Raw genomic sequence first — 57,671 nt, 5'->3', positions numbered from 1 at the left:
CCGCGCGCACAGTGCTGTTCGCCGGCATGTCCGCCGACGAGCGCTTCTACTTCGTGCACTCCTACGGCGTCCAGCGATGGGAGATGGAGCCCTCCGACCACCTGCGTGCTCCCGACGTCACGTGGGCGGAGCACGGGACCCGGTTCATCGCCGCGGTGGAGAACGGCCCGCTGTCGGCCACCCAGTTCCACCCCGAGAAGTCCGGGGACGCCGGCCTGCAGCTCCTCGAGAACTGGATCCGCTCTGTCGCCTGAGAGCGACCGCGGCCCGGCCGCGGTGTCGTTCGCCGCGCTCGCCCTGGCGGTGGCGGGGGCGGGCGTCCTGGTGCTCGCGCTGACCGCGCTCGCGGTCGCGCTGCTGCCCCTGCCGCCCGCCGGGCGCGCGGTCGTCGCCCTCGCCGGCGTCGTCGCGACGGTGGCGGCGATGGGCTTGACGTCCCGCCGGTTCACCGATCGCGCGATCCGCGCGGAGTACGGCGAGGAGCCCGGCGGGCAGGCGGAGCGCCCCGCTGACGACGGACTAGGCTGATGCCCGTGACCAACGCCAGATACCTCGAACTCCTGCCCGCCGTCGACGTCGCCGACGGGCAGGCCGTCCGCCTCGTCCAGGGCGAGGCCGGGACGGAGACCTCCTACGGCGCACCGCTCGACGCGGCGATGCAGTGGCAGAACGACGGCGCCGAGTGGGTGCACCTGGTGGACCTGGACGCCGCGTTCGGACGGGGTACCAACCGGGAGCTCCTCGCCGAGGTCGTGGGGGCGCTCGACGTCAAGGTCGAGATGTCCGGCGGGATCCGCGACGACGAGTCGCTCGAGGCCGCGCTCGCCACCGGGTGCGCGCGCGTCAACCTGGGCACGGCCGCGCTCGAGAACCCCGAGTGGTGCGCCTCGGCCATCGCCCGTCACGGTGACCGCATCGCGGTGGGTCTCGACGTGCGGGTCATCGACGGAGAGCCCCGGCTGCGTGGTCGGGGATGGGTCTCCGACGGCGGCAACCTGTGGGAGGTCCTCGAGCGCCTCGACAAGGACGGGTGCGCCCGCTACGTCGTCACCGACGTGTCCAAGGACGGCATGCTCAACGGGCCCAACCTGGAGATGCTCTCCCAGGTGTGCGCGGCCACCGACGCACCGGTGGTGGCCTCCGGTGGCGTCTCGTCCGTCGCGGATCTCGAGGCCATCGCCTCGCTGGTGCCGCAGGGCGTGGAGGGGGCCATCGTGGGCAAGGCCCTCTACGCCGGACGGTTCACTCTTCCCGAAGCGCTCGCCGCCGTCAGCGGCCGCTGAATCCATCGAGCGCCGTGTCCACCCGGTAGCTCCACCCCCGCACGACCTCGAGCAGGAGGCCCGAGATGTCAGACCAGACCGGAAACACCCTGCCGACGGGACTCCCCGTCGATCCCGCCGAGGCGCTCGCGTTGGCGAGGCGGGTGCTCGACGAGGTGACGCCACGGTTCGTCGAGGGTGTCGGCGCCCCCGGCGTCCAGAACAAGGGCACTCGGAACGACTTCGCAACCGAGCTGGATCTGGAACTGGAGCGCCGGATCTCCGACGCGCTGCGTGAGGGCACGGGCCTCGAGGTGCACGGTGAGGAGTTCGGCGGCCCTCCGGTGAACGAGGGCACGCTGTGGGTGGTCGACCCGATCGACGGCACCGCCAACTACTCGTTGGGGATCCCCACGGCGGGGATCCTGGTCGCATTGGTTCACGATCGTCAGCCGGTGCTCGGCCTGACATGGCTGCCGTTGCTCGGTCTGACGTTCACCTCGATCGCCGGTGGGCCGCTCATGGAGAACGGCGTCGAGTCCCCGCGGATGTCGGACGTCTCCATCCGCGACGTGGCACTCGGGCTCGGTTCGCTCAACACCGGCGCCCGCACCACGTACCCCCCGGCCTACCGCCGTGAGGTGTTCGAGCAGCTCACCCTCGACGCCGCGCGGACCCGCAAGTTCGGCTCCACCGGTGTCGACCTGTCGTTCGTCGCGTCGGGCCGCCTGTCCGCCGCGGTGAGCTTCGGCAACTACGCCTGGGACAACGCCGCGGGCGCCTCCCACATCCGGGCCGCGGGGGGTGTCGTCACCGACCTCGCGGGTGAGCCGTGGTCCATCGACTCGCCCTCGCTGCTGGCGGCGTCGCCGCGAGCCCACGCGGAGGTGCTGGGCACGGTCCGGCAGCTCGGGGAGCCGGGGAACTTCTTCGAGGCGGGTCGACGTCGCGCCACGCCGGAACCGGAGAGTCCCCGCCCGTGGCTCGCCGGGGATCGGTGATTCGACCATGACACTCGCCACCAGGGTCATCCCGTGCCTCGACGTCGACGCCGGCCGTGTGGTCAAGGGCGTGAACTTCCTCGATCTCCGCGACGCCGGCGATCCCGTGGAGCTCGCCGCGGCCTATGACGCGCAGGGAGCGGACGAGCTCACGTTCCTCGATGTCACCGCGTCGTCCGCGGGTCGCGGCACCATGATCGACGTGGTCCGCCGCACGGCCGAGCAGGTCTTCATCCCACTCACCGTGGGCGGCGGCGTCCGTGCCGAAGAGGACGTCGACCAGCTCCTGCGGGCCGGCGCCGACAAGGTCAGCGTGAACACCGCGGCCATCGCCCGACCTGAGCTACTCGGTGAGCTCAGCCGGCGCTTCGGTTCGCAGTGCATCGTGCTCTCCGTCGACGCGCGCACCGTGCCCGAGGGCTCAGAGCCGACGCCGTCGGGGTGGGAGGTCACCACGCACGGTGGCCGCCGCGGCACCGGCATCGACGCCGTCGAGTGGGCCCGGCGCGGGCAGGAGCTGGGCGTGGGGGAGATCCTGCTCAACTCGATGGACGCCGACGGCACCAAGGAGGGTTTCGACCTGGCGATGGTGCGGGCGGTCCGTGAGGCCGTGTCGATCCCCGTCATCGCCTCGGGAGGCGCGGGCGCGGTGGAGCACTTCGCGCCCGCCGTCCACGCCGGGGCGGACGCGGTGTTGGCCGCCAGCGTCTTCCACTTCGGGGAGATGACCGTCGGCGACGTCAAGAAGGCGCTCGCGGCCGAGGGGATCACGGTCCGATGACCGCGCACGTCCTGGACCGGTCCATCGCCGAGCGGCTCTCACGCAATGCCGACGGCCTGATCGCGGCCGTCGTGCAGGACGCCACCTCGGGTCGGGTGCTCATGATGGCGTGGATGGACGACGCCGCACTCGCCGAGACCCTGGCGACCCGCCGCGGCGTGTACTACTCGCGCTCGCGGGGTCAGCGCTGGGTGAAGGGGGAGACCTCGGGCCACGTGCAGCACGTCCGTAGCGTGGAGATCGACTGCGACGGGGACACAGTCCTGCTCCGGGTCGACCAGACCGGGGCGGCGTGCCACAACGGCACGACCAGTTGTTTCGACACCGCCACACTTCTCGGGGAGGACTGATCGCCGTGCCGTTCATCCAGATCAACCAGCTCGACGGGATGACCGCGGAGGGCAAGGCCCGCGTCATCGAGGCCGTCACCGCGGCGTACGCGGAGGCCTCGGGCAAGGACCCCGCGAAGGTGTGGGTCCATGTCAACGACATGCCGCACGACTCCTTCGGCATCGGCGGCAAGGCCCTCGGATGAGCACCGCGACCACCACGTTGGAGCAGTTCCGCGCGCTCGCCGCGGGGCACCGGGTGGTGCCGGTCGTGCGCACGGTCCTCGCCGACTCCGAGACCCCGCTCTCGGCTTACGTCAAGCTGGCGGGGGACCGGCCGGGCACGTTCCTGTTGGAGTCGGCCGAACACGGGCGCTCCTGGTCACGGTGGTCGTTCATCGGCTGTGGCGCGGCGGCCGCGCTGACGGTCGACGAGGCCGGCGAGGCGACGTGGTGGGGCAGCGTCCCCGCCGGCGCGCCGACCGGCGGTGATCCGCTGGACGCCCTCCGACGGACCCTCGAGCTGCTGCGGACCGACCAGATCGTGGGCCTGCCGCCGCTGACGTCCGGGATGGTCGGTTACCTGGGGTATGACATCGTCCGCAGGCTCGAGCGGATCGCCCCCGACACGATCGACGACCTACGGGTGCCGGAGCTCGTCCAGTTGCTGGCCACGGATCTGGCCGCCTTCGACCACCACGAGGGCCGGATCCATCTCATCGCGAACGCCGTCAACTGGGACGGCAGCGACGAGCGGGTGGACGAGGCGTATGCGGACGCGGTCGAGCGGCTCGAGTCGATGACGGCGCGTCTCGCCGAGCCCGGCGCCGGCGGGGTGAGCGTGTTCAACACACCTGATCCGCGGGTGCGTCGTCGCACCGACGAGCCCACCTATCACGCGCGGGTCGCCGACATCATCGAGCAGATCCACGCGGGCGAGGCGTTCCAGGTGGTGCTGAGCCAGCGCTTCGAGGTCGACACCGACGCCTCGCCGCGCGATGTGTACCGCATCCTGCGTACCACCAACCCCAGCCCGTACATGTTCCTCATGACGATCCCGGACGGCACGGGGCCGGACGGGTTCGGCGGGACGGCGTTCACGATCGTGGGATCGAGCCCGGAGGCTCTGGTCACCGTGGTCGACGGCGTCGCCACGACCCACCCCATCGCGGGGACGAGGCCCAGGGGTGACGACGACGAGCACGACATCCTGCTCGCCAAGGACCTGGTGGACGACGCCAAGGAGAACGCCGAGCATCTGATGTTGGTCGACCTCGGGCGCAACGACCTGGGCCGCGTCTGCGTCCCGGGCACGGTCGAGGTGACCGAGTTCCGCCAGGTGGAGCGGTACAGCCACGTGATGCACCTCGTGTCGACGGTGACGGGGCGCCTGGCCGACGGGCGGACGGGCATCGACGCGGTGACCGCGTGCTTCCCGGCCGGCACCCTCTCGGGTTCCCCGAAGCCGCGGGCCCTGCAGATCATCGAGGACCTCGAGGACACCCGCCGCGGCGTGTACGGCGGCGTGGTCGGCTACGTGGATTTCGCGGGCAACACCGATCAGGCCATCGCGATCCGCTCGGCGGTGATCAAGGACGGCACCGCGTTCGTCCAGGCCGGGGCCGGAATCGTCGCCGACTCGGTGGCGGCCTCGGAGGACGCCGAGTGTCGCAACAAGGCGATGGCGGTCCTGCGGGCCGTCTCCGCCGCGGAGACGCTGCGGCCGGCAGGGGAGTCCCGGTGAGCCGTCGCGCCCGGCTCCTGGTGCCCGTCGTCCTGCTGCTCGTCGGCGCGGCCCTGCTGTGGATCGCCTCCCGGATGGTGTGGCTCGATGTGGCCGCGTTCAACGACCAGTCGGGTGAGGCCCGGCGCGCGCTCGTCGGCGCCGAGTGGCAGCCGGCTCTTGTGCCGCTCGCGCTGGGCGCCCTGGCCGCCATTGCGGCGGTGGCATTGGTGCGGGGGCTCGCGGCCCGCGCCGTGGGAGCGGTCATCGCCCTGCTCGGGGTGGCGGCCGTCGCGTTGCTGATCTCGTCGGTGGGCGGCGTCGACGCCGAGCGGGTCCATACGGTGATCACGAGTGACGAGGGGGTCGCCCGGACCAACGCGGGGCCGGGCGCCGAGGGCTCCGAGTCGATCCCGGAGTGGTCCCGGATCACCGAGTCGTCGACCCGGCCGGTGGGCCCGTCGCTCACCGGCGCCGGCGCGGCCGCGCTGCTCGCGGCGGGGATCGTCGTCCTCGCGCGGCCGGCGCGTCCGGTGCGGCGCGACGACCGGTACGTCACGCCCGCCGTACGCCGCGGAACCGGCGGAGAAGCGAGGGATGACGCGGACGGCGACGCCGGTCGTGACCTCTGGTCGGAGCTCGACGAAGGACGCGATCCGACCGGTTGACCGCGACGGGGTGGACCCGATTCGGGAACCCGGCTCCGGACCTCTATTGTCGATCTCGATCACACTTTCCGCCCCGATCACTGCTGAGGGAGGTCACGGTGGGTACCGTGCTGGACTCGATTCTCGACGGGGTCCGCGAGGACGTCGCGGCCCGCGAGGCCGTCATCGACCTGGAGTCGGTGAAGAAGGCGGCCCTGTCCGCGTCGGACCCGCTCGATGCGCTCAAGGCGCTGCGCGACCCGGGTGTGGGCGTCATCGCCGAGGTGAAGAGGGCGAGCCCGTCCAAGGGGGCGTTGGCCGACATTCCCGATCCGGCGGTGCTGGCCCGCATGTACGAGGACGGCGGGGCGCGGATCATCTCGTGCCTGACCGAGGAGCGACGCTTCCACGGCAGCCTGGCCGATCTCGACGCGGTCCGGCGCGCGGTCGACATCCCGGTCCTGCGCAAGGACTTCGTCGTGGGGCCGTACCAGATCCACGAGGCGCGGGCGCACGGAGCGGACCTGGTCCTGCTCATCGTGGCCGCCCTCGAGCAGGACGCCCTGGTGTCGCTGCTGGACCGTACCGAGTCGCTCGGGATGACCGCGCTGGTGGAGGTCCACACCGAGGAGGAGGCGGACCGCGCCCTGGAGGCCGGAGCGAGCGTCATCGGCGTCAACGCCCGCAACCTCAAGACCCTCGAGGTCGACCGGGACGTGTTCTCCCGCATCGCACCGGGCCTGCCGTCCGACGTCGTGAAGATCGCCGAGTCGGGTGTCCGGGACGCCTCCGACCTCCTGGCGTACGCCAGCGTGGGTGCGGACGCGGTCCTCGTCGGCGAGGGGCTGGTGACGCAGGGCGACCCGCGTGCGGCCTGCAACGCGCTGGCCACGGCGGGTGCTCACCCCTCCTGCCCGCAGGGGCCCCGCTAGGCCCCGGTGGTGGGCTTCCGGCAGACTGGGAGTCGTGAACTCCAAGGATCTGACGTCACTGCCCACCATGGGGGAGGTGCTCCGGACAGCCACCGGACACGAGCCTGACCAGCGCGGCCACTGGGGGCCGTTCGGGGGCCGTTACGTTCCCGAGGCGTTGATGGCGGTCGTGGACGAGGTGACCGACGCCTACGCCAAGGCCCGCGCGGACGAGGAGTACCTCGACCAGCTGGACCGGCTGCAGAAGCACTATTCGGGTCGGCCGTCCCCTCTGTACGAGGCCACGCGGTTCGGCGAGGAGATCGGCGCCCGGGTCTTCCTCAAGCGCGAGGACCTCAACCACACCGGCTCGCACAAGATCAACAACGTGCTCGGTCAGGCGCTGCTCGCCCAGCGGATGGGTAAGAACCGCGTCATCGCGGAGACCGGCGCCGGCCAGCACGGGGTGGCCACCGCCACTGCGTGTGCGTTGCTGGGGTTGGAGTGCAAGATCTACATGGGCGCGGTGGACGTGCGTCGTCAGGCGCTCAACGTCGCCCGGATGCGTCTGCTGGGCGCGGAGGTCGAGGCCGTCGAGATCGGCTCGGCCACGCTCAAGGACGCGATCAACGAGGCGATGCGCGACTGGGTCGCGCACGCCGACGACACCTACTACGCGTTCGGCACGGCGGCCGGGCCGCACCCGTTCCCGACGATGGTCCGCGACTTCCAGCGGATCGTCGGTGCCGAGGCGCGGGTGCAGATCCTCGAGCAGGCGGGACGGCTGCCGGACGCCGCGGTCGCCTGCGTCGGCGGTGGTTCCAACGCGATCGGCCTGTTCCACCCGTTCATCGAGGACGAGTCCGTGCGCCTCGTCGGCTGCGAGGCCGGCGGTGACGGTGTGGAGACCGGGCGTACCGCGGCGACCGTCAACGCCGGCCGGCCCGGCGTGTTCCAGGGCTCGTACGCCCACCTCATGCAGGACGAGGACGGTCAGACGATCGAGTCGCATTCCATCTCCGCCGGCCTGGACTACCCGGGCGTCGGGCCGGAGCACTCGCGGCTGTCGGATATCGGTCGCGCCGAATACCGGCCGATCACCGACACCCAGGCCATGGACGCCTTCGCGCAGTTGTGCCGTACGGAGGGCATCATCCCGGCCATCGAGTCCGCACATGCGGTCGCCGGAGCGGCCCAGCTCGCCGCCGAGGGGGTCGGCCTGATCCTGGTTAACGTCTCCGGCCGCGGGGACAAGGACGTCGACACCGCCGCGCGGTGGTTCGGGTTGTTGGGCGGTGGTGAGCCGCCGGAGGCCGGGGTGGATTCGAGCCGGGGTGCCGACGACGGCGAGGGTGCGTACGCGGACGGGGGAGTCGAGGGATGAGCGTTCTCAGCGACGTGTTCGAGCGGTGCCGGGCGGAGAACCGGGCCGCGCTCATCGGCTACTACCCGGCCGGGTACCCGACCCTCGAGGGATCGATCGAGGCCGTCCGGACGATGGTCGAGGGCGGCTGCGACATCATCGAGGTCGGCATCCCCTACTCCGACCCCATGATGGACGGCCCCACCATCCAGGCCGCCGCGGACACCGCCCTCGAGGCGGGATTCCGGGTCGCGGACACCTTCGAGGTCGTCCGGGCGGTCGCTGACGCCGGCGCGGTGCCCGTGGTGATGACCTACTGGAACCCCGTCCTGCAATACGGGGTCGACCGCTTCGCCGCCGATCTCGCGGCGGCCGGCGGCACCGGCGTGATCACTCCCGACCTCATCCCCGACGAGGCGGACGACTGGATCGCCGCCTCCGATGCGCACGGCATCGACCGGGTCTTCCTCGTGGCCCCGTCGTCCACCCCGGAACGGCTGGCGATGACGCTGTCGCGCACGGGTGGCTTCGTCTACGTCCAGGCGGTGATGGGGGTGACCGGCGCGCGGGACGTCGTTTCGGACGCGCCGCGCACGCTCACCCGGCGCGTACGCGAGATATCCGATCTGGCCTGTGGTGTGGGTCTGGGTGTGCGGAACGGCGACCAGGCCGCCGAGATCGCCTCCTACGCCGACGGCGTCATCGTCGGCTCGGCGCTCATCACGGCGGCGACCGAGGGGCCGGACGCGCTCAGGCGTCTGACGGCGGAGCTGGCCGAGGGTGTCCGTCGCCGCGGAGTGTCGTCGTGATCCCGAGCCCTCCCCAAGGCGTGTGGGAGATCGGCCCGTTCCCGCTGCGCGCCTACGCGTTGTGGATCATCCTCGGCATCGTCATCGCGGTTTGGTGGGGCGAGAAGCGCTGGGTCGCGCGTGGCGGGCGGGCGGGGGTCGTGCTCGACACCGCGCTGTGGGCGATCCCGTTCGGGCTCATCGGCGGGCGCATCTACCACGTGGCCACCGACTGGTACCGCTACTTCGGTGAGGGCCGTAACCCGGTCGACGCGCTGAAGATCTGGGACGGCGGTCTGGGCATCTGGGGCGCCGTCGCGTTCGGTGCGCTCGGGGCCTACATCGGACTCCGGCAGCAGGGGATCCGGGCCCTCGGCGCACTGGGGGACTCGATCGCGCCGGGCGTCGTCCTCGCGCAGGGCATCGGCCGTCTCGGGAACTACTTCAACCAGGAGCTCTACGGACGCGAGACAGACGTGCCGTGGGCCCTGGAGATCTACCAGCGCTACGACGAGGCGTACGGCTACTCCGAGACCATCGGGCGTTCCACCGGGCAGGTGCTGGCGACGGTGCACCCCACGTTCCTCTACGAACTGCTGTGGAACGTCCTCGTCGCGGTCGCGCTGGTGCTGATCGACCGCCGGTTCAGGCTCGGACACGGCCGGCTCTTCGCCCTCTACGTGGCGCTGTACTGCTTCGGCCGGTTCTGGGTCGAGTTGCTGCGCGCCGACGCCGCCACCGAGGTGTTCGGTCTCCGGATCAACACGATCGTGTCGCTGGTCGTCATGATCGCCGCGCTGCTGTACTTCTGGCGTGCCCGCCGCGGCCGTGAGGCCCCCTCGGAGCTGCGCGCTCTCGGCGATCCCGTGGACGAGTCGGTGGGGGACGGCCCGACGGACGCACCCCCGTTGTCCGGCCGTTGACGTCGGGTTAACCGGCCAGCCGGTCGAGGGGACTAGATTGGGTCGGGTGAATCGTCGTACCAAGATCGTCTGCACCCTGGGTCCCGCTGTCGCCTCGGAGGCCGGCATCCGTGAGCTGGTCGACGCGGGGATGGATGTCGCCCGCCTCAACTTCAGTCACGGAGAGCATGCCGACCACGAGGCCAACTACAAGTGGGTCCGCAAGGCCTCCGACGAGTCCGGACGCGCGGTCGGCGTGCTCGCGGACCTCCAGGGCCCCAAGATCAGGCTGGGCCGGTTCATCGAGGGCCGGCACGAGTGGGCGGAGGGCGACCACGTCGTCATCACCGTCGCGGACGTCGAGGGCACCAAGGACCGCGTCTCCACCACGTACAAGGGTCTCGCGGCCGACGCGCGCCCGGGGGACCGCCTGCTGGTGGACGACGGGAACATCGGCTTGACCGTCGAGCGGGTCGAGGGCGACGACGTGCGCTGCGTCGTCACCGAGGGCGGCACCGTGTCCAACAACAAGGGCGTCTCGCTTCCGGGCATGAACGTCTCCGTGCCCGCACTGAGCGAGAAGGACATCGCCGACCTGAGGTTCGCCCTCGCTCTGGGCGTCGACTTCATCGCGTTGTCCTTCGTGCGGTCCCCCGCGGATGTCGACCTCGTGCACGAGGTGATGGACGAGGTGGGCATCCACGTCCCCGTCATCGCCAAGCTCGAGAAGCCCGAGGCCGTCAAGAACCTCGAGTCCATCGTGCTGGCGTTCGACGCCATCATGGTGGCGCGCGGGGACCTGGGCGTTGAGCTGCCGCTGCAGGAGGTCCCGCTGGTCCAGAAGCGGGCCATCCAGATCGCCCGCGAGAACGCCAAGCCGGTCATCGTGGCCACGCAGATGCTCGAGTCGATGATCACCAACTCCCGGCCCACGAGGGCGGAGGCCTCCGACGTGGCCAACGCGGTCCTCGACGGGGCGGACGCGGTCATGCTCTCCGGCGAGACCTCCGTGGGCAAGTACCCCATCGACGCCGTGCGGACGATGTCCTCGATCGCGCTGGCTGTGGAGTCGGATTCCACCGCCGCACCCGACCTGGTCCACATCCCGCGCACCAAGCGTGGCGTGATCTCGTACTCGGCGCGCGAGATCGGCGAGCGGCTCGGGGCGAAGGCGCTCGTCGCGGTCACCTCCACCGGTGACACCGTCCGGCGTCTCGCCCGCCTGCACAGTCACCTGCCACTCATCGCCATCACCGGCGATCCGCGCATCCGCAGTCAGCTGTCGCTGACGTGGGGAACCGAGACCTTCCTCACCGACCGCGTCACCGAGACGGCGGAGCTGGTGAAGGTCACCGACGAACTCCTGCTCCCGGTCGAGGGATACAACGAGGACGACCTCATCGTGATCGTCGCCGGCAACGTGCCGGGGGTGGAGGGGTCGACCAACTTCATCCTCGTGCACCGGATCGGCGAGGCCGACCACTGAACAGGGCGGGGACGAGGCGTCGACCGCCTGTAGTCACCATCTGATAACACCCGGAAGCGCCGGTGAGCACCCCCGCTCACCGGTGCTTTCGTCTGAGTTCGTGCTTTTGACGTGACAGCGCCGAGACAATTCTGTTACCTTCTTGGAGGCCACCGGGGAAGCCGGTCGGCTCACCGCTTCACCCCTCTAGACCCCGAGGTTTCCCCTGATGTCCGACGCCACTCGCATCACCTTCGCCGAGCTCGCAGACCGACTCGGCGTCGAGGGTTCCGGCGCGACCGCCGGTCGCCACCGTGCAGCCCGTTCCTCCAACGCCGTGGGCCGCCTCGTCGCCGGCACCGTCGCCGGCGCGGCCCTCACCGGCGGCGCGGCCCTCGCCGCCGCCCCCGCCGCGTCCGCGCAGTCCGCCGAGATCGGCGTGGACCAGCTCACCGAGATGGCGCAGGGTGTCGTCCAGGGCATCGGACTCACCCCCGAGCAGCTGCGCGAGTACGCGATCGACCCGGCGATGTTCGGTTCGCTCGGCCTCCCGGCCGCCGGTGGTGCGCACGCCCCGACCTACGGCCCGATCACCTCCGGCTTCGGCCCGCGCTGGGGCACGTTCCACAACGGCACGGACTTCGGCGCCCCGATCGGCACCCCGATGTTCGCCGCCAAGTCGGGCACCGTCGTCGCGGCCGGGCCGGCGTCCGGGTACGGCCTGTGGATCCGCATCCAGACCGACGACGGGCACCTCCTCGAGTACGGCCACAACGATCAGAACTACGTCTCCGTGGGGCAGCGGGTCAACGCCGGCCAGGTCATCGGGACGGTCGGCAACCGTGGCTACTCCACCGGGCCGCACCTCCACTTCGGTGTGCGGAACCCGGCCGGCCAGTGGATCGATCCCGTGCCGTGGCTGCGCGCCAACGGCATCGCGGTCTGATCGCGAGGGCCTCGCCGTCTGACCGGGCCATCCCGGCTCACGCACGCACTGCGCCCCGCCTCCCCTGAAGGAGGCGGGGCGCATCGCTTTGTGCGGTCGGGCTCCGTGCGCTTCTGACAGAGTGGGTGGGGAGTATCCACATCTAATCGAGAGGCGATCCATGTCGCAGACCGTGAAGGGCGTCATCGCCCGCAGCAAGGGTGCCGAGGTCGAACTGGTCGATGTCGTGGTGCCCGATCCGGGGCCCAACGATGTCATCGTTCGGGTGCAGGCGTGCGGCGTCTGCCATACCGATCTGGCGTACTGGGACGGCGGCATCAACGACGAGTACCCCTTCCTCCTCGGCCACGAGGCCGCAGGAGTCGTCGAGACCGTCGGGGACCGCGTCACGCACGTGGCCGAGGGTGACTACGTCGTCCTCAACTGGCGGGCGGTGTGTGGCGAGTGCCGTGCCTGCAAGCGCGGGCAGCTCGAGTACTGCTTCAACACCCACAACGCGTCGAAGCCGATGACCCTCACCGACGGCACCGCGCTCACGCCCGCTCTCGGTATCGGGGCGTTCATCGACAAGACGCTGGTCCACGAGGGCCAGTGCACGAAGGTCGATCCGTCCGCCGATCCGGCGGTCGCCGGTCTGCTCGGCTGTGGCGTGATGGCCGGCATCGGTGCCGCGATCAACACCGGCAAGGTGACCCGCGGCCAGTCCGTGGCCGTGATCGGGTGCGGCGGTGTGGGCGTCGCCGCGATCGCCGGCGCGCGACTCGCGGGCGCCTCCGAGATCATCGCGGTGGACATCGACGACACCAAGCTCGAGTGGGCCAAGGACTTCGGGGCGACCCACACGGTCAACTCGACCTCCACGGACCCCGTCGCCGCGATCCGGGAGTCCACCGGCGGTTTCGGCGCAGATGTCGTGATCGACGCGGTCGGCCGGCCCGAGACGTACGAGCAGGCGTTCTACGCCCGCGACCTCGCCGGCACGGTCGTCCTCGTGGGCGTCCCCACGCCGGAGATGCGCCTCGAGCTCCCGCTGCTGGACTTCTTCGGCCGCGGCGGGTCCCTCAAATCCTCCTGGTACGGCGACTGCCTGCCCGAGAGGGATTTCCCGATGCTCGTCGACCTGCACCTGCAGGGTCGACTCCCGCTGGAGAAGTTCGTCTCCGAGCGGATCGGCATCGACGCCGTCGAGGCGGCGTTCGACGCCATGAAGTCCGGTTCCGTACTGCGATCGGTGGTGACGTTGTGAGTGAGACCTACACCAGCGCCGGCTACGCCGGTGGACTGCGTATCGAGAAGGTCATCACGAGCGGGATCTTCGCGCTCGACGGCGGCGAATGGGAGGTGGACAACAACATCTGGATCCTCGGGGACGACTCCGAGGTGTTCGTGATCGACGCGGCCCACACGGCCCAGCCGATCATCGACGCGGTCGGGGGGCGGAAGGTCAAGGGCATCCTGTGCTCGCACGCCCACAACGACCACATCACGGTGGCACCGGAGCTGTCCGAGAAGCTCGACGCCCCGATTTTCGTCCACCCCGGCGACCAGATGCTGTGGGACGAGACGCATCCGGACGTGTCCCACGGTGAACTGCAGGACGGTCAGCAGTTCGAGATCGCGGGTACCCGCGTCGACGTGATGAACACCCCCGGGCACTCGCCGGGCTCGTGCGTGTTCCACGTCCCCGAGGCGGGTGTCCTGTTCTCGGGCGACACGCTGTTCTCGGGCGGGCCGGGCGCCACCGGGCGCTCGTACTCGGACTTCCCGACGATCATCACCTCCATCCGCGAGCGGATCCTCACGCTCCCGGCGGAGACCCTCGTGCACACCGGTCACGGTGACGGCACGAAGGTCGGGGACGAGTCCCCGCACCTCGAGGAGTGGATCAGGCGCGGGCACTGATACCCCGCGCAGAACCAGCCGGCCCGCGGTGGCCCGCCCGGTGTGACGCCGGGTGGTGTCGCCGCGGGCCGGTCCCGTCCCGGCGGGCCGACCGGCTGTCAGACCCACCGCTCGGCGGGCCGATACGGACCGCCGTCGTCGGGCAGGATGGGAGTGGTCTGACGCGCCCACCGGGCGCCACCCTCGCGACCGCGTCGGGTGCGAGAGGGTCGGACCCACGAGGAGGAGTCACCGACATGGCCAGGGTCACCGCCACCAACACCATCGTCATCGAGGCACCGGTCGACGCCGTGACCACGGCGATCGCCGACTACGCCCGGGTCCGGCCGCGGATTCAGCCCGAGCAGTTCAGCGCCTACCGGCTGATCGAGGGCGGGCAGGGCCACGGCACCGTCGCGGCCTGGAACCTGCAGGCGACGAAGAAGCGCAATCGCGACGTCAAGGCGACCGTGACGGTGGACGACGCGGGCGCGCACTGGTCGCTCGTGGAGAAGGACGAGAACTCGTCCATGGCAACCACGTACACCGTCCGCGAGGCCACGGGCGGCTCGCTCGTCGAGATGACCACGTCCTGGAACGGAGCGGGGGGAGTGGGCGGGTTCTTCGAGCGGACCTTCGCGCCGGCCGGACTCAAGCGCATCCAGCACCAGCTGCTGACCAACCTCAAGGCCGACGTCGAGGGCTGACTTCCTGGCGTGGGCGCTGAACGGCACAGTTTCCCCGCCATGGTGCGGAAGGGTCGGCGTGGTGGTGCCCCCGGTCGGACTCGAACCGACACTGGACGGGTTTTGAATCCGTTGCCTCTGCCAATTGGGCTACGGGGGCGAGCGCGGCGAGCCGCTGCTCGGTGAGTCTAACCGACGACCGGTGAGCGTCTGTCCGACGCCCGCCCTAGAGTGGCCGTGTGAGCACCACGAGCCAGACCACAGACGTCACCACCGCCGCACCCTCCTCCGCCGTCCAAGGGGAGGGGCCGGCGAGGCTGCTGCTGCTGGACGGGCACTCGCTGGCGTTCCGTGCGTTCTACGCGCTGCCAGCGGAGAACTTCTCCACCGCGTCCGGTCAGCACACCAACGCCGTCTACGGCTTCCTGTCGATGGTGGCAAACCTCGTCACCGAGGAGGAGCCCACCCACCTCGCCGTGGCGTTCGACGTCTCACGGGCCACGCTGCACCGCACGGCCGAGTACCCCGAGTACAAGTCGACCCGTTCGGCCGCCCCGGAGGAGTTCAAGGGGCAGATCGAGCTCATCCAGGAGGCGCTCGCCGCACTCGGGGTGCGGACGCTCTCACTCGAGGGGCACGAGGCCGACGACATCATCGCCACCCTCGCGACGGGCGCCACGCACTCGGGCGATGCCCGGATCCTCATCTGTACCGGTGACCGCGACGCGCTGCAGCTCGTTTCCGACGCCGTCACCGTGCTCTATCCGGTCAAGGGCGTCTCGGAGCTCGCGCGCTTCACGCCCGAGGCGGTCGAGGCGAAGTACGGCGTCACGCCGGCCCAGTACCCGGACGTCGCCGCGCTGCGCGGGGACAACTCCGACAACCTGCCGGGGGTTCCGAAGGTCGGTGACAAGACCGCCGCCAAGTGGATCACCCAGTACGGCAGCCTGTCCGAGCTCATCGCGCACGCGGACGAGATCAAGGGCAAGGTGGGGGAGAGTTTCCGCGAACACCTCCCGCAGGTCCAGCTCAACCGCCGCATCACCGAGCTCACCCGGGACCTGGATCTGGGTGTCGAGCTCGCCGACCTCGTCCGGTCCACCCCGGAGCGCGGTGATGTCAACGCACTGTTCGACCGGTTGGAATTCGGGCCCCAGGCCCGCGACCGCTTCCTGTCGGCCTTCCTTCCAGAGGGGGCCCCGGAGCCCGCCGCTGAGGTCGCGCTCGAACAGGCGTCGCTCCTGCACGCCGGCGAGGTCTCGGACTGGCTCGCAGCCCACGCGCCGGCCGGGAAGCGGCACGGCCTCGTCGTCGTCGGTCCCTCCCGGCCCGGCGCCGGTGACGCACAGACCATCACCATCGCCGCCGCAGGCGGCGCCTCCGCCCACCTCGACCTCGCGGCGATCGGACCCGACGACGAGCAGGCCCTCCGGGGATGGCTCGGGGACGACGCCGTCCACAAGGCGGTCCACGACGCCAAGGCCGCCACCCACGCGCTGATGGGACGCGACCTACGTCTCGGCGGGGTCACGATGGATGTCGCTCTGGCGGCGTACCTCGTCCGCCCGGGGCAGCGCAGCTACGGACTCGCCGAACTGTTCCAGCGCCACCTGCGCCGCGAACTCCCGGAGGCGGAGGCGGCGGAGAAACAGCTGTCGCTCCTCGACGAGGTCGATGACGCCGAGGCCGCACAGAAGGCCGCCGACGCCGCCGCGACCCGCGCCCGCGCGGTGGTCGACCTCGCCGAGCGGTTGGACGTGGAGCTGGACCAGGTGCACGGCGCCACCCTCATGGCGGAGATGGAGCTACCTCTCGTGCCGGTGCTCGCGCGGATGGAGTCCATCGGCATCGCGGTCGACGCCGCCGCGCTGGACGGACTGCGCGACGACTTCGCCGACCGCGGCCGGCAGGCGGCCGAGGCCGCGTATGCCGCGATCGGGGGCGAGCAGATCAACCTCGGATCGCCCAAGCAACTCCAGGTGGTCCTGTTCGAGACGCTCGGGATGCCCAAGACCAAGAAGACCAAGACCGGGTACACCACCGACGCCAAGGCGCTGGAGGAACTGCTCGCCAAGGAGACGGGCGACACCCCGGGGCGGGCCTTCCTCGAGGCGCTGCTCCTGCACCGTGAGACGACGAAGATGCGCACGACCGTAGAGGGGCTGATCAAGACCATCGGCGACGACCGACGCATCCACACCACCTTCAACCAGACCGTCGCCGCCACCGGCCGCCTGTCCTCGACCGACCCCAACCTGCAGAACATCCCCGTGCGCACCGAAGACGGCCGGCGCATCCGCGGCTCGTTCGTCGTGGGTGAGGGGTACGACTGTCTGCTCACCGCCGACTACAGCCAGATCGAGATGCGCGTCATGGCGCACCTGTCCGGCGACGCCGGCCTCATCGAGGCCTTCCGCACCGGCGAAGACCTGCACTCGTTCGTGGGGGCCCGGGCGTTCGGGGTCCCGATCGACCAGGTCACCCCCGAGCTGCGGCGCCGCGTCAAGGCCATGAGCTACGGCCTCGCGTACGGGCTCAGCGCCTTCGGCCTCGCCGCCCAGCTCGGCATCAGCCAGGGCGAGGCGCGCGAGCAGATGGAGGCGTACTTCTCCCGGTTCGGCGGGGTCCGCGACTACCTCCAGGCGGTCGTCGAACAGGCCCGTAAGGACGGGTACACCGAGACTCTCTTCGGTCGCCGGCGCTATCTCCCCGAGCTCAACTCGGATAACCGGCTCAAGCGCGAGAACGCGGAACGTGCCGCCCTCAACGCGCCGATCCAGGGCACCGCCGCCGACATCATCAAGGCCGCGATGCTCGAGGTGGACGCCGACCTCACCGCACGGGGACTCAGAAGTCGACTGCTCCTCCAGGTCCACGACGAGCTGGTGTTGGAGGTGGCGCCCGGCGAACTGGACGAGGTCCGCGACCTGGTGGTCGACCGCATGTACTCCGCGATCGAGTTGGACGTACCGCTGGACGTGTCGACCGGCACCGGTCCGAACTGGGACTCCGCCGCCCACTGACAGGTCCAGGGAGGGTGGGGCCACCGGCGCGACGGAGCCACTACGCGACGGAGATCACTGGGCCCGAAACAGGTCGATTGGTTTTGAGCCGGTCCCCGTATGCCCTAGGTTCATTGCAGATTCGGCTTCCCGACGCCTGAAAGGGCACCCACATGACCCTCACCTCACGGCGCGGCCTGCGTGCCGCCCTGGCCATGACCGCCACCGCAGCCCTCGCCCTGACCGGCTGCACCACCAACACCGAGGGCCCGCAGGATTCCGGGGAGCCCCGCGAGGAGGTGTCGCTGGAGGCCGACGAGGCGATCGCCGCGCTCGTGCCCGCCGAGATCCGCGACAAGGGCGTCATAGTGATCGGCACCAACCCGCCGTACGCCCCCAACGAGTTCAAGGACGAGAACGGCGAGATCGTCGGCTTCGACATCGACGTCATGACCGCAATCGCCCAGCTCATGGGACTCCGCGCCGAATTCCGCGAGTCGGACTTCGACCGGATCATCCCGGCCATCGAGGGCGGCACCATGGACATGGGCGCCTCCTCCTTCACCGTCAACGACGAGCGCCTCAAGACCGTCGACTTCGTGACCTACTTCGAGGCCGGGATCCAATGGGCGTCGGCCGCCGGCAACGACGTTGACCCCGATGACGCCTGCGGTCTGAGCGTGGCCGTCCAGCAGACCACCGTCTCCGACCAGGAGGACGTGCCCGCCCGCAGCAAGGCCTGCACCGACGCCGGCAAGCCCGCGATCGAGAAGGTCCAGTTCGATTCGCAGGACGAGGCCTCCACGGCCGTCGCGCTGGGCAAGGTGGACGCGATGTCCGCCGATTCGCCGATCACCGCGTACGCGGTCAAGCAATCCGAGGGCAAGATGCAGCTCGCCGGCGACGTCTTCGACGCGGCGCCCTACGGATGGCCGGTGCGCAAGGGCTCCGAGCTGACCGCGGCCCTCGAGGCCGCCGCCGACAAGCTGATCGAGACCGGCGACTTCGAGAAGATCGCCCAGAACTGGGGCGTCGAGGACGGGATGATCGACGACGCCGAGATCCGGAAGGGCTGAGGGATCGTCAGGTGAGCACCGCGGAGAGGGGGGCCGGGGCCCCCGCGGCGGAGGCCCCGGAACCCATCAAGGCCGTACCGCTACGGCACCCGTGGCGCTGGGTGTCGGCGACGATCGTCCTCGTCCTGGTCTTCCTGTTCGTCTGGGGCGCGGCGACCAACCCGGCCTACGGCTGGGACACGTACGCCCGCTACCTGTTCGACACCAGGTTCGGGATGGCCGTGTTCTACACCATCGCGCTGACCGTGCTGTCGATGACCCTGGCCGTGGTTCTCGGCGTCATCCTCTCGGTCATGAGGATGAGCGCCAACCCGGTGCTCAAGGCCGTGGCGTGGGTCTACCTGTGGATCTTCCGCGGAACCCCTGTCTACGTCCAGCTGCTGTTCTGGGGTCTGATCTTCACCATCTACCGACAGGTGCAGTTCGGCATCCCCTTCACCGACATCGACTTCATCCGGTTCGACGACACCATGGTGCTCTACTCGGCCTTCTGGTTGGCCGTGGTGGGCCTGGCGATGAACGAGGCCGCCTACATGGCCGAGATCGTGCGGGCCGGCATCTCGTCGGTGCCGGAAGGTCAGGCGGAGGCGTCCACCGCCCTCGGCATGACGTGGGGGCAGACCATGCGGCGCACGATCCTGCCGCAGGCGATGCGCGTGATCATCCCGCCGACGGGCAACGAGTTCATCTCGATGCTCAAGACCACCTCGCTCGTCGTGGCGATCCCGTTCTCCGGGGAGTTGTACGGTCAGGCGCGCGACATCTCGGGCGTCAACTTCCAGCCGATCCCGCTCCTCCTGGTCGCGGCCACGTGGTACCTCGTCATCACCAGCGTTCTCATGGTGGGGCAGCATTTCCTCGAGAAGAGGTTCTCGCGCGGGGCGACCCGCCAGCTCACCGGCAAGCAATTGCGCGCGCTCGCCGACGCGGACGGTCTCACGCCGTCCTCCCTCGCCGCGGCCGAGGCCGCCGACCCGTCCGGAGGTAGGCGATGACGCCGATGGTCAAGGCCGACCAGGTGGTCAAGAACTTCGGTTCCCTGAAGGTGCTCAAGGGGATCTCCCTGGAGGTGGCCGCGGGTGAGGTGCTCTGCCTGGTGGGACCCTCCGGTTCGGGGAAGTCCACCTTTCTGCGCTGCATCAACCACCTCGAGAAGGTCGACGCCGGTCGGCTCTACGTGGACGGCGACCTGGTGGGCTACCGCGAGAAGGGCGACAAGCTCTACGAGATCTCGCCCGCGGAGGCGGCCCGCCAGCGCCGCGACATCGGGATGGTCTTCCAGCACTTCAACCTGTTCCTGCACCGCACCGCGCTGGAGAACGTCATCGAGGCACCGATGCTGGTGAAGGGGCAGTCGCGGGCGGAGGCCACCGAGCGTGCCCGCGAACTGCTCGACATGGTCGGACTCGGCGCCAAGGCCGACGCCTACCCGGCGCAGCTGTCCGGTGGGCAGCAGCAGCGCGTCGCGATCGCCCGTGCGCTCGCGATGGACCCCAAGCTCATGCTCTTCGACGAGCCCACCTCGGCGCTCGACCCGGAACTCGTGGGTGAGGTGCTCGGCGTGATGCGGGAGCTCGCCGATGCGGGGATGACCATGGTCGTGGTGACCCACGAGATGGGTTTCGCGCGCGAGGTCGCCGACACCGTGGCGTTCATGGACAACGGCGTCGTCGTGGAAGCCGGCAAGCCCGCCGACGTGCTCGCCAGGCCGACTCACCAGCGCACCAAGGACTTCCTGTCGAAGATCCTCTGAGCGCACGCGCCGAGCGCCGGCCGGGATGACCCCGGCCGGCGGGTGTCACGGCAGGGAGGCCACGAAGATCGCGGTGCCGGGGAAGATCCCGCCCCGCAGGGGGCTCCACTGCCCCCATTCCCGGTCGAGCCACTCCGGCCACTCCGGCTCGATGAGGTCCTGAACCACGAACCCGGCGGCGACCAGTTCGCGGATCCGGTCACCCACCGTCCTGTGGTGTTCGACATAGGACAGCTCGCCGTCGTCGTCGTACTCGGTGTACGGCGATCGGTCGAAGTACGGGAACACGGCCTGCAGACCGCCGGGACCCGGGTCATCCCGGAAGATCCACCGCATCGGGTGGTTGACCGAGAACACGAACCGGCCGCCCGGGCGCAACACCCGCGCCGCCTCCGCCATCACGCCCGCCGAGTCCGCCACGAAGGGGATCGCGCCGAACGCCGAGAACGCCACGTCGAAACTCGCGTCGGCGAACGGGAGTCGCCGGGCGTCGGCCTGGATCAGCGGCACGGACGCCGCCGGTCCGGACGAGCGGCTCGCCGCCTCCGCGCCCACCCGGAGCATGCCCGCCGACAGGTCCACGGCCACGGCGCGTGCGCCCTGCCCGGCGATCCACCGCGCGCACGGCGCGGAACCGCACCCGATCTCCAGCACGTCGCGACCCGCCACGGCGCCGAGCAGATGCCAGTCGCCCTCGTGCAGGCCCTCGGGGCACCAGATGAACTCGCCGTCGGGGGAGTGGGCGCCGAGGAAGACGCCGTGTTCCTCGTGGTAGTCGGAGGCCTCCGAGTCCCACCACGAGCGGGAGGCTCGGACCGACTCTCCATGTCCGGGCGGGTTTGTAGACGTCACGGCAGAAGCGTACAGTTGACGGTCGCGTGCGTACGCGTTCGCGTTCAGTCCGTCCACCTACGATTCCTATCCACCTCGGAGCACCCCACCCTATGACCACCAACACCACGTCCCCGCAGGTAGCCGTCAACGACATCGGCTCCGCTGAGGACTTCCTCGCCGCCATCGACGCCACGATCAAGTACTTCAACGATGGTGACATCGTCGAGGGCACGATCGTCAAGGTCGATCGCGACGAGGTCCTGCTCGACATCGGCTACAAGACCGAGGGCGTCATCCCCTCGCGCGAACTCTCGATCAAGCACGATGTCGACCCCGGTGAGGTCGTCGAGGTGGGCGACGAGGTCGAGGCTCTGGTCCTGACCAAGGAGGACAAGGACGGCCGTCTGATCCTGTCCAAGAAGCGCGCCCAGTACGAGCGCGCCTGGGGCACCATCGAGGAGCTCAAGGAGAAGGACGAGGCCGTCAAGGGCACCGTCATCGAGGTCGTCAAGGGCGGCCTGATCCTCGACATCGGCCTCCGTGGCTTCCTCCCCGCCTCGCTGGTGGAGATGCGCCGCGTCCGCGACCTCCTGCCCTACGTCGGCCAGGAGCTCGAGGCCAAGATCATCGAGCTGGACAAGAACCGCAACAACGTCGTGCTCTCGCGTCGTGCGTGGCTGGAGCAGACCCAGTCGGCCGTGCGCTCCGAGTTCCTGCACCAGCTGCAGAAGGGCCAGGTCCGCAAGGGCGTCGTGTCCTCGATCGTCAACTTCGGTGCGTTCGTCGACCTCGGCGGCGTCGACGGTCTGGTCCACGTCTCCGAGCTGTCCTGGAAGCACATCGATCACCCGTCCGAGGTCGTCGAGGTGGGCCAGGAGGTCACCGTCGAGGTGCTCGACGTCGACCTGGACCGCGAGCGCGTCTCCCTGTCGCTGAAGGCCACCCAGGAGGATCCGTGGCGACACTTCGCCCGGACCCACGCGATCGGCCAGATCGTCCCGGGCAAGGTCACCAAGCTCGTCCCGTTCGGTGCGTTCGTGCGCGTCGAGGAGGGCATCGAGGGCCTGGTCCACATCTCCGAGCTGGCCGAGCGCCACGTCGAGGTCCCCGACCAGGTCGTCTCCGTGGGCGACGACGCCATGGTCAAGGTCATCGACATCGACCTCGACCGTCGTCGTATCTCCCTGTCGCTCAAGCAGGCCGACGAGGACTACACGGAGGAGTTCGACCCGTCGAAGTACGGCATGGCCGACAGCTACGACGAGGCCGGCAACTACATCTTCCCCGAGGGCTTCGATCCCGAGACCAACGAGTGGCTCGAGGGCTTCGAGAAGCAGCGCGAGGAGTGGGAGAACCGCTACGCGGAGGCCGAGCGTCGCCACAAGATGCACACGGCCCAGATCGAGAAGGGCCGCGTCGCCGCTGCGGAGGCCGCCGAGGCCGCGCCGACCAACTACTCGTCGGAGTCCGCCCCGTCCTCGCGTCCGGCTGCCGACGCCGGCACCTCCGAGACCACCGGCGGTTCGCTGGCCTCGGACGAGCAGCTGGCCGCCCTGCGTGCCAAGCTCGCCGGCGGAGAGTGATCGTCGCAGCCTGACGGCGCCCCGGGCGCCCGAGAGCATCGGCCACGGCCCCGGAGGGTCGCCCACCACGGTGGGTACCCTCCGGGGCCGCGGTCTATTTCGCGCGCCCGGAGCCGCGCACCCCGGAGTCGCCCGCCCGGAGCCGCCCGCTCGGGCGGGTGGCCGGACGGTCACCTAGACTCCAGACCATGCTGATGGTGGGTCTGACCGGTGGGATCGGCGCCGGCAAGTCAACGGTGACGGCGGTACTCGCGGACGCGGGAGCGGTGGTCGTGGACGCCGACCGCATCGCGCGAGAGGTCGTCGAACCCGGCAGTCCCGGTCTGGCGATGCTCGTCGCCGAGTTCGGCGAGGACATCCTCGGACCCGACGGTGCGCTCGACCGCGCCGCCCTCGCCGCCAAGGCGTTCGTCGACGACGAGCGCACGGCCGCCCTTAACGCCATCACTCACCCGCTCATCGCGGAGCGGACCGCCGAGCTCTACAACTCGGCCCCCGCGGACGCGATCGTGGTGCACGACATGCCGCTGCTCGTCGAGGGCGGGATGGCCCCCGGATACCACCTCGTGATCGTGGTCGACACCCCGGCCGAGATCCGGCTCCGGCGGCTCGTGGAGCAGCGCGGGATGCCGGAGGAGGACGCCCGAGCCCGGATGGCCAGGCAGGCGACCGACGAGGCCAGGCGGGCCGTGGCCGACGTGCTGATCGACAACTCCGGCGACCGGCAGACCACCATCGATCTGACCAACGCCCTCATCGAGCTCAGGCTCAGCCCGTTCGAGCACAATCTACGGACCGGCACGCCGGTCGTCGGGGACCGTACCGTCGTCCCGTTCCGTCCCGAGTGGGCCGGCGAGGCCGAGCGGGCGTGCGCGCGGCTCCGCCACGTGGTGGGCGAGCTCGCTACGCGCATCGACCACGTCGGGCCGACGGCGGTCGACGGACTCGACGCGCCGGATGTCATCGATCTGCAGGTCACGGTGCGCGATGCGCCGGCGGTCGAGTCCGCGCTCGCCAAGCTCACCGGCGCGGGTTACGTCCGCGACCGTTCCAGCGAGCGGCCGTTGTTGCACTGGTGCGACCCCGCGCGCCCACTGGAGGTGTCCGTGGTCGCCGAGGACGACCCTGAGCACGAGTTCGCGCTGTTGATGGCAGAAGTGATCGGTGCCGATCCCGGTGCCCGCGCCGAGTATTCCGAGATCCTGCGCCGGGCGAACCGTGAGGAGACGCGTCGCTTCGAGCGCACGTTGTGCGAGGCCTCGCGCCGCGGTCGCTAGGCCGCCGGCGCGAGGCCGCGAGGCGGAGAGGTCATTCGCCGGGGACGATCCCGTCCACGAGCTCGGAGACCGGCACGCGGCGGACGACTTCGGTCTCCAGCGGCCCGGGGGCCACGCCGCGCGCTGAGCGGGAGCGGTCCGGGAACACCTCCGGTAACCGGGTGCGTACGAGGAAGACGTTGTACGCGTTCCAGGTGGTGACGAGGTAGTACAGGTCCTCGCCCTGCGCCCAGGGGTGCATGAACGCCCCGTACACGCCGGGGAGCATGGAGTAGTCCACCAGCGTGGTCGGGGCGCTCCACGGCCCCTCGGGGCGGTCCGCGGTGCGCAGGACCACCGAGTCGAAGCCCTGGGAGTACATCGCCGTGTACTTGCCGAGATGCTCGTTCCACATCGTGGAGATCTCGCTGGCCGGGGCGGGCAGCACGCGTCGGGCGGCGCGGATGTCGGAGACCCACCCCGTGCCGTCCCAGTACTCGTACGCGCGGGGGTCGAGGACGCCGACGGCCGGCGGACCGCCGGGTGCGTCGAGGTCGTCGGCGGTCGGGGACCCGGCGAGGGGGACCCGGGAGACGATCGCACCGCCCTGACGGCCGGACGGGGTGAGGTACTCGTACAGGTGGTCGTCGGTTCGCAGGAACGAGCTCATCTGCGCGCCCCGCCACGCGGCGTCGACGGCGGGGGATCCGGCGCCGGTGGGGACGGTGTCGGTGATCGGCCGGGCCATAGACGGCACGACGGTCCAGTTCTCCCCGTTGTCGACGGAGTAGGCCAGTCCCGAGTAGTTGGTGGTCCACGATCCCGGCTGACCCCAGTGGGCCACCGACATGAACCGTAGGTACTGGACGCCGTTCACCGCGATGCCCGCGGTGGGGATGATGGTCACCTCGCCGGGCAACCCCGAGCGCGGGACGATGGACTTGGCGAGTCCGTCGGTACCCATGGCGGCGGAGTCGATGGTGATCCCGTCGGTGAGGTCGGTGTCCGCGGAGCGGAACAGGACGTTGGAGCGCCACTGCGTCCCGGGCACGGTGCAGTCACCCATGGTGTCGCCGAAGGCCATGAGCACTTCGGGATCGTCGGGGTCGCCGTTGTCCCACATGATGCCGAGGTCGGTGCCGCCCACGCCGAAGCGACTGACGGACTCGGAGGGGCTGGTGGGCCCGGTGACGAGCTGCTCGAACCGGGTGGGGCCGCGTAGGACGGGTACGGTGCCCTCGTCGCCTGTGATCCACGGCGGCATCCCGTAGACCGAGCCGACCATCGAATCGAGGGAGCCCGACAGTCCGTTGCCGAGCGAGCCGGTTTCCAGTTCACGGACGAGCGACCCGGAACGGTCGGCCGAGCCGAGCGCGCGCGAGGTGGAGCCGAGGGATCCGGAGTCGCCGGACGACCCGAGCGAGCCGAGGGACCCGGTGGCCATGCCGGCGCCGGTGCGGTGTTCGAGCAACGACCCGAAGTTGCCGAACATCTCGCTGCACGGGCCCGCGGAGGCGGTCCCGACGCCGACGGTGCCGACGGCGGTGACCGCGGCGGCGAGCGTGACGGACACGGCGGTGATCGCCCCCGCGAGGCGGGGGAGCGTGCTGGTCACGTCAGACCCCCGGGATCTCGCGGCGCTCGACGAGGACGGTTTCACCGGTCTCGGCGGGGTCCGGGGTGTTGCGGGTCCAGCTGTCGTCGGCCGTGCGCATCCGGGCGTTCGGGTTGGGGACCGTCCGCGTCGGGATGTCGGACAGGTCCGTCCGCATGAGGAAGACGTTGTGGGCGATACGACGACGAGGGGGGCTCAAGGCCACGGTGTTCTCCAGACGACACGACGAGAGGGTGAGGAAGAGTCAAGAATACGGTAGTGGCCGCCTGAGACATCGGTCAGGAGATTGCCGGTGGGCGGGGGTGGGCGAGTGCTCGTACGCTGGTGGCATGGCATTCGCGACCGAGATCCCCGACGACGGGATCCCCGCCGACCCGACCGTCCTCTCGTACTCGGAATTCCGCCCGATCGGCGACGTCGAACGCAGCACCAACCGCTTCGAGGTGGTCAGCGAATTCACGCCGTCGGGCGACCAGCCGACGGCGATCGCCGAACTGAGCGAACGGCTCGCCCGGGGGGAGCGCGACGTCGTGCTGCTCGGCGCGACCGGCACCGGCAAGTCCGCGACCACGGCGTGGCTCATCGAGAAGGTGCAGCGTCCCACGCTGGTGATGGCGCCCAACAAGACGCTCGCGGCGCAGCTGGCGAACGAGCTGCGCGAGATGCTGCCCAACAACGCGGTCGAGTACTTCGTGTCGTACTACGACTACTACCAACCGGAGGCGTACATCGCGCAGACGGACACCTTCATCGAGAAGGACTCGTCGATCAACGACGACGTCGAACGGCTGCGCCACTCCGCGACGTCCTCGCTGCTGTCGAGGCGGGACGTGGTGGTGGTCAGTTCCGTCTCGTGCATCTACGGCCTCGGCACCCCCCAGTCGTACCTCGACCGGTCCGTGTCCCTGGCGGTCGGGCAGGAGGTCGACCGGGACCAGCTGCTCCGCCTGCTGGTGGACGTCCAGTACGAGCGCAACGACGTGTCGATGACCCGCGGAACGTTCCGGGCCAAGGGCGACACGGTCGACATCATCCCCACGTACGAGGAGCTCGCGGTCCGCATCGAGTTCTTCGGTGACGAGGTGGACGCTCTGTACTACATCCATCCGCTGACCGGCGACGTGGTCCGCCGAGTGGACGAGGTCCGCATCTTCCCCGCCACCCACTACGTCGCGGGGCCGGAGCGGATGGCCAAGGCGATCGCGTCGATCGAGGAGGAGCTGGAGGTCCGGCTCGCCGAGCTGGAGAACCAGGGAAAGCTGCTCGAGGCACAGCGCCTGCGCATGCGGACGTCCTACGACATCGAGATGATGCAGCAGGTGGGCTTCTGCTCGGGCATCGAGAACTACTCCCGTCACATCGACGGCCGGCCCGCGGGCAGTGCACCGGCGACCCTCATCGACTACTTCCCCGAGGACTTCCTCACGGTCATCGACGAGTCGCACGTGACCGTGCCGCAGATCGGCGCGATGTACGAGGGCGACGCCTCCCGGAAGCGCAACCTCGTCGACTTCGGCTTCCGCCTGCCGTCCGCTCTCGACAACCGGCCGCTGACGTGGGAGGAGTTCTCCGACCGGGTGGGGCAGACCGTGTACCTCTCCGCGACGCCGGGCCCCTACGAGATGGGCCGCACGGGCGGTGAGTTCGTCGAGCAGGTGATCCGGCCGACCGGCCTCGTCGATCCGAAGATCGTCGTCAAGCCCACCAAGGGACAGATCGACGACCTCATCGGGGAGATCCGCGCGCGGGCCGAGCGCGACGAGCGCGTGCTGGTGACCACGCTGACCAAGAAGATGTCGGAGGACCTCACGGACTACCTGCTCGAACTCGGCGTGCGGGTTCGGTATCTGCATTCGGAGATCGACACACTGCAGCGCGTCGAACTCCTGCGGGACCTGCGTCGTGGCGAGTACGACGTGCTGGTGGGCATCAACCTCCTGCGCGAGGGCCTCGACCTGCCCGAGGTGTCACTGGTGGCGATCCTCGACGCGGACAAGGAGGGGTTCCTCCGGTCGAGCACGTCGCTCATCCAGACGATCGGCCGTGCCGCGCGAAACGTCTCGGGCGAGGTCCACATGTACGCCGACACCATCACCGACTCGATGCGGTACGCGATGGAGGAGACCGAGCGTCGCCGCGAGAAGCAGATCGCCTACAACACCGAACACGGCATCGACCCGCAGCCATTGCGCAAGAAGATCGCCGACATTCTCGACCGGGTCGGTGAGGAGCGCGGTGATTCCGCCGACGGCGCGGATCGTCCGGAGTTGCTCGGCGCCCGTGCGGTCGGGGACGCCGCCCGGCCACGCAAGGAGCTCGAGAAGCTCATCGAGGAGATGACCGAGCAGATGATGTCGGCGGCCACGGACCTGAGGTTCGAGCTGGCGGGCCGGCTCCGCGACGAGATCGCCGAGCTGCGTAAAGAGCTCAAGGGGATGCGAGAGGCCGGCATCGACTGACCCGGACGGTGCGCACACGCACGCCCGGACCTCCGTGCAGACCGCGCTTACCGCGCACGGTCAGGCCCGCCTGGGACTACGCTGTGTGCAACGTGTTCCCGAGGAGAGGAAGCAAATGAGCGCCTACACCAAGGTGGTGGTGGGAACCGACGGCTCGGAGTCGTCCTACCGCGCCGTCGATCGCGCTGCCCGACTGGCCGCCGACGCCGGGGCGACGCTCGTGATCGCCTGCGCGTACGTGCCCGCCGACCCGCGGTCGGTCAGTCAGGCCGCCGACCAGCTGGGTGACGACGCTTACCAGATCCGTGGCGACAATCCCGCCGAGGACATCGTCCGGGGCGCCCGCGAGCGCGCTCTCGTCGCCGGGGCCACGCAGCTCGAGACGCGCACGGTCCGTGGGGCACCGGTGGAGTCGTTGATCAAGCTGGCCGACGAGGTGGACGCAGACCTCCTCGTGGTGGGTAACAAGGGGCTGAATTCGCTGACCGGGCGTCTGCTCGGATCGGTGCCCGCCGACGCGGCCCGCCGGGCCACCTGCGACGTGCTCATCGTCCACACCACCTAGGCGCTCGCGCCACGCGGCCGGGCCGGGCCGTCGCCGGGCCCGGCTGCTGGCCGTATTCGGCCATGAGTCGTACCCCGCCATCAGTCGCAGAGGTGGGCCCGGCTCGCGTCGATGAGCGCGCGACCGACCCTGGCCGTGTCCCACTCGTCGTTCTGGGACGCGATCGCACTGGTGAGGGGACGGATCCGATCGAGGACCGTCTCGGTGTCCGCGCCGTCGTCGATTCCCCGGCAGATGCCGAGACCGACCTCTAGGGTCGTCTCCGCGGTCATCTCGGTCGGCAACCCGAGACCGGCCAGGTCGGCGAGGAAGGCGCGCTCCTCCTCGGTGCGCAGCGGCCCACCCGTCCCCGGCCGGGCGCCGACCGACGTGTCCGCCGCGACGGTCTCGGGCGAGGCCGCCGTGGTCGACCCGTTGGCGTCAGACCCGTCCGCTGCATCGCCACACGCCGCCGCGACGGCCGTCACCGCGAGGAGCGCCGTCGTGGCCAACACCCGTGCACGGACGCGCCTCATGCGCTGAGCTCCCGGTCTGCGGCGGCCACGCGGTCCCGGATCCCCGCGAGCAGCGGGCCGAAGCCCCCGGGCTGGACCAGGACGAGTTCCTGGGTGGCGCGGGTGGTGCCGACGTAGAGATCCTGCAGACCCTGCGGCGAGCGCGCGAGCACACGATCCGGGTCCACGACCACGACCACGTCGAACTCGAGCCCCTTGGCCAGGGCCAATGGCAGCACCGATGTCCCCGGCCGGGCCCGTTCCGCGACCTCGGCGAGGGCGGCGTACCGCGGAGTGGTACCTTCGTCGTCGTCACCGTCATGGTCGCCGCCAACGCCAACGCCACCGTCGTGGCCGCGCCCGTCAACCTCCCCGCCGTCGTCCGGGACCAGAACAGCCACCGCGCGCTCCGACGGCACCGCGCGGATCTCCTCCGCCACGACCCGCGTGACCTCGTCGGCTTCCGGTTCCAGCCACGCCACCGGGCGCCGCCCCGGTCGCACCGGGCGCGGCGAGGCCGCGTCGGGATCGATCTCCGCCAGCAGCAGCTCCGCCACCGCGGAGATCGTCTCGGGCGTCCGGTAGTTCACCGTCAGCTCGGTCAGGATCCACCGGTCGTCGACGTACGGCGACAGGGCGTCGTGCCACGAGTCGATCCCGGCCGGACTCGACGTCTGGGCCACGTCCCCGACGAGGGTCATCCACCGGTTGGGGGAGCGGCGCATGATGACCCGCCACGCCATGGTGGACAACTCCTGGGCCTCGTCGACGATCACGTGCCCGAACGCCCACGTCCGATCGGCCCCCGCTCGGTCCGCGACCGTGAGGTCCGAATCGGCGCTGTGGCGGCGGGCCAGCGCCTCGGCGTCGACGACGTCATACGCCATGAGCACCTCGGGATCGAGATCGTCCTCGATGTCCTGGACCGCCGAGCCGGTGAGGATCTCCAGCGCCTCCTCCGCCTGGCGCAGCTGCTCCGCCCAGGCGCGGTCGGCCTCGCTGCCGTCCGCCGTCGGATCCTCCCCGAGCAGCTCCGCGAGCTCTTCGAGCAGCGGCACGTCCGCCACCGAGAACGCGGCGCCGTCCCGGCGGAAGAGCGCCTCCTGGTCCTCCGCGACGTAGTCACCCGCCGCCTCGGCGATCCGCTCGCGGCTCGAGAGCAGATCGGCCAGCAACTGCTCCGGCCGCAGGACGGGCCACCACTCGTCGACGATCTCCGCGACCTCGCGGGAGGCCTCCACCTCGCGCCGGAGCTCCGCGCGGTCGTCCGCGTCCAACAGCGGCCGGGCCGGATCCCCCAGATCCCCGACGCCGTCGCCCTCCGGCGACCACGCCTCGTCCTCCGCGCGCCCCACCGGATCGGTCAGGGCGGCCACGTACTGCTCGGTGAGCGCGTCGACGATCCGCGTCGCGAACGCCTCCCGCGCCTGGTTGTGGGGGCGTCGGGTCATCCGCGCCCGCCCCCGCGCCGCCCGCACCGTGGCCGGGGCGAGAGTGAGGTCGTGGCCCTCCACGCGCACCACCACCTCGGACCGCGGCGCGAGCTGACGCGCCCGCACGGCGGCCTTGAGGATGCCGACCATCTCGCCCGACCCCTTGACCTCCTCACCACGCAGCGTCTCGGGGCCGGTCGCCCGCACGCCCGGATAGAGATCGGCGAGGGTGCGCAGCACGACCCCCGACTCGCCGAGCGACGGCAGCACCCGGGCGATGTAGTCGAGGAACCGTGCGTTGGGGCCCACGATGAGTACGCCGCTGCGGTCGAGCCGCTGACGGTGGGTGTAGAGCAGATAGGCCGCGCGGTGCAGGGCCACCGCGGTCTTGCCCGTGCCCGGCCCGCCCTGGACGACCAGCACGCCCGCGTGGGGATTGCGGATGATCTCGTCCTGCTCGCGCTGGATGGTCGCCACGATGTCCGTCATGTGCCCGGACCGCGCGGTGTCGAGTGCCTCCAACAGGGCCGATTCCCCCACCACGTCGTCGTGGTCCTCCGGCAACTCGCCGTCCTCCGGCGCCGTCAGGTACTCGTCGTGGATACCGATCACCCGACGCCCGATCGTGCGCAGGTGACGACGGCGGTGCGCGCCCTCGGGCCGGGCGGTCGTGGCCAGGTAGAAGGGGCGGCTGTGGTCGGCGCGCCAGTCCAACAGCAGCGTGGTGAGGTCCTCGTCGTCGTCCCGCAGCCCCACGCGGCCGATCCGCCGGACCTCCCCGTCACCCATGTCCAGGCGGCCGAAGTACAGGCCCAGGTTGGCCGCGCTGAAGGCCGCGAGCTCCGACGAGTAGAGCCGGGCGAACGACTCCCGCTCCGACCGGGCCTGCGGCGTCCCGCCGGAGGTGCGCAGGACGGCGTCGAGCCGCGCGCGGGTGTCCGCCCGCAACTCCTCGAGGCGGTCGAGGAGACGACCGAGGTGACGCTGCTCCTCGTCGACGGCGTCGTGTCCCGTCACAGGCGCTCCTTCCGGTTGGGGCTGTTCGGGCAGGACGTCCAGGGTACCGGGATCCGCGACGTGCCCTCGGACGGCGATGACCCCGCCCGGGTGCGGGCGGGGTCATCGGGTGACGAGATCGTCCGGGGAGCCGACCGGCCCGAGTGGCGGCCGGGTCCCGAACGGGTCAGGGATGGATGGCGTCGGCCGCCTTCGCCCGGACCTCGTCGGTCTTCTTCTTGGCCATCAGGGCCGCCTTGCCGGCGTCCTTCTCGAACCGGGCGGTCTTCTTCTTGGCGTCCTTGCCGAGTCGCGCGGACTTCTTCTTGGCCTGCTTCTCCGCGGCCTTCTTCCGCGCCAGCGCGGCGTTGCGGACGTCGTCGGCCTGGTCGGACGCGACCCGGGCGGCGGCGTCGGCGCGGCCCCGCACCTCGGCGGCGACCGGCACGGCCGCGTCGCGGACCTGGGCGGCGATCGGAGCGGCCTGATCCCGTGCGGCGGCGGCGCGCCCACGCAGTCGGCCGGCGACCTCGGGAGCCTTCTCGCGGACGGCCCCGGCGACGCCGGTCGCCTGCTCACGAACCTGGTCGGCCACCTCGGGGGCCTTCTCACGCACCGTCTCGGCCACCTCCGGGGCCTTGTCCCGGATCGTATCGGCGGCGCCTCGCGCCTGGTCCGCGACGCTGTGGGCGACGCCGGCGATCGCCGCGCCGGCCGCAGCGGACTCGGCCTTCGCGCCGGGCAGCTTGGCGGCGACCGTGTCGCCGGCCTTGCGGGCGCGCCACGCCAGGCCGGGCTGACCGGCGGTGTCGACGGAGGCGAGCAGGAGCGCACCGAGGAGTGCGACGTCCGTGGCCAGCCCCGTGGTCTTGCGGCTGCGCGCGGCCGGGTCGGACTCCATCCAGAACGCGTGTCGGCTGATCGCCGAGGGGACGTGGGCGGCGGTGAGTGCCAGTGCCGACAGGCGGGGGGCCTTGCCCAGCGCGAACAGCGCGCCCGCGCCGATCTTCACCCCGGCGAGCGCCTTGACGAGCGTCTCGGTGTCCTTGGGCACCGGCGGCACCGACGTGGACACCTTCTCGTTGACGGCCTGCTCACCCTTCTCCACCAGCGGTGCCGTCTTGTCGACGAGCGGTGCGGCATCGGCGACGTGGGCCTGCGGATTGCGAAGCGTCTCAACGCCGTCGATGACGAACACCGTGGCGAGCATGGGTCGTGCGAGTCGTCGAATCATCGTTCCTCCTGGATAGGTGGGAGTGCGTCACCGAACCTAGTGCGAACTCGCGGCGCGCGCTTCCGGTCGCGGTCGCGGGTCGCCGGTCGGCGGGCGAGTCGACCGACCGTCACCACCCGCGGTCGCGCCACTCGGCCAGGTGCGGACGCTCGGCGCCGATCGTCGTGTCGTCGCCGTGTCCGGGGTGGACCACCACGTCGTCGTCGAGGACGTCGAAGACCCGGGACTCCAGGTCGTCCATCAGGGTGGTGAAGTCCTCGGGGGATCCGGTCTTGCCGGGCCCGCCGGGGAACAACGAATCGCCCGAGAACAGATGGGTCCCCGCGTCCGTCCGCAGGAGCAGGGCGATGCCGTCGGGCGTGTGGCCGCGCAGTCCGATGACCTCCAGTCGGAGGTCGCCCACCTCGAGTTCGTCCCCGTGGGAGACGTGTCGATCCGTGGGGACGTCGATGCCCGCGGCGTCACCGGGGGAGGCGATGGTGGTCAGGCCGAGCGCCTCGACCGTCTCAGCGAGCCCGATCCAGTGGTCGGCGTGCAGGTGGGTGGTCAGCACCTCCTTGACGCCGGGGGCGCGGTCGCGCAGATGCTCGACGAGCTGCGGCGCGTCGTTGGCGGCGTCGACCAGCAGGACCGCGCCGGTGTCGGTCGACTCGATGACGTAGACGTTGTTGTCCATCTCGCCGACGGAGATCTTGCTCAGTCGCGCGGGACCCACGGTCCAGCGCTCGCCGGTCAGGCGCCCGGAGAGGCGGCCGGAATAACCCTCGGTGAGGGTGATGCGGTCGGGTAGGGACTCGGTGGGATTCGACATAACTGCAGGCTACCGACGTCGGACGCGGCCGGTGGCCGTAAACGTGTCGTACCACGTTGGTACCTTCGTCTGCGGGAACGGTGGCCATGCCCCGGCGTACGGCTTCCGTCACGGATCAGTGGCGGCGCTCCCCATTCGGAAGGAGAACCCATGGTGGACCGTCTGGTCGTCCGCGGCGCACGGGAGCACAACCTCAAGGGCGTGGACATCGACGTGCCCCGCGACTCGCTGATCGTCTTCACGGGGCTGTCCGGCTCCGGCAAGTCGTCGCTGGCGTTCGACACGATCTTCGCGGAGGGTCAGCGTCGGTACGTCGAGTCGCTGTCCTCCTACGCCCGGATGTTCCTCGGTCAGATGGACAAGCCGGACGTCGACTTCATCGAGGGTCTCTCGCCGGCGGTGTCGATCGACCAGAAGTCGACCAACCGCAACCCCCGGTCGACCGTCGGAACCATCACCGAGGTCCACGACTACCTCCGTCTGCTCTACGCGCGCGCCGGGGTACCACACTGTCCGACGTGTGGCGAGGTGATCTCGCGGCAGACCCCGCAGCAGATCGTCGACCAGATCCTCGAGGGTGAGGAAGGGGCGCGGTTCCAGGTGCTCGCGCCCGTCGTGCGGACGCGAAAGGGGGAGTTCGTCGACCTCTTCGCGCAGCTCGCCGCCGACGGCTACAGCCGTGTGCGAGTGGACGGTGTCCTGCACTCGCTGTCCGAGCCCCCGACGCTGAAGAAGCAGGAGAAGCACGACATCGAGGTGGTGGTCGACCGGTTGGCGACCAAGCCGTCCTCGCGCCAGCGGCTGACCGACTCGGTCGAGACCGCCCTCGGCCTGGCCGACGGCGTGATCGTGATCGAGTACGTGGACCGCGACGAGTCGGATCCCGCCCGCCACCGGCGGTTCTCGGAGCACATGGCGTGCCCCAACGGCCACCCCATCGCGTTGGACGACATGGAGCCGCGCGCGTTCTCGTTCAACAACCCGTACGGCGCCTGCCCGGTGTGTGACGGCCTAGGAGCGCACCTCGAGGTGGACCCCGACCTCGTGGTCCCCGATCCCGAGCGGTCCCTGGCCGACGGTGCGATCGCGCCCTGGTCGGGTGGTCAGAGCGCGGACTACTTCCAGCAGCTCCTCACCGGCCTGGCCAGCGACATGGGCTTCGATCTGCGGACGCCGTGGCAGGACCTGCCCGCGAAGGTGCGCAAGGCCGTGCTGGGAGGAGCCCCGACCAAGGTCCGGGTCCAGTACCGCAACAGGTTCGGACGGACCCGCACCTATGACGCCAAGTTCGAGGGCGTCATGTCGTTCCTCAAGCGACGCCTCGAACAGACCGAGTCCGAATCGCAGAAGGAGCGCTACCAGGGTTACATGCGCGAGGTGCCCTGCCCGGGCTGCGACGGGACCCGCCTCAAGCCGGAGATCCTCGCCGTCACCCTCGCGGGCCCCGGCGGCCAGGAGCGCTCGATCGCGGACATCAGCCGTATGTCGGTCGAGGACTGCGCGGCCTTCCTCGACGGGCTGGAACTGGACTCGCGGCAGGCGATGATCGCCGGCCGCGTCCTCAAGGAGATCCAGGCCCGGATGGGGTTCCTCCTCGACGTGGGCCTGGACTACCTCTCCCTGGACCGCGTCGCCGGCAGTCTGTCCGGTGGTGAGGCCCAGCGCATCCGCCTGGCCACCCAGATCGGGTCGGGCCTGGCGGGAGTGCTCTACGTGCTCGACGAACCGTCGATCGGCCTTCACCAGCGCGACAACCGCCGCCTCATCGACACCCTCGTCCGCCTCCGCGACCTGGGCAACACCCTGCTCGTGGTCGAGCACGACGAGGACACCATCCGGTCCGCGGACTGGATCGTCGACATCGGCCCGCTGGCCGGTGAGCACGGCGGGCGGGTCGTCCACTCGGGCGACTACAAGGGGTTGCTGGCCAACACGGAGTCGCTCACCGGCGACTACCTGGCCGGCCGACGGAAGATCGCAGTGCCCGCCAAGCGACGCGAGCCGAGCCCCGACAGGCGGCTCCACGTCCGGGGCGCCCGGGAGAACAATCTCAAGAACGTCGACGTCGTGTTCCCCGCCGGCGTGCTGTGCGCTGTCACCGGGGTGTCGGGGTCCGGTAAGTCCACCCTTGTCAACGACATCCTGGCGACGACGCTCGCCAACCAGCTCAACCGCGCGCGGCAGGTCCCCGGCCGGCACTCCCGGATCGACGGGGTCGAGGACTTCGACAAGCTCGTCCAGGTGGACCAGTCGCCGATCGGCCGGACCCCGCGCTCCAACCCGGCCACCTACACCGGCGTCTTCGACAAGATCCGCACCCTGTTCGCGGCGACCACCGAGGCCAAGGTGCGTGGCTACAAGCAGGGCCGGTTCTCGTTCAACGTCAAGGGCGGGCGCTGCGAGGCCTGTCAGGGCGACGGCACGCTCAAGATCGAGATGAACTTCCTGCCGGACGTCTACGTGCCGTGCGAGGTGTGCCACGGCGCGCGGTACAACCGCGAGACGCTCGAGGTGCACTACAAGGGCAAGACCATTGCCGAGGTGCTCGACATGCCCATCGAGGAGGCCTGCGAGTTCTTCGAGCCCATCACCTCGATCCACCGCTACCTCAAGACGCTCACCGAGGTCGGGCTCGGCTACGTCCGACTCGGCCAGCCCGCGCCCACCCTCTCGGGCGGCGAGGCCCAACGCGTGAAGCTCGCAGCGGAGCTGCAGAAGCGTTCCAGCGGACGGACGGTGTACATCCTCGACGAGCCCACCACCGGTCTGCACTTCGAGGACATCACCAAGCTCCTGCTGGTGATCCAGGGTCTGGTGGACAAGGGCAACACCGTCATCGTCATCGAGCACAATCTCGACGTCATCAAGAGCGCCGACTGGGTCATCGACATGGGACCGGAGGGCGGTGCCGGCGGCGGGACCGTGGTCGCCGAGGGGACCCCCGAGCAGGTCGCCACCGTCCCGGAGAGCCACACGGGACGGTTCCTCGCGGAGGTCCTGCCCGCAGCGGATACCTCGACGGGGCAGGGGACCGACGGAACGAGCGCGGGAGAGAAGCCCTCCGCCTCGACCGCGACGAACGGGGCGCGCAAGGCCGGTGTGGCGAAGGCCGGTTCGACACAGACCGGAGAGAAGAGTTCGGGTACGAAGAAGCCCGCCCCGACCGCGGCCAAGAAGACCGCCGCCAAGGCGGCTCGCAGGGCGCGCGCGCTGCGCTGATCACCCGCCTCCGGGCGCGTGGTGCGTGCCCGATGCGAGCGGTCGGCGCCGTGCGGGCGCCGACCGCGGTGGGGGAGAGGTCAGTAGACCGGGCCGGTGAACTTCTCGCCGGGGCCCTCGCCGGGCTCGTCGGGGTACGCGCTGGCCTCGCGGAACGCCCGCTGCAGGCCCTGCAGCCCGTCACGCACGACGCGTGCCTGGGGCCCGAGATGCTCGGCCGAGCCGGTCACCAGGCCCGCGAGAGCGGTGATGAGCTTGCGGGACTCGTCGAGGTCGAGGCGCGGGCTCGAGGCCGGGTCATCGTCGGACAGCCCCAGCTTCTCGGCCGCGGCACTCATGAGGACGACGATGGAACGGAAGATGATCTCCTGCGCGGAGACGTCCGCCAGATCGACGATCTCGACCTCGCGAGCGTCGAGGTGATCCCCGAGCAGGTTCTCGGTGGCCTGGTCGGCGGATGAAGGATGGTCGGTGCTCATGCCGTTTACTGTCCCACGGACCGCCCGGAGCCGTGTGTACCGACACCGGTTTGGGGGCAACGGCCGGAACTGGTAGAGTTCATCACCGACTGTGGGAGCCCGCTACGACGCGGGTTCCGTCGTCCAAGAGGAGCCCGATCTCCCACCATCCGACGCCGCGAGGCAGTTTGATGGTCACCACCCCGGCGAGGGGTACCGCGAGTGATCGCGGACGTGTTCTCGTCGACGGGTGAGGAGTGAGAGGCCCCCGGTAGACATGCCGTGGGGCCTTCTCGGCTTCGCCGGCCACGGCCGGCGAGCGTGGGGCCCCTCGAGGGCGGTTGTGCGGCCACGTGAGTGGTCGCGGACGCCAGCACCGTAACTACCGAGGAGGGCCCATCAGCGCCGAAGCACGTATCAACGAACGAATCCGTGTCCCCGAAGTCCGACTCGTCGGCCCCGGGGGCGAGCAGGTGGGGATCGTTCGCGTCGAGGATGCACTTCGTCTGGCCCTGGAGGCCGATCTGGACCTCGTTGAGGTCGCGCCCAACGCACGCCCGCCGGTGTGCAAGATCATGGACTACGGCAAGTTCAAGTACGAGGCGGCGCAGAAAGAGCGCGAGTCGCGGAAGAACCAGCAGCAGACCGTCGTCAAGGAGCAGAAGCTCCGGCCGAAGATCGACACACATGACTACGAGACCAAGAAGGGGAACGTCGTCCGTTTCCTCGAGAAGGGCTCGAAGGTCAAGGTCACCATCATGTTCCGTGGCCGTGAGCAGTCCCGGCCCGAGCTCGGGTTCCGGCTGCTGCAGCGCCTGGCCGACGACATCACCGAGTACGGATACGTGGAGACCAGCGCCAAGCAGGACGGCCGCAACATGACCATGGTCGTGGCCCCCCACCGCGGCGCCAAGACCCGCGCCAAGGCGCAGGACTCGAAGGTCACCGACCCCGCGTCCGAGTAGGCCCTCCGCGCCGACAAGACCACGGACGCACGCCGTCCGCACACCCGAGGCCCCACCGGGCATTCCGGGCCGAACCATGTGAGGAAGACCGATCATGCCGAAGATGAAGACCCACAAGGGCACTGCCAAGCGCTTCCGGAAGACCGGAACCGGCAAGCTGGTCCGCCAGCAGGCCAACCGCCGCCACATCATGGAGAAGAAGCCCACCAAGCGCACCCGTCGCCTCGACGGCCGCACGGACGTCGCCCCGGCCGACGTGCCCCGCATCAAGCGGCTCCTCGGGCTCTGAGCCCCTCCTACCTTCAGTAATTCACGGTCGCCCCGTAGGCGACCGACCCAGACCAGTGAGGATTGACCAGTGGCACGCGTGAAGAGGGCAGTCAACGCCCAGAAGAAGCGTCGGACCGTACTCGAGTCCACCAAGGGCTACCGTGGGCAGCGTTCACGGCTGTACCGCAAGGCCAAGGAGCAGATGCTCCACTCGATGACCTACAGCTACCGCGATCGTCGCGCGCGCAAGGGCGACTTCCGGAAGCTGTGGATCTCGCGGATCAACGCCGCGGCCCGCGCCAACGACATGACCTACAACCGCTTCGTCCAGGGCCTCAAGCTCGCCGGCGTTGAGGTGGACCGTAAGGTGCTCGCCGACCTCGCCGTCACCGACCCGGCCGCCTTCACGGCGCTGGTCGAGGTCGCACGCAAGGCTCTGCCGGCCGACGTCAACGCACCGGCTGCCTGACACTCGCGACTTGACGAACACTCCGCCCGACCAGGGCACGGGGCGACCCGCGGATCCGTTCACCGAACGGACCCCGCGGGTCGTTTCCGCATCCAAGCTCCACCGCTCGGCTGCCCGGCGCAAGGCCGGCCGCTTCCTCGCCGAGGGCGCCAACTCGGTCGAGGCCGCGCTCGCCACCGGCTCCGCCGTCGAACTCTTCTGTACCGAGGCGGCGCTCGACCGGTTCGGCGGCCTGATCGACGCCGGTCGCTCCGCCGGCGTCCCGGTGTCCGTGGTGACCGACCGCGCCATCCGCGGGCTGTCCGATACCGTCACGCCGACCGGGATCGTCGCTGTCTGCCGCTCCGTCACGCGAACCGCCGCCGACGCCACCACGCGCGCCGCGGTGACGAACGACGGGCCGGACATGGTCGCCTCGCCGCGCCTCGTCGCGGTCGGTCAGGGACTGGCCGAGCCGGGCAACGTCGGTACCCTCATCCGTGTCGCGGACGCGCTCGGCGCCGACGCCGTGTGGCTCACCGAGGGAGCGGTCGACCCGGAGAACCCCAAGGCCGTCCGTTCCTCGGCCGGGAGTGTCTTCCACCTCCCCGTGGTACGCGGCATCGCCGAGGACGACCTCGTCGGTCGCGCCCACCGGGCGGGTCTGCAGGTCGCCGTCGCGGACGCCGGCGGAGAGGTCGACATCGAACGCGCCGACGATGTGCTCGCCGCTCCCACCGCGTGGATCTTCGGCAACGAGGCCCACGGCGTGCCGACTGACCTCGCCGTCGCCGCCGACCTGCGGGTTCGCATCCCCATCCGCGGTCGCGCCGAGAGCCTGAACATCGTCACTGCGGCGTCCATCTGCCTGCACACCAGCTCCCGGCTGCAGGCGGGAGCGTGAGCGCCACGCTCACCGTCCGCGGAGTCGGCGCCACCCGGGGAGCGCGCACGCTGTTCGATGGGCTCGACCTCGTCGTCGCCCCCGGTGACGTCTGGGGCCTGGCCGGGCCCAACGGCGCCGGTAAGTCCACCCTGCTCCACGCGCTGGCCGGCGACCCTCTCGCGGAGATGACCGGACAGGTCACCGTCAGCCCGCCGGACGCCACGGTCGGCCTCCTCCGCCAGGAGGTGGAGCGGGACGACGACGAGGTGGTGCGCGACTTCCTGCACCGCGTCACCGGCGTCGCGGACGCGCAGGCGCGGATGGACGCGCTCGCGGAGCGGATGGCCGACTCCACCGCCGCCGCCGAGGCCTACGGGGACGCCCTCGAACGCTGGCTCGCGCTCGGCGGCGGCGACCTCGACGACCGGATCCCCGCCACCGCCGCGCGGCTCGGGCTCGACGCCGCCGTGACGGAGCTGCCGATGACCGCGCTGTCGGGAGGGCAGGCCGCGCGCGTCAACCTCTGCGCCGTCCTGCTCAGCCAGTACGACATCCTGCTCCTCGACGAGCCGACCAACGACCTCGACCTCGCGGGACTGGCCGTCCTCGAGGAGTTCATGCGGTCCGAACGCCGCCCCATGGTGGTGGTCAGCCACGATCGCGAGTTCCTGTCCCGATGCGTGACCGGCATCGTCGAACTCGACTCCGCCCAGCGGCAGATCACCGTGTTCGACGGGGGCTACGAGTCCTACCTGACCGAGCGCGCGCTGGCGCGGCAGCGGGCCCGCGACGCCTATGAGGAGTACGCGGGCCGGGTCGACCAGCTCAAAGAGCGCGTGCAGACGCAGAAGACCTGGCTCGACAAAGGCGTGCGCAACACCATGCGCAAGACCGGCGGCAAGGACGTCGAACGGGACAAGCACATCCGCAACCGGGCCGGACAGCGGTCGGAGAAGCAGGCTGCCAAGATCGCCCAGTCCGAGCGGGCGATGGAGCGGCTCGAGGTGGTCGAGGAGCCGCGCAAGGAGTGGGAGCTGCGCATGGAGATCGCCGCCGCACCCCGCTCCGGCGCGGTGGTGGCGGTGCTGACCGACGCGGTGGTCCGGCGCGGGGACTTCGCGCTGGGGCCCGTCACCGTGCAGCTGGGTGCCGGCGACCGGGTCCTCGTCAGCGGGGCCAACGGTGCCGGGAAATCCACCCTGCTGGCGGTGCTCACCGGAGCGTCGTCGCCCGATGCGGGGCGCGCGACGATCGGGTCCGGCGTGGTGCCCGGCCGGGTCGACCAGGCGCGCTCGGAGTTCAGCGGCGGCGACACGCTGCTCGACACGTTCTGTGTGGCCGCCGACCCGGCCGGGCTCGACCCCACCGAGGCGCGAACACTCCTGGCCAAGTTCGGGCTCGGCGGCGAGCACGTCGCGCGGGCCTGCGCCACGCTGTCACCGGGCGAGCGCACCCGCGCGGCGCTGGCGCTGCTCCAGCAGCGCGGGGTGAACCTGCTCGTCCTGGACGAACCCACCAACCACCTCGACCTTCCCGCGATCGAGCAGCTCGAGCAGGCCGTGGACGCCTTCGACGGGACGGTCCTGCTGGTGACCCACGACCGGCGCATGCGGGACACCTTCCGCGCGACCCGCGAGTTCGTGGTGGAGTCGGGGGCCGTCCGGGAGGCCAGGTGACGCAGCCTGCCGGCGGGATCAGCTCGGAGCGCAAGCCGTCAGGATTGTCGCCGCCGCGGTGTGGGATCCGGCGAGGAGATGACGACGACGAGGAGCGCGGTGACCCGGCGCCGGGGCTGAGCCCTCGGACGAGCCGGCCCGGGCGGACCCGGGGGCGCTACGGGGATCGACTACCCTCGGAACCCGTGGTGTGTCGGTTGCGAGAGGCCGACGTGACGGGGAGGACGAGGGCACTGGTGAGCGAAGACACAGGCGCGGGCGAGGTCCGGATCGACGAGGAGTCACTGACCGGCTACGCCGCCGACGCCGAGGCCGCGTTCGCGGGAGCCTCCGACCTCGACGCGTTGGCCGCCGCCAAGACGGCGCATCTGGGCGACCGCAGTCCGGTCGCCCTGGCGCGGCGGGGCCTGGGCGCGCTGCGCAAGGAGCAGAAGGCGTCGGCCGGCAAGGCGGTCAACGTGGCCCGCGGGCGCGTGCAGCAGGCATATGACAGGCGCCTGGCCGAACTGCAGGCCGAGCGCGACGCCGCCGTCCTCGTGGCCGAGACGCTCGACCTGACGGTCCCGTCCGGACGCGCCCCGGTGGGAGCCCAGCATCCCATCACGATCATCACCGAGGAGGTCACGGACGTGTTCGTGGCGATGGGCTGGGAGATCACCGAGGGGCCCGAGGTCGAGGCGGAGCACTACAACTTCGACGCGCTGAACTTCTTGCCCGATCATCCGGCGCGCACGCTGCAGGACACCTTCCACGTCGCGCCCGAGGGCAGCCGCCAGGTGCTGCGCACGCACACCTCCCCGGTGCAGATCCGCACGATGCTCGACCGCGAGCCGCCGATCTACGTGGCATGCCCGGGCCGGACCTTCCGTACCGACGAGCTCGACGCCACCCACACCCCGGTCTTCCACCAGGTGGAGGGTCTGGCGATAGACAAGGGGCTGACGATGGCCCACCTGCGTGGCGCGCTCGACGCGTTCGCGCGCGCCCTGTTCGGTCCGGGGACCCGGACGCGCATGCGGCCCAACTACTTCCCGTTCACCGAACCCTCCGCCGAGGTGGACGTGTGGTTCCCCCGCAAGAAGGGCGGCGCCGGGTGGGTCGAGTGGGGCGGCTGCGGCATGGTCCACCCGAACGTCCTCACGGCCTGCGGGATCGACCCCGAGGAGTACTCGGGCTTCGCGTTCGGTATGGGCCTGGAGCGCACCCTGCAGTTCCGGAACGGCCTGTCGGACATGCGCGACATGGTCGAGGGCGACGTCCGCTTCTCCCTGCCCTTCGGCATCCGCGCCTGACGCGCCGCACCCCTCCCACCACACTGAGACGAAGGACCCCACAGTGCGAATTGCGCAGTCCTGGTTGACCGAGATCCTGCAGCGGGCCAACGACGGCTGGTCCGTGACGCCCGCCGAGCTCGACGCCGGGTTCGTTCGCGTCGGCCTCGAGGTGGAGGGCGAGCCGGAGCAGCTCCCCGAGATCACCGGCCCGCTCACGATCGGCCGGGTCGCGAGTATCGAGGAGCTCGAGGGCTTCAAGAAGCCCATCCGCTTCTGTCTGGTCGACGTGGGCGGTGACGAGCCGCAGCAGATCGTGTGCGGCGCCCGCAACTTCGCGGAAGGCGACCTGGTCGTCGTCGCCCTACCGGGCACCGTCCTGCCGGGCGGGTTCGAGATCGGCAAGCGCAAGACCTACGGCAAGCCGAGTGAGGGCATGATCTGTTCGGCCTCCGAGCTGGGGATCGGCTCCGACCACAGCGGGATCATCGTCCTCGCCGAGGGCACCGCCGAGCCCGGGGACCCCGCCGGCCCGGTGTTGGCCGCGGGCGCCGGCGAGCGGGACACCGTGATCGAACTCAACGTGACGCCGGATCGGGGCTACTGCCTGTCTGCCCGCGGCCTGGCCCGCGAGCTGGCGTGCGGGTTCGACCTGGATTTCGCCGACCCGGCGGTCGAGCTCGGGCTGCCGTCGGAGAAGGAGGCCTGGCCGCTCGAGGTGACCGCCGAGTCCGGTGCCCGGCGGTTCGCCCTGCGTCGCGTGACGGGCGTGGACCCGGCCGCGCGCACCCCGTGGTGGATGGCCCGCCGCCTGTTGCTCTCGGGCGTGCGTCCGATCTCCCCGGCCGTAGACGTCACCAACTACGTCATGCTCGAACTCGGTCACCCGATGCACGCGTTCGACGCCGCCCGCGTGCAGGGCGGTCTCGTTGTGCGTCGTGCGCGGGCGGGGGAGACCCTGGTGACGCTCGACGACGTCACGCGCACCCTCGACCCCGAGGACGTCGTCATCTGCGACGAGACCGGCCCCATCTCGATGGCCGGCGTCATGGGCGGTGCCTCCACCGAGGTCTCGGACACGACGACCGACGTCCTGTTGGAGGCCGCGGTGTGGGACACGCTCGCGGTGTTCCGGACGATCCGCCGTCACAAGCTGCCGAGTGAGGCCGGCAAGCGCTACGAGCGCGGGGTCGACGCGGCGGCCTCGATCGCCGCCCTGGACCGCGCGGCCACCCTGCTCGCCGAGATCACCGGCGGCACGGTCGAGGACTCGCTCACGGACGTGGGGTCCGCCCCGGTCATGCCGACGATCGCGTTCGACCCGGACCGCCCCTCGCGCGTGGCCGGCGTCGGGTACCCGGCCGGGACCGCCCGGAGGCGCCTGGAGCAGATCGGCTGCGCCGTCGCCGGTGACGACGCAGTGCTGCTGGAGGTCACGCCGCCGACCTGGCGTCCCGACCTCGCGCTGCCGGCCGACCTCGTGGAGGAGGTGCTGCGCCTGGAGGGGCTGGAGAACATCCCGTCGGTGCTGCCCACCGCCCCGGCGGGCCGGGGCCTGACCGCCGAGCAGCGTGGGCGACGCGCCGTCGGTCACGCCCTCGCCGCGGCCGGGCACGTGGAGGTGCTGACGTCCCCGTTCTGTGATCCGTCGGTGTTCGACGACATGGGACTGGGTGACGACGACGAGCGCCGCAACACGATGTCCGTGGTCAACCCCCTCGAGAGCGACAAGTCGCACCTCGCGACCACGCTGCTGCCCTCATTGGTCGAGATCGCCCGCCGCAACATCACCCGGGGGACTCGCGACCTCGCGCTGTTCTCGGTCGCGCAGGTGTCGTTCCGTACGCCCACAACCGCGCCGGTGGAGATGCTGCCGGTCGACCGCGAGCCCACCCCGGAGGAGCGCGAGCGGCTGAGCGCCTCGCTGCCCGAGCAGCCGCTGCACGTCGCTGCGTTGTACACCGGCAAGCGCGAGCCGGCCGGGCACTTCGGCCCGGGCCGGGAGGCCGACGCCCTCGACGCGGTGGAGGCGGCGAGGATCGTCGGTCGTACGCTCGGTGCCGAGGTGCGTGTCCGGGCGGCGGAGTGCGCGCCCTGGCACCCGGGCCGCTGTGTGGAGGTGCTCGTCGACTCGGTCGTCGTCGGGCACGCCGGCGAACTGCACCCGGCGGCGTGCGAGCGACTCGGAGTGCCGGCCCGGACCTGCGCCGTGGAACTCGACCTCACCGCGATCGGTGTCCGTGAGGTCCTGCCGGCCCCGACGATCTCGGCGTACCCGGCGGTGAACCAGGACGTCGCTCTCGTGGTGGACGCCTCGGTGCCAGCCGCGGACGTCGAGTCCGCGCTGCGCTCGGGGGGCGGGGAGCTGCTCGAGAGCGTGCGCCTGTTCGACGTCTACACCGGCGCCCAGCTCGGCGAGGGCCGCAAGTCCCTGGCGTATGCGCTGACGTTCCGCGCCGCCGACCGCACGCTCACCGAGGACGAGGCGAGCACCTGGCGCAGCGCGGCCGTCGAGGCCGCGGAGAAGGCCGTGGGGGCGGTTCTGCGTGGCTGACAGGGTCCGGGCACCGAGGGTGCTGTGCATCGCGGGCACCGACCCGTCCGGCGGCGCGGGTCTGCTCGCGGACGTCAAGGCGGTCGCCGCGATGGGCGGGTACGGGATGGGCGCCGTCACCGCGGTCACCGTCCAGAACACCGTCGGCGTCACCGGGGTGCACGCCGTGCCGCCCGAGACTGTCATCGCCCAGCTCGACGCCGTGGCCGAGGACGTGGTGATCGACGCCGTCAAGATCGGCATGCTCGGTGAGGCGGGCCTCGTCGAGGCGGTCGGGGACTGGCTTCGTCGTCGTCGTCCTCCGCACGTCGTCCTCGACCCGGTCATGGTCGCCACCACCGGTGGCCAGCTGGCCAGTGACGACGCCGCGCACAGGCTCCGTGACCTGGTACCCCTCGCGGACCTTGTCACGCCGAACGTCCCCGAGCTCGCCGTCCTGTGCGGCGAGACGAGCGCCACGGACATCGAGACCATCGTCGGTCAGGCCGAACTCGTTCACGAGCAGACCGGCTGCGCGGTGCTCGCCACCACCGGCGACCTCGAGGACGGCAGCGCCGAGGACGTCCTCGTCGAGACCGAGGGCGGCAGGCGGACCACGCTCCGCCTGCCGTTCGTGCGGGTCGACACCCCGCACACGCACGGCACCGGATGCTCGTTGTCCTCGGCCCTGGCCACCGCCCGTGTCGGCGTGCCGGACTGGGAGGCGGCCTACCGCCGCGTCCGGCCGTGGATGGACGGGGCGCTGCACGGTGGGCTCGCACTCGAGGTGGGCCGCGGATCCGGGCCGCTCGACCACACCTGGTTCCTGCACCGCTGAGCGTCTCCGGGGGTCGCCCCGGACGTCGGGCACGGTTGCTCCGGCCGAGGCGCGGCCGCCGTCGGTGTCGTACACGTGTGCGAGCATCCGTCCCGACTGACAGCCGAGACGACCAGGAGCAGACCATGAACGCCTCTCACGCCACCTCCTCGCATGACGACCAGCGCCACGGGAGCGACCGCGACCGGCGCGGAGCGGACGACCGCGACCCGCATGGTGCGGGCCCGCGCGGCCGCGACGACGCCCCGCCACCCGAGAAGGCGCTGGACCGGGTGCGCAAGCTCTTCGCCAAGGCCGAGAGCGTGGCCGGCACGCCGGAGGCGGACGTGCTCCTCGAGCGCGCCTACGCACTTCTCGCCAAGTACGGCGTCGACGAGGCGCTGGCGCGCACGGGTCCCGACACCACCGCGGCGGAGGTGACCGTGCTCGACCACGTGGTCTCGGGCAGCTATCAGCCCGACCAGGTGGGCCTCGTCGCCGCACTCGCGTCGGCGATGCACTGCCGGGCCGTCACCGCCGTGCGCGGGGACAACACGCGCGTCGTCCATATCGTCGGGGTCCGTCGGCACGTCGAGCGGGTGGGCATGCTGGCCGGCGCGTTGACCGGGGTGATGCTCGCCGCGGCGGCCCGCCAGCGCCCGGCGCCCGGCGTCTCCGCCGTCACCCATCGCAAGTCGTTCATGACCGGGTTCGCCTTCGAGGTCGGCCGGCGGCTGGAAGCCGCGGAGCAGGGCGCCGTCGCCGAGAGCCGGGACGCGGCCGGGGCGGGGATCGTCCTCCGGTCGGACGCCCAGCGGGCGGACGCGGAGCTGCGCCGCCGGTTCCCGACCGCGGTGCGCGGCACCCGCCGACGGGTCGGTATGTCCGGAATAGAGGAGGGGCGACGGGTGGGCGGCTCGGTGGACCTGGGGCAGCGGCGGTTCGCGGGGGGACGGCGACAGCTGGGGGCCTGACCCCCGCACGTGCAAAAGGTTGCAACGTCGTGCATACTCATGCGCATGGCAATCAAGGTAGCGGTCGCAGGTGCTTCGGGATACGCGGGAGGGGAGTTCCTCCGCCTCCTCCTGGGGCATCCGGCCTACGTGTCGGGTGAGCTCGAGCTGGGCACCCTGTCCGCCGGGTCGAACGCCGGACAGACGCTGGGTGAGCATCACCCGCACCTGCTGCCGCTCGCCGACCGTGTCCTGGCGGAGACCGACGCGCAGTCCCTCGCGGGCCACGACGTGGTGGTGCTCGGCCTGCCCCACGGGCACTCCGCGGCGATCGCCGAGCAGCTGGGGCCGGACGTCCTCGTCGTCGACCTCGGCGCGGACTTCCGGCTCTCCAGCGCCGAGGACTGGACGGGCTACTACGGTTCCGAGCACGCCGGGTCGTGGCCGTACGGACTCCCCGAGCTGCCGGGGGCGCGCGAGGCGCTGCGGACCACCCGCCGTGTCGCCGTGCCCGGGTGCTTTCCCACCGGGGCGACGCTCGCGCTGTTCCCGGCCGTCGCGGCGAAGCTGATCGACGCCTCGGCCATCACGATCGTCTCCGTCACCGGCGCGTCCGGCGCCGGCAAATCCGCCAAGGTCCCGATGCTGGCCTCGGAGGTCATGGGCTCGGTCAAGGCGTACGGCGTCACCACCCACCGGCACACCCCGGAGATCCTCCAGAACCTCCGGTCGGTCACCGACGAGCAGGTGTCGTTGAGCTTCACGCCGGTCCTCGCCCCCATGGCACGCGGCATCCTCACCACCGCCGTGGCCCCCACCACGGCGAGCGCCGCCGAGCTGCGCGCGGTCTATGCGGAGGCGTTCGGCGCCGAGCCGTTCGTCCACGTCCTGCCCGCCGGCGTGCAGCCCATGACCGCCTCCGTTCTCGGTTCCAACGCCGTGCAGTTGGGCATCGAGGTGGACGAGCGCGCGGGCCGCGCGGTGTTCACCGCCGCGATCGACAACCTGGCCAAGGGCACCGCCGGCGGGGCGATCCAGTCGATGAACCTCGCGCTCGGCCTGCCCGAGACCGACGGGCTCAGCACGGTCGGTCTCGCCCCGTGACCGACGCCGGACCGGTCGGTGCGGACGGCGCCGTCCCGGGCGAGGACCTCCACGGTCTCGTCCGCCGGAGGTACATCGACGATCCCGGGAGCGTGTCCTGGTGGGCGCCCGCCGGCACCGCGGCCCGGCTCGACATCGCCGCGCCGGGCGTGTCCGAGGCCGCGCTGGCCGGCGAACTCCAGTGGAGCGCCCGCTGCGCACAGGTCCCCGCCACCCGCGGCGTGGTGTTGATCGGAGATGCCGGCGCCGGGGACACGGCCGCCGACTTCACCGCCGCGCACCTCGTCGCCGAGAGCGTCGCCGAGTCGCTGGCCGCGGCGTCCGGGACGCAGGTCGGCCCGATCGAGGTCCTCGTCTTCCGGCCGGACACCGAGCACTCGCCGCTGCCCGAGCCGGCGCCCACGGCCGACGGCGTGGAGTTCCGGTTCCGACACCGCGGCGGCGCCGACGTCCATCTCACCCTGACCATCCCCGACCAGCCCGGAGAGGCCTGACATGACCACAGCGATGAACGACGGGTCCACCGAACTGACGCCGTTCGTCCGCGCGCACGTTCTCGCCGAGGCGCTGCCGTGGCTGCAGAAGTTCCACGACAAGATCGTCGTGGTGAAGTACGGCGGCAACGCCATGATCGACGACGAGCTCAAAAAGGCCTTCGCCGCCGACATGGTCTTCCTGCGCACCTGCGGGCTCAAGCCCGTCGTGGTCCACGGCGGGGGCCCGCAGATCACGTCGATGCTCGCGCGGCTCGGGATGGAGGGGGAGTTCCGCGGCGGGTTCCGGGTCACCACCCCCGAGGTGATGGACGTGGTGCGGATGGTGCTGTTCGGGCAGGTCGGGCGTGAACTCGTCGGCCTGATCAACGCGCACGGTCCGTACGCGGTCGGCATCTCCGGCGAGGACGCCGGCCTGTTCACCGCCGTCCGGCGTACCGCGATGGTCGACGGTCGGCCCACCGACATCGGGCTCGTCGGCGACGTCGAATCCGTCGACCCGCGCGCGGTGCTCGACCTGATAGAGGCCGGACGGATCCCCGTGGTCTCGACCATCGCCCCCGATGCCGACGGGACCGTCCACAACATCAACGCCGACTCCGCCGCGGGTGCGCTCGCCTCGGCCCTGGAGGCGGAGAAGCTCGTCGTCCTCACCGACGTCGAGGGGCTGTACACGGACTGGCCCGATCGTTCCTCGCTGGTGACCCATCTGGGCACCCGGCCCCTGGAGCGCCTGCTCCCGTCACTGGAGAGCGGAATGGTCCCCAAGATGGAGGCCTGCCTGCGCGCCGTGCAGGGCGGCGTGCGCGCCGCCCACGTCATCGACGGCCGTGTCGAGCACTCCGTGCTGCTGGAGATCCTCACCGAGGGCGGCATCGGGACGATGGTGACCGAGGGCGATCACGAGACCCGGATACCGGCAGGAGACAACGCGTGAGCGAGAAGACCATTCCCACCCTCACCTCGAGGTGGGACACCGCCCTGATGCGCAACTACGGCACCCCGCCGCTCGCACTGGTCTCGGGACGCGGTGTCACCGTCGTCGGTGCCGACGGCCGCGAGTACACCGACCTCCTCGGCGGTATCGCGGTCAACTCGCTCGGCCACGCGCATCCCGCGATCGTCGACGCGGTCGGCCGGCAGGTCGCCGAGCTGGGGCACGTGTCGAACCTGTACGTGCACCCGACGGTCGTCGAGCTCGCGGAGCGGCTCGAGGCCCTGCTGGCGGTGGACGAGCCGGTGCGGGCGTTCTTCTGCAACTCGGGCGCCGAGGCCAACGAGGCCGCGTTCAAGATCGCCCGTCGCACCGGGCGTTCACGGATCCTCGCCGCCGAGAACGGCTTCCACGGTCGGACCATGGGCGCGCTGGCGATGACCGGTCAGCCCGCCAAACGCGAACCGTTCGAGCCGATGCCGGCCGGTGTCGAGTTCTATCCGTACGGCGACATCGACGCCCTCACCGCACTGGTGGAGAAGGCCCCCGCTGACACCGCCGCCGTGATCCTCGAGCCGCTGCAGGGCGAGGGCGGCGTCGTCGAACCGCCGGAGGGCTTCCTCGCCGACGTCCGCGCGTTGTGCACGGAGCACGGCGTCCTCATGATCGTCGACGAGGTCCAGACCGGGATCGCCCGGACCGGCGCGATGTTCGCCTCCCGCAAGGCGGGGGTGGTGCCCGACGTGATCACCCTCGCCAAGGGGCTCGGCGGCGGGCTGCCGATCGGGGCGTGCCTCGGGATCGGCTCGGCCGGTGAGCTGCTCACCGCAGGCCAGCACGGGACGACCTTCGGAGGTAATCCGGTCTCGTGCGCCGCCGCGCTCGCCGTGCTCGACACGATCGAGTCCGACGACCTCGTGGCGCACGTCGACCGGCTCGGCAAGGTCATCGCCGCGGAGATCGAGTGCCTCGACCATCCGCTGATCGACCACGTGCGGGGACGGGGGCTGCTGCTCGGCATGGTGCTCACCGCCCCGGTGGCCAAGTCCGTGGAGGAGGCCGCGCGGAGGGCCGGCTATCTCGTAGGGGCCACGACCGCCGACGTCGTCCGGCTCGCCCCGCCGCTCATCCTCACCGAGGGGCAGGCGGCGGAGTTCGTCTCCGCCCTGCCCGCGATCCTCGACGCCGCGTCCCAGAAGGAGTCCTCGTCATGACCGGTTCGCCCGTGGCCTCCCGCTCGGTGCGCCACTTCCTGCGCGACGACGACCTGAGCCCCGACGAGCAGTCCGCCGTCCTGGACCTGGCGTTGGAACTCAAAGCCGAGCCGTTCTCCGCGCGCCCGCTGGAGGGCCCACGCTCCGTCGCCGTCATCTTCGACAAGACGTCGACACGGACCCGATTCTCCTTCGACGCCGGAATCGCGCAACTGGGCGGCAACCCGATCGTCGTCGAGTCCGGTTCGACTCAGATGGGCAAGGGAGAGACGCTCGAGGACACCGCGAAGGTGATGTCCCGTTACGTCGAGGCGATCGTGTGGCGGACGTACTCCCAGGACGGGCTCGTCGAACTCGCCGGGCACTCGGACGTCCCGGTCGTCAACGCGCTGAGTGATGAGTTCCACCCCTGCCAGATCCTCGCGGACCTCCTCACGATCCGGGAGAACTTCGGCCGCACGGCCGGCCTGCGAGCCGTGTATCTCGGCGACGGGGCCAACAACATGGGGCACTCCTACCTGCTCGGCTTCGCCACGGCCGGAATCCACATCATCATCGCCGCTCCGGACGGATACCAGCCCTCCGGACAGGTGGTGGCCGACGCCGAGCGGATCGCGGAGGCCACGGGCGGATCGGTCGGCATCACCACCGACGTCGCCTCGGCCGTCGAGGGGGCCGACGTGCTCATCACCGACACCTGGGTGTCGATGGGCATGGAGGACTCCGCAGCCGACCGCCTCCGGGACCTGGCCGGTTACCGGCTCGGACAGGAGGCGGTGGACCGGGCCTCCGACGACGTGATCGTCCTGCACTGCCTGCCCGCGTACCGGGGCAAGGAGATCTCCGCCGAGGTCATCGACGGGCCCCGCAGCAGGGTGTTCGACGAGGCGGAGAACCGTCTCCACGCCCAGAAGGCCCTGCTCGTCTGGCTCCTGGAGCGGGCGTGACCGCGGTCGGCGCCGTGAGTAGGACGGTGCGGCACGCCCGCATCACCGACATCCTTCGGCGCCGTCCGGTGCGCAGCCAGACCGAACTGGCCGAGGCGCTGGCGGAGGAGGGGATCGCCGTAGCGGTGGCGACCCTGAGTAGGGACCTGGACGAGCTCGGCGCCGTCAAGCTCCGCGCCGCCGACGGGGGAGCGGGCCGCTACGTCATCCCGGAGGACGGGAGCCATGTCCCGGGAATCCCCGGGGGCACGGACCGACTGGCCAAGATGCTCGGCGAACTGCTCGTGTCCGCCGACCACAGCGGCAACATGGCGGTCCTGCGCACGCCGCCGGGGGCCGCCAACTTCCTCGCCAGCGCGCTCGACCGCGCCAACCTGGATGACGTCGTCGGGACGATCGCCGGGGATGACACCATATTCGTGATGGCCCGCGAACCCGTCGCCGGAGCGGAACTCGCGGACCGGCTCGCCGCGCTGGCCCGACGCCAGCTCTGACCCCGCGACCCGCACACCCGCACCCACAGACCCACAAACCCACAGCACACACCAAGGAGAACACCATGTCCGATCGCGTCGTCCTCGCCTACTCCGGCGGACTCGATACCTCCGTCGCCATCAGCTGGATCGGCAAGGAGACCGGTGCCGAGGTCGTCGCCGTCGCCATCGATCTCGGCCAGGGTGGCGAGGACATGGACGTGGTGCGCCAGCGCGCCCTGGACTGCGGCGCCGTCGAGTCGATCGTCGTGGACGCCCGCGACGAGTTCGCCGAGGAGTACTGCGCCCCCACCATCAAGGCCAATGGTCTCTACATGCGGCAGTACCCGCTCGTGTCGGCGATCTCCCGCCCGCTCATCGTCAAGCACCTGGTGACAGCGGCGAAGATGCACGGCGGCACCTCCGTCGCGCACGGCTGCACGGGCAAGGGCAACGACCAGGTCCGCTTCGAGGTCGGTTTCGGTGCCCTCGCCCCTGACCTCGACGTCATCGCGCCGGTACGCGACTACGCGTGGACCCGCGAGAAGGCGATCGAGTTCGCCGAGAAGAACGAGATCCCGATCAACGTCACCAAAAAGTCGCCGTTCTCGATCGACCAGAACGTCTGGGGCCGCGCGGTGGAGACGGGTTTCCTCGAGGACCTGTGGAACGCCCCCACCAAGGACGTCTACGACTACACCGAGGATCCGACGATCAACTTCGCCGCCCCTGACGAGGTCACCGTGACCTTCTCCGAAGGCGTGCCGGTCGCGATCGACGGCCGTAAGGTCAGTGTGCTCGAGGCGATCGAGGAGCTCAACCGTCGCGGCGGCGCGCAGGGCGTGGGGCGTCTCGACATGGTCGAGGACCGGTTGGTGGGCATCAAGAGCCGCGAGGTGTACGAGGCTCCGGGCGCGATGATTCTCATCACCGCCCACAAGGCCCTCGAGGACGTCACGCTCGAGCGCGAGCTCGCCCGCTACAAGTCCGGCGTCTCGGACGAGTGGTCGAACGCGGTCTACGACGGCCTGTGGTTCTCGCCCCTGAAGTACGCGCTGGACGCCTTCATCGACAACACCCAGCAGCACGTCTCGGGCGACATCCGGATGGTCCTGCACGGCGGGTCGATCACCGTCAACGGCCGCCGGTCCGACTCCTCGCTGTACGACTTCAACCTCGCGACCTACGACGAGGGTGATTCGTTCGACCAGAGCTACGCCAAGGGCTTCGTCAACCTACACGGCCTGAGCTCCAAGATCGCCGCCAAGCGGGACCTCGGCCTGTGAGTGCCGAGCAGAACGGCGGCGGGCGGACGACCGGGGAAGACCGGCACGGGACCAATACCGGCGCGCTGTGGGGCGGCCGGTTCGCCGGCGGCCCGGCGGAGGCCATGGCCGCACTGAGCAAGTCCACCCACTTCGACTGGGAGCTGGCCCCGTATGACATCCGGGCGTCCAAGGCGCACGCCCGGGTGCTGCACCGGGCGGGCCTGCTCACCGGGCCGGACCTGGACTCGATGCTCGACGGGCTGGATCGGCTCGCCGCTGACGTCGACTCCGGCGCGTTCGTCCCGGCCGAGTCGGACGAGGACGTTCACGGGTCTCTCGAACGCGGGCTCATCGACAGGGTCGGCCCCGAGGTCGGTGGGCGGCTGCGGGCCGGCCGCTCGCGCAACGACCAGGTCGCCACGCTCTTCCGGATGTGGCTCCGCGACGCGGTCCGGGTGGTGGCGACGGGCGTGCTCGACGTGGTCGACGCGCTCGTCGCGCAGGCCGACGCCCACCCGGAGACGGTCATGCCGGGCAAGACCCACTTCCAGGCAGCCCAGCCGGTGTTGCTCTCGCACCAGTTGCTCGCCCACGCGCAGCCGCTGTTGCGCGATCTCGACCGGATCAGAGACCTGGACCGCCGGCTGGCAGTGTCGCCCTACGGGTCGGGCGCACTGGCCGGGTCCTCTCTCGGGCTGGACCCGGACGCGATCGCTGCGGAGCTGGGCTTCGACCGCGCGGCGGACAACTCGATCGACGCCACGAGCTCGAGGGACTTCGCGGCAGAGGCGGCCTACGTGCTCGCGCAGATCGCGGTCGACCTCTCCCGTCTGGCCGAGGAGATCATCGCCTGGTCCACTCCGGAGTTCGGGTACGTCACGCTCGCCGACGAATGGTCGACGGGCAGCTCGATCATGCCGCAGAAGAAGAACCCGGACGTCGCCGAGCTGATGCGAGGGAAGACGGGGCGACTCATCGGCAACCTCACCGGGCTGCTCGCGACCCTCAAGGCGCAGCCGTTGGCCTACAACCGGGACCTACAGGAGGACAAGGAGCCGGTCTTCGACTCCGTGGCGCAACTGGACCTGCTGCTGCCGGCGATGGCAGGGCTCGTCGGCACGCTCGAGTTCCATCCCGAGCGACTCGCCGAGCTCGCGCCGGCCGGTTACACACTGGCGACGGACATCGCGGAGTGGATGGTCCGCCAGGGCGTCCCGTTCCGGGTCGCCCACGAGGCGGCCGGTGAGTGCGTGCGGGTGGCCGAGGGCCGCGGCGTGGGACTGGACGAGTTGGACGACGACGAGTTGGCGGCCGTGGACCCCGCGCTCACGCCCGAGGTCCGCGAGGTCCTCACGGTGTCCGGTTCGGTCGCGTCGAGGAACGCCCGTGGTGGGACCGCGGGTGAGGCCGTGGCGGAGCAACGCCGGCGGTTGGGCGAGGTCCGTGACCAGTTCGCCGCGTGGGTAGGGTGAGAGTCATGTCCGTCATCGACGCACGTCTGCTCGAGATCCTCGCCTGTCCTGAGGACAAGGGCCCCCTCCTCCTGATCGACGGGGAGACGCTGTACAACCCGCGTCTGCGCCGGGCCTACCGGATCGAGGACGGCATCCCCGTCCTGCTGGTCGACGAGTCCCGGCAGGTCGACGACGCCGAGCACGCGGATCTCGTCGCCCGGTCGGGCGGCACGCCCGCGGAGTGAGTCCGCTGGCGGGCGCGCCCCGGGCCGACCGCGACGACACCGGTGGCTACGAGACGGGTGGCGAGCGGTTCCGGGAGTTGCTGCGCGCCTCGTCCCCGGACGAGGCGGCGCGGCTACTTCTCGGCGGGATCCTCACACACGACACGGTCTCGGTGCGCGTCATGGAGGTCGAGGCGTACGGCGGACCCGCCGACTCGGCGTTTCCTGACGCGGCGGCCCACACGTGGCCGGGTCGCACGGCCCGCAACGAGGTGATGTTCGGCGACGCCGGTCACCTGTACGTCTACCTGAGCCACGGGTTGCACCAGTGCGTGAACATCACCTGCCGACCTCGGGGTGAGGGAGGGGGTGTGCTCCTCCGGGCGGCCCGCGTCGTGGGCGGTCACGAGACCGTGGAGACCCGCCGGCCCGGCATCCCGGTGGAACGCACCGCCCGAGGCCCCGGCAACCTCGGACGCACGCTCGGCATCGATCTGTCGATGCGGGGCACCAATGTGTTGGACCCCTCGTCGTCGATCAGGTTCCGACCCGAGCCGGTCCCCGACGACCACATCCGCTCCGGTCCGCGCGTGGGGGTCTCCCGCGAGGCGGACCGGCCCTGGCGGTTCTGGCTCGCCGGCGCGCGGGAGGTCTCCGCCTATCGGCGGAGCCCACGCGCACCGCAGGTCACCCGCCCCGTGGTGGCCGGTCGCACCGATGGGGGACAATGACGGTCGTGACCAACGACATCCTCGATGAACTGCAGTGGCGTGGGCTGATCGCCCAGTCGACCGACCTGGAGGCGCTTCGCGCCCACCTCGACGCGGGGACGGTCTCTCTCTACTGTGGGTTCGACCCGACCGGTCCGAGTCTGCATGCCGGGCACCTCATCCCGTTGCTGACCCTGCGCCGGTTCCAGCTGGCCGGGCACCGGCCCATCGTCCTCGCCGGCGGCGCCACAGGGATGATCGGCGACCCCCGCGAGGTGGGGGAGCGGGTCATGAACACCTCCGACACCGTCGCGGAGTGGACCGAGCGGATCGCCGGCCAGTTGGAATTGTTCGTCGACCTCACCGAGGGACCCACCGGTGCGCGGGTGGTGAACAACATGCAGTGGACCGGGCACATGACGGTCATCGAGTTCCTGCGCGACGTCGGTAAGCACTTCTCGCTCAACACGATGCTCGGGCGCGACACCGTCAAGCGTCGCCTCGAGGGCGAGGGCATCTCGTTCACCGAATTCTCCTACATGCTGCTGCAGGCAAACGACTTCCTGCAGTTGCGCCGCAACATGGGGTGCACACTGCAGCTGGGTGGATCCGACCAGTGGGGGAACATCATCGGCGGTGTCGACCTCAACCGGCGGGTGGACGGCGAGACGGTCCACGCGATGACGGTCCCCCTCGTGACTTCTGCCGACGGGAAGAAGTTCGGCAAGTCCACCGGCGGCGGCAGTCTGTGGCTGGATCCGTCCATGACGAGCCCGTACACCTGGTACCAGTACTTCCTCAACACCGCCGACGCCGACGTCGTGCGCTACCTACGGTGGTTCTCCTTCCTCGAGCGTGAGGAGATCGACGAGCTCGAGGCGTCGACCCGCGACAAGCCCCACCTGCGCGCGGCGCAGAAGCGCCTCGCCGAGGAGATGACGACGCTCGTGCACGGCGTGGCCGCGACGGAATCCGTCCAGGCCGCCGCGCAGGCCCTGTTCGGCCGCGGCGAGCTCGACGGGCTCGACGAGGCGACTCTGGCGGCGGCGCTCGAGGACGCCGGCGCGGTGGAGATCGCCCCGGGCAGCCCTACGACCATCGTCGACCTGCTCGTCGCCTCCGGGCTGAGCGAGAGCAAGGGTGCCGCCCGCCGTGCGGTCGGTGAGGGGGGCGCGTACGTCAACAACGAGCGGGTCTCGGACCCGGAGTGGACGCCGTCCTCCGGTGATCTCCTCCACGGCAAATGGTTGGTCCTGCGGCGTGGCAAGAAGAGCTTCGCGGGCGTCCGCATCAGCTGATCAGCCCCTGCGTACGACGATGGCGTCGGCTCTCGCCGACGCCATCGTTCGTTAGCTGGCTTGACCTGCGGGTTTGCGTTTCCGTTCACACCTGCGTAACTTATTGGACGTCGCCGAGAGCGGCGCGGACCGAGAGGCCCGAGCCGCCCGAGGAGACAGCCTCCGCGAAGCGGGAGGGCCCAGCCGGGTTTGACACGGTGAAGCGGGTCCGCTAAGCTGGAGGAGTTCCCTCGAAAGGGGCGGTGATCACCCCGGATGT

Annotated in this window: 55 protein-coding genes and 1 tRNA gene (1 of these 56 running past the window's edge); 47 read left to right on the top strand and 9 right to left on the bottom strand. The window is 70.7% G+C overall.

Annotated features, from left to right (window positions below; translation table 11 throughout):
• The 18 genes from hisH to DCI01S_RS08290 form a co-directional block, all read left to right on the top strand.
• Window positions 1-254, top strand: the end of a protein-coding gene (gene hisH / locus DCI01S_RS08375) for an imidazole glycerol phosphate synthase subunit HisH (protein ID WP_061228794.1). Its footprint begins 412 nt before the window's first position; only the last 254 of its 666 coding nucleotides appear in the window; its start codon lies off the left edge, out of view; the stop codon is at window positions 252-254.
• Between the two features lie 22 nt (window positions 255-276).
• Entirely contained in the window at window positions 277-528 is a 252-nt protein-coding gene (locus tag DCI01S_RS08370) for a hypothetical protein (protein ID WP_061228793.1), read from the top strand.
• Window positions 528-1,283, top strand: coding sequence for a bifunctional 1-(5-phosphoribosyl)-5-((5-phosphoribosylamino)methylideneamino)imidazole-4-carboxamide isomerase/phosphoribosylanthranilate isomerase PriA (priA, locus tag DCI01S_RS08365; RefSeq protein ID WP_061228792.1), 756 nt, complete (start codon window positions 528-530; stop codon window positions 1,281-1,283). Before DCI01S_RS08370 ends, priA begins: the two co-directional genes overlap by 1 nt.
• Window positions 1,284-1,348: 65 nt before the next feature.
• Window positions 1,349-2,263, top strand: a complete 915-nt coding sequence (locus tag DCI01S_RS08360; RefSeq protein WP_061228791.1) for an inositol monophosphatase family protein — start codon at window positions 1,349-1,351, stop codon at window positions 2,261-2,263.
• Between the two features lie 7 nt (window positions 2,264-2,270).
• On the top strand, window positions 2,271-3,044 hold the full coding sequence (gene hisF / locus DCI01S_RS08355; RefSeq protein ID WP_061228790.1) for an imidazole glycerol phosphate synthase subunit HisF: 774 nt from the start codon (window positions 2,271-2,273) through the stop codon (window positions 3,042-3,044).
• Window positions 3,041-3,394, top strand: a complete 354-nt coding sequence (gene hisI, locus DCI01S_RS08350) for a phosphoribosyl-AMP cyclohydrolase (protein ID WP_007632014.1) — start codon at window positions 3,041-3,043, stop codon at window positions 3,392-3,394. Before hisF ends, hisI begins: the two co-directional genes overlap by 4 nt.
• Window positions 3,395-3,399: 5 nt before the next feature.
• A complete protein-coding gene (locus tag DCI01S_RS08345) occupies window positions 3,400-3,579 on the top strand; it encodes a tautomerase family protein (RefSeq protein ID WP_007632015.1) in 180 nt (59 codons plus the stop codon).
• On the top strand, window positions 3,576-5,117 hold the full coding sequence (locus tag DCI01S_RS08340) for an anthranilate synthase component I (RefSeq protein ID WP_061228789.1): 1,542 nt from the start codon (window positions 3,576-3,578) through the stop codon (window positions 5,115-5,117). The genes DCI01S_RS08345 and DCI01S_RS08340 overlap by 4 nt, the downstream gene beginning before the upstream one ends.
• Entirely contained in the window at window positions 5,114-5,764 is a 651-nt protein-coding gene (locus DCI01S_RS08335) for a TIGR02234 family membrane protein (protein WP_061228788.1), read from the top strand. Before DCI01S_RS08340 ends, DCI01S_RS08335 begins: the two co-directional genes overlap by 4 nt.
• Window positions 5,765-5,862: 98 nt before the next feature.
• On the top strand, window positions 5,863-6,675 hold the full coding sequence (gene trpC, locus DCI01S_RS08330) for an indole-3-glycerol phosphate synthase TrpC (RefSeq protein WP_061228787.1): 813 nt from the start codon (window positions 5,863-5,865) through the stop codon (window positions 6,673-6,675).
• Window positions 6,676-6,742: 67 nt separating this feature from the next.
• On the top strand, window positions 6,743-8,038 hold the full coding sequence (gene trpB, locus DCI01S_RS08325; RefSeq protein ID WP_061228809.1) for a tryptophan synthase subunit beta: 1,296 nt from the start codon (window positions 6,743-6,745) through the stop codon (window positions 8,036-8,038).
• Complete coding sequence (trpA, locus tag DCI01S_RS08320) at window positions 8,035-8,826, top strand: tryptophan synthase subunit alpha (protein WP_061228786.1); 792 nt, start codon at window positions 8,035-8,037, stop codon at window positions 8,824-8,826. Before trpB ends, trpA begins: the two co-directional genes overlap by 4 nt.
• A complete protein-coding gene (gene lgt, locus DCI01S_RS08315) occupies window positions 8,823-9,728 on the top strand; it encodes a prolipoprotein diacylglyceryl transferase (RefSeq protein WP_061228785.1) in 906 nt (301 codons plus the stop codon). The genes trpA and lgt overlap by 4 nt, the downstream gene beginning before the upstream one ends.
• Before the next feature lie 46 nt (window positions 9,729-9,774).
• Window positions 9,775-11,193, top strand: a complete 1,419-nt coding sequence (gene pyk, locus DCI01S_RS08310; RefSeq protein WP_061228784.1) for a pyruvate kinase — start codon at window positions 9,775-9,777, stop codon at window positions 11,191-11,193.
• A gap of 208 nt (window positions 11,194-11,401) precedes the next feature.
• Window positions 11,402-12,118 (top strand): M23 family metallopeptidase, encoded by a 717-nt coding sequence (locus DCI01S_RS08305; protein ID WP_061228783.1) that lies wholly within the window; start codon window positions 11,402-11,404, stop codon window positions 12,116-12,118.
• A gap of 160 nt (window positions 12,119-12,278) precedes the next feature.
• Window positions 12,279-13,364, top strand: coding sequence for an S-(hydroxymethyl)mycothiol dehydrogenase (locus tag DCI01S_RS08300; protein WP_061228782.1), 1,086 nt, complete (start codon window positions 12,279-12,281; stop codon window positions 13,362-13,364).
• Window positions 13,361-14,020 carry an MBL fold metallo-hydrolase gene (locus tag DCI01S_RS08295; RefSeq protein ID WP_061228781.1) on the top strand — a complete coding sequence of 220 codons (660 nt, stop codon included), beginning with the start codon at window positions 13,361-13,363 and terminating at the stop codon, window positions 14,018-14,020. The genes DCI01S_RS08300 and DCI01S_RS08295 overlap by 4 nt, the downstream gene beginning before the upstream one ends.
• A gap of 236 nt (window positions 14,021-14,256) precedes the next feature.
• Window positions 14,257-14,706 (top strand): SRPBCC family protein, encoded by a 450-nt coding sequence (locus tag DCI01S_RS08290; RefSeq protein ID WP_061228780.1) that lies wholly within the window; start codon window positions 14,257-14,259, stop codon window positions 14,704-14,706.
• 62 nt (window positions 14,707-14,768) lie between these two features.
• On the opposite strand, the gene DCI01S_RS08285 is transcribed toward DCI01S_RS08290, so the two are convergent.
• Window positions 14,769-14,845 (bottom strand) — tRNA-Leu (locus DCI01S_RS08285).
• A gap of 79 nt (window positions 14,846-14,924) precedes the next feature.
• On the opposite strand from DCI01S_RS08285, the gene polA reads away from it, so the two are divergent.
• From polA to DCI01S_RS08265, 4 genes are all read left to right on the top strand, one after another.
• Window positions 14,925-17,708: a DNA polymerase I gene (gene polA, locus DCI01S_RS08280; protein WP_181366007.1), complete on the top strand. Its 2,784-nt coding sequence runs from the start codon at window positions 14,925-14,927 to the stop codon at window positions 17,706-17,708.
• A gap of 152 nt (window positions 17,709-17,860) precedes the next feature.
• Window positions 17,861-18,763 carry an ABC transporter substrate-binding protein gene (locus tag DCI01S_RS08275; RefSeq protein ID WP_061228779.1) on the top strand — a complete coding sequence of 301 codons (903 nt, stop codon included), beginning with the start codon at window positions 17,861-17,863 and terminating at the stop codon, window positions 18,761-18,763.
• An 11-nt stretch (window positions 18,764-18,774) separates the two neighbouring features.
• Window positions 18,775-19,758 (top strand): amino acid ABC transporter permease, encoded by a 984-nt coding sequence (locus tag DCI01S_RS08270; protein ID WP_061228778.1) that lies wholly within the window; start codon window positions 18,775-18,777, stop codon window positions 19,756-19,758.
• Window positions 19,755-20,516, top strand: coding sequence for an amino acid ABC transporter ATP-binding protein (locus tag DCI01S_RS08265; RefSeq protein ID WP_061228777.1), 762 nt, complete (start codon window positions 19,755-19,757; stop codon window positions 20,514-20,516). Before DCI01S_RS08270 ends, DCI01S_RS08265 begins: the two co-directional genes overlap by 4 nt.
• A 45-nt stretch (window positions 20,517-20,561) precedes the next feature.
• On the opposite strand, the gene DCI01S_RS08260 is transcribed toward DCI01S_RS08265, so the two are convergent.
• Window positions 20,562-21,368 carry a class I SAM-dependent methyltransferase gene (locus tag DCI01S_RS08260; protein WP_232303086.1) on the bottom strand — a complete coding sequence of 269 codons (807 nt, stop codon included), beginning with the start codon at window positions 21,366-21,368 and terminating at the stop codon, window positions 20,562-20,564.
• 92 nt (window positions 21,369-21,460) lie between these two features.
• Here DCI01S_RS08260 and rpsA point away from each other — a divergent pair, with 92 nt between their 5' ends.
• Both rpsA and coaE read left to right on the top strand, forming a co-directional pair.
• On the top strand, window positions 21,461-22,933 hold the full coding sequence (gene rpsA, locus DCI01S_RS08255) for a 30S ribosomal protein S1 (RefSeq protein ID WP_061228776.1): 1,473 nt from the start codon (window positions 21,461-21,463) through the stop codon (window positions 22,931-22,933).
• Between the two features lie 188 nt (window positions 22,934-23,121).
• Window positions 23,122-24,210, top strand: a complete 1,089-nt coding sequence (coaE, locus tag DCI01S_RS08250) for a dephospho-CoA kinase (protein ID WP_061228775.1) — start codon at window positions 23,122-23,124, stop codon at window positions 24,208-24,210.
• 31 nt (window positions 24,211-24,241) lie between these two features.
• Here the strand turns inward: coaE and DCI01S_RS08245 are convergent, their stop codons facing one another.
• Both DCI01S_RS08245 and DCI01S_RS17185 read right to left on the bottom strand, forming a co-directional pair.
• Complete coding sequence (locus DCI01S_RS08245; RefSeq protein ID WP_061228774.1) at window positions 24,242-25,804, bottom strand: glycoside hydrolase family 183 protein; 1,563 nt, start codon at window positions 25,802-25,804, stop codon at window positions 24,242-24,244.
• A gap of 1 nt (window position 25,805) precedes the next feature.
• The gene (locus tag DCI01S_RS17185; RefSeq protein WP_232303087.1) at window positions 25,806-26,009 is read right to left on the bottom strand and encodes a hypothetical protein; all 204 of its coding nucleotides are present in this window, start codon (window positions 26,007-26,009) and stop codon (window positions 25,806-25,808) included.
• A gap of 124 nt (window positions 26,010-26,133) precedes the next feature.
• Between DCI01S_RS17185 and uvrB the strand changes: the two genes are divergently transcribed.
• Both uvrB and DCI01S_RS08235 read left to right on the top strand, forming a co-directional pair.
• Window positions 26,134-28,263 (top strand): excinuclease ABC subunit UvrB, encoded by a 2,130-nt coding sequence (uvrB, locus tag DCI01S_RS08240; RefSeq protein WP_061228806.1) that lies wholly within the window; start codon window positions 26,134-26,136, stop codon window positions 28,261-28,263.
• 115 nt (window positions 28,264-28,378) lie between these two features.
• Entirely contained in the window at window positions 28,379-28,828 is a 450-nt protein-coding gene (locus DCI01S_RS08235; RefSeq protein ID WP_061228773.1) for a universal stress protein, read from the top strand.
• 80 nt (window positions 28,829-28,908) lie between these two features.
• Here DCI01S_RS08235 and DCI01S_RS08230 read toward each other — a convergent pair whose 3' ends face one another.
• The 4 genes from DCI01S_RS08230 to DCI01S_RS08215 form a co-directional block, all read right to left on the bottom strand.
• Window positions 28,909-29,343 (bottom strand): DUF732 domain-containing protein, encoded by a 435-nt coding sequence (locus tag DCI01S_RS08230; RefSeq protein ID WP_232303088.1) that lies wholly within the window; start codon window positions 29,341-29,343, stop codon window positions 28,909-28,911.
• On the bottom strand, window positions 29,340-31,772 hold the full coding sequence (locus DCI01S_RS08225; RefSeq protein WP_061228771.1) for a HelD family protein: 2,433 nt from the start codon (window positions 31,770-31,772) through the stop codon (window positions 29,340-29,342). The genes DCI01S_RS08230 and DCI01S_RS08225 overlap by 4 nt, the downstream gene beginning before the upstream one ends.
• A 166-nt stretch (window positions 31,773-31,938) precedes the next feature.
• The gene (locus tag DCI01S_RS08220; protein ID WP_061228770.1) at window positions 31,939-32,985 is read right to left on the bottom strand and encodes a DoxX family protein; all 1,047 of its coding nucleotides are present in this window, start codon (window positions 32,983-32,985) and stop codon (window positions 31,939-31,941) included.
• Window positions 32,986-33,094: 109 nt separating this feature from the next.
• Window positions 33,095-33,796, bottom strand: a complete 702-nt coding sequence (locus DCI01S_RS08215; protein WP_061228769.1) for an MBL fold metallo-hydrolase — start codon at window positions 33,794-33,796, stop codon at window positions 33,095-33,097.
• A 150-nt stretch (window positions 33,797-33,946) separates the two neighbouring features.
• Here DCI01S_RS08215 and uvrA point away from each other — a divergent pair, with 150 nt between their 5' ends.
• The gene (gene uvrA / locus DCI01S_RS08210; RefSeq protein WP_061228768.1) at window positions 33,947-37,015 is read left to right on the top strand and encodes an excinuclease ABC subunit UvrA; all 3,069 of its coding nucleotides are present in this window, start codon (window positions 33,947-33,949) and stop codon (window positions 37,013-37,015) included.
• Between the two features lie 80 nt (window positions 37,016-37,095).
• Here the strand turns inward: uvrA and DCI01S_RS08205 are convergent, their stop codons facing one another.
• Entirely contained in the window at window positions 37,096-37,494 is a 399-nt protein-coding gene (locus tag DCI01S_RS08205; protein WP_061228767.1) for a DUF1844 domain-containing protein, read from the bottom strand.
• Window positions 37,495-37,826: 332 nt separating this feature from the next.
• Between DCI01S_RS08205 and infC the strand changes: the two genes are divergently transcribed.
• From infC to tyrS, 20 genes are all read left to right on the top strand, one after another.
• The gene (infC, locus tag DCI01S_RS08200) at window positions 37,827-38,438 is read left to right on the top strand and encodes a translation initiation factor IF-3 (RefSeq protein ID WP_100086307.1); all 612 of its coding nucleotides are present in this window, start codon (window positions 37,827-37,829) and stop codon (window positions 38,436-38,438) included.
• Window positions 38,439-38,532: 94 nt separating this feature from the next.
• Window positions 38,533-38,727 carry a 50S ribosomal protein L35 gene (rpmI, locus tag DCI01S_RS08195; RefSeq protein WP_007630819.1) on the top strand — a complete coding sequence of 65 codons (195 nt, stop codon included), beginning with the start codon at window positions 38,533-38,535 and terminating at the stop codon, window positions 38,725-38,727.
• Between the two features lie 69 nt (window positions 38,728-38,796).
• Window positions 38,797-39,177, top strand: coding sequence for a 50S ribosomal protein L20 (gene rplT, locus DCI01S_RS08190; protein WP_007630820.1), 381 nt, complete (start codon window positions 38,797-38,799; stop codon window positions 39,175-39,177).
• A gap of 10 nt (window positions 39,178-39,187) precedes the next feature.
• Window positions 39,188-40,060, top strand: coding sequence for a TrmH family RNA methyltransferase (locus tag DCI01S_RS08185; protein WP_061228766.1), 873 nt, complete (start codon window positions 39,188-39,190; stop codon window positions 40,058-40,060).
• Complete coding sequence (locus DCI01S_RS08180) at window positions 40,057-41,718, top strand: ABC-F family ATP-binding cassette domain-containing protein (RefSeq protein ID WP_061228765.1); 1,662 nt, start codon at window positions 40,057-40,059, stop codon at window positions 41,716-41,718. The genes DCI01S_RS08185 and DCI01S_RS08180 overlap by 4 nt, the downstream gene beginning before the upstream one ends.
• A gap of 236 nt (window positions 41,719-41,954) precedes the next feature.
• Window positions 41,955-43,010, top strand: a complete 1,056-nt coding sequence (gene pheS, locus DCI01S_RS08175; protein WP_061228764.1) for a phenylalanine--tRNA ligase subunit alpha — start codon at window positions 41,955-41,957, stop codon at window positions 43,008-43,010.
• A gap of 43 nt (window positions 43,011-43,053) precedes the next feature.
• Window positions 43,054-45,543, top strand: a complete 2,490-nt coding sequence (gene pheT, locus DCI01S_RS08170) for a phenylalanine--tRNA ligase subunit beta (protein ID WP_061228763.1) — start codon at window positions 43,054-43,056, stop codon at window positions 45,541-45,543.
• Window positions 45,536-46,360, top strand: coding sequence for a bifunctional hydroxymethylpyrimidine kinase/phosphomethylpyrimidine kinase (gene thiD, locus DCI01S_RS08165; RefSeq protein WP_232303089.1), 825 nt, complete (start codon window positions 45,536-45,538; stop codon window positions 46,358-46,360). Before pheT ends, thiD begins: the two co-directional genes overlap by 8 nt.
• 125 nt (window positions 46,361-46,485) lie before the next feature.
• Window positions 46,486-47,313: a DUF2786 domain-containing protein gene (locus tag DCI01S_RS08160; protein WP_239550155.1), complete on the top strand. Its 828-nt coding sequence runs from the start codon at window positions 46,486-46,488 to the stop codon at window positions 47,311-47,313.
• 45 nt (window positions 47,314-47,358) lie between these two features.
• Window positions 47,359-48,396: an N-acetyl-gamma-glutamyl-phosphate reductase gene (gene argC, locus DCI01S_RS08155; RefSeq protein WP_061228804.1), complete on the top strand. Its 1,038-nt coding sequence runs from the start codon at window positions 47,359-47,361 to the stop codon at window positions 48,394-48,396.
• Window positions 48,393-48,890 carry a hypothetical protein gene (locus DCI01S_RS08150; protein WP_061228761.1) on the top strand — a complete coding sequence of 166 codons (498 nt, stop codon included), beginning with the start codon at window positions 48,393-48,395 and terminating at the stop codon, window positions 48,888-48,890. The genes argC and DCI01S_RS08150 overlap by 4 nt, the downstream gene beginning before the upstream one ends.
• A gap of 1 nt (window position 48,891) precedes the next feature.
• Window positions 48,892-49,827 (top strand): acetylglutamate kinase, encoded by a 936-nt coding sequence (argB, locus tag DCI01S_RS08145; protein WP_061228760.1) that lies wholly within the window; start codon window positions 48,892-48,894, stop codon window positions 49,825-49,827.
• On the top strand, window positions 49,824-51,038 hold the full coding sequence (locus DCI01S_RS08140; protein WP_082767696.1) for an acetylornithine transaminase: 1,215 nt from the start codon (window positions 49,824-49,826) through the stop codon (window positions 51,036-51,038). Before argB ends, DCI01S_RS08140 begins: the two co-directional genes overlap by 4 nt.
• On the top strand, window positions 51,035-51,985 hold the full coding sequence (gene argF / locus DCI01S_RS08135; RefSeq protein ID WP_061228759.1) for an ornithine carbamoyltransferase: 951 nt from the start codon (window positions 51,035-51,037) through the stop codon (window positions 51,983-51,985). The genes DCI01S_RS08140 and argF overlap by 4 nt, the downstream gene beginning before the upstream one ends.
• Window positions 51,982-52,479, top strand: a complete 498-nt coding sequence (locus DCI01S_RS08130) for an arginine repressor (protein ID WP_106385954.1) — start codon at window positions 51,982-51,984, stop codon at window positions 52,477-52,479. The genes argF and DCI01S_RS08130 overlap by 4 nt, the downstream gene beginning before the upstream one ends.
• Before the next feature lie 65 nt (window positions 52,480-52,544).
• A complete protein-coding gene (locus DCI01S_RS08125; protein ID WP_061228757.1) occupies window positions 52,545-53,744 on the top strand; it encodes an argininosuccinate synthase in 1,200 nt (399 codons plus the stop codon).
• Window positions 53,741-55,198, top strand: coding sequence for an argininosuccinate lyase (gene argH / locus DCI01S_RS08120; RefSeq protein WP_061228756.1), 1,458 nt, complete (start codon window positions 53,741-53,743; stop codon window positions 55,196-55,198). Before DCI01S_RS08125 ends, argH begins: the two co-directional genes overlap by 4 nt.
• A 5-nt stretch (window positions 55,199-55,203) precedes the next feature.
• Window positions 55,204-55,425, top strand: a complete 222-nt coding sequence (locus tag DCI01S_RS08115) for a Trm112 family protein (protein ID WP_061228755.1) — start codon at window positions 55,204-55,206, stop codon at window positions 55,423-55,425.
• A complete protein-coding gene (locus DCI01S_RS08110; protein ID WP_082767695.1) occupies window positions 55,422-56,135 on the top strand; it encodes a DNA-3-methyladenine glycosylase in 714 nt (237 codons plus the stop codon). Before DCI01S_RS08115 ends, DCI01S_RS08110 begins: the two co-directional genes overlap by 4 nt.
• Window positions 56,136-56,140: 5 nt before the next feature.
• Window positions 56,141-57,412 (top strand): tyrosine--tRNA ligase, encoded by a 1,272-nt coding sequence (tyrS, locus tag DCI01S_RS08105; protein ID WP_061228802.1) that lies wholly within the window; start codon window positions 56,141-56,143, stop codon window positions 57,410-57,412.
• The last annotated feature ends 259 nt before the right edge of the window (window positions 57,413-57,671 follow it).

It is taken from the genome of Dietzia cinnamea NBRC 102147 (assembly GCF_001571065.1).
In the GTDB taxonomy this organism is placed as follows: Bacteria; Actinomycetota; Actinomycetes; order Mycobacteriales; family Mycobacteriaceae; genus Dietzia; species Dietzia cinnamea.
This window is presented reverse-complemented; position numbering and strand designations above follow the sequence as displayed.

Excerpts from the sequence above, each read along its gene's own strand:
- DCI01S_RS08160 (WP_239550155.1), top strand. The coding sequence starts at position 46,486 with ATGAACGCCTCTCACGCCACCTCCTCGCATGACGACCAGCGCCACGGG.
- DCI01S_RS08125 (WP_061228757.1), top strand. The coding sequence starts at position 52,545 with ATGTCCGATCGCGTCGTCCTCGCCTACTCCGGCGGACTCGATACCTCC.
- DCI01S_RS08340 (WP_061228789.1), top strand. The coding sequence starts at position 3,576 with ATGAGCACCGCGACCACCACGTTGGAGCAGTTCCGCGCGCTCGCCGCG.
- trpB (WP_061228809.1), top strand. The coding sequence starts at position 6,743 with ATGGGGGAGGTGCTCCGGACAGCCACCGGACACGAGCCTGACCAGCGC.
- rpsA (WP_061228776.1), top strand. The coding sequence starts at position 21,461 with ATGACCACCAACACCACGTCCCCGCAGGTAGCCGTCAACGACATCGGC.
- DCI01S_RS08115 (WP_061228755.1), top strand. The coding sequence starts at position 55,204 with ATGTCCGTCATCGACGCACGTCTGCTCGAGATCCTCGCCTGTCCTGAG.
- priA (WP_061228792.1), top strand. The coding sequence starts at position 528 with ATGCCCGTGACCAACGCCAGATACCTCGAACTCCTGCCCGCCGTCGAC.
- DCI01S_RS08300 (WP_061228782.1), top strand. The coding sequence starts at position 12,279 with ATGTCGCAGACCGTGAAGGGCGTCATCGCCCGCAGCAAGGGTGCCGAG.
- DCI01S_RS08265 (WP_061228777.1), top strand. The coding sequence starts at position 19,755 with ATGACGCCGATGGTCAAGGCCGACCAGGTGGTCAAGAACTTCGGTTCC.
- argC (WP_061228804.1), top strand. The coding sequence starts at position 47,359 with ATGGCAATCAAGGTAGCGGTCGCAGGTGCTTCGGGATACGCGGGAGGG.
- DCI01S_RS08230 (WP_232303088.1), bottom strand. The coding sequence starts at position 29,343 with ATGAGGCGCGTCCGTGCACGGGTGTTGGCCACGACGGCGCTCCTCGCG.
- uvrA (WP_061228768.1), top strand. The coding sequence starts at position 33,947 with ATGGTGGACCGTCTGGTCGTCCGCGGCGCACGGGAGCACAACCTCAAG.
- argF (WP_061228759.1), top strand. The coding sequence starts at position 51,035 with ATGACCGGTTCGCCCGTGGCCTCCCGCTCGGTGCGCCACTTCCTGCGC.
- uvrB (WP_061228806.1), top strand. The coding sequence starts at position 26,134 with ATGGCATTCGCGACCGAGATCCCCGACGACGGGATCCCCGCCGACCCG.
- DCI01S_RS08360 (WP_061228791.1), top strand. The coding sequence starts at position 1,349 with ATGTCAGACCAGACCGGAAACACCCTGCCGACGGGACTCCCCGTCGAT.
- DCI01S_RS08235 (WP_061228773.1), top strand. The coding sequence starts at position 28,379 with ATGAGCGCCTACACCAAGGTGGTGGTGGGAACCGACGGCTCGGAGTCG.
- DCI01S_RS08220 (WP_061228770.1), bottom strand. The coding sequence starts at position 32,985 with ATGATTCGACGACTCGCACGACCCATGCTCGCCACGGTGTTCGTCATC.
- rpmI (WP_007630819.1), top strand. The coding sequence starts at position 38,533 with ATGCCGAAGATGAAGACCCACAAGGGCACTGCCAAGCGCTTCCGGAAG.
- DCI01S_RS08305 (WP_061228783.1), top strand. The coding sequence starts at position 11,402 with ATGTCCGACGCCACTCGCATCACCTTCGCCGAGCTCGCAGACCGACTC.
- DCI01S_RS08290 (WP_061228780.1), top strand. The coding sequence starts at position 14,257 with ATGGCCAGGGTCACCGCCACCAACACCATCGTCATCGAGGCACCGGTC.
- DCI01S_RS08205 (WP_061228767.1), bottom strand. The coding sequence starts at position 37,494 with ATGAGCACCGACCATCCTTCATCCGCCGACCAGGCCACCGAGAACCTG.
- hisF (WP_061228790.1), top strand. The coding sequence starts at position 2,271 with ATGACACTCGCCACCAGGGTCATCCCGTGCCTCGACGTCGACGCCGGC.
- coaE (WP_061228775.1), top strand. The coding sequence starts at position 23,122 with ATGCTGATGGTGGGTCTGACCGGTGGGATCGGCGCCGGCAAGTCAACG.
- DCI01S_RS08215 (WP_061228769.1), bottom strand. The coding sequence starts at position 33,796 with ATGTCGAATCCCACCGAGTCCCTACCCGACCGCATCACCCTCACCGAG.
- argB (WP_061228760.1), top strand. The coding sequence starts at position 48,892 with ATGACCACAGCGATGAACGACGGGTCCACCGAACTGACGCCGTTCGTC.
- hisI (WP_007632014.1), top strand. The coding sequence starts at position 3,041 with ATGACCGCGCACGTCCTGGACCGGTCCATCGCCGAGCGGCTCTCACGC.
- DCI01S_RS08275 (WP_061228779.1), top strand. The coding sequence starts at position 17,861 with ATGACCCTCACCTCACGGCGCGGCCTGCGTGCCGCCCTGGCCATGACC.
- trpA (WP_061228786.1), top strand. The coding sequence starts at position 8,035 with ATGAGCGTTCTCAGCGACGTGTTCGAGCGGTGCCGGGCGGAGAACCGG.